The following is a 57671-nucleotide window of genomic DNA, read 5'->3' as shown; positions in this document are numbered from 1 at the left end:
TTTTTATATTGATCCAAAAGATGTAAAAAGGAAAAGAGGCTCGGTCGGAAAACCGATGCTCTATAATAAAGTGAAGATTGTGGATGAAGAAGGACTAGAAGTTAATAATGGGGAAGTTGGAGAAATTATTATTCAAGGATCACACGTCTTTCATTATTATTGGAATCGTCCTGACGCGACTCGAGAAGCAATAAAAAAAGGATGGCTACATACAGGGGACTTGGGTAAAAAAGATGAAGATGGTTTCTTTTATATTGTCGGTCGTAAAAAAGATATGATTATTACAGGTGGAGAAAATGTATATCCTATAGAAGTGGAACATGTAATCGCAGAACATAAGTATGTAAAAGAAGTAGCAGTAGTCGGTTTGAAAGATGAGCAGTGGGGAGAGGTGGTTGCTGCTTTTATAGTAAAAGAAGATTCAGCTCCTTTATTAACTAAGGAGATAGAAATGTATTGTCGTTCTGCTTTGGCAGGTTATAAGATTCCGAGATTAATTATATTTCTGACCGAATTACCGAAAACAGCAGTAGGGAAAATTGATAAGAAGCAGTTAGAAATATTAGGTGAGATGGAAAAAGCATAAGGATAAAAGGAAAAAGGTTGACCTAAGTTAAATGGGTCAACCTTTGTTTTTTTACTATAATTTTATCAATTGAGTCCGTTTCATGGTGTATGACTACTATACGAAAAACGAATGATAGGTACTTTATCTTTATTACTATACCTTAATTAACGAACTTATTATTGTACATTAAACGATAATATTTGTTTTTCAATAAACGAACCGTAATTATGAACGGGAGTCAATTACTAAAGGGATCATCATTAATAGATTTCCAGTAATAAGCATCGTATAAAAGACTGATATAGAATCAATAAACCCTAAAGGGTGTATACATGACATCAAAATAGTTATAAACCCAAGTGGTTTAAAAAATTTTACTTTTTCGTTCAAAAATTATCCCTCCATTGATATTAAGTCGTTGAATGCAATAATTAGTTGAATAACGTTTCCTTCTTTTAATTGATAAATTTCACTTGATCCATGTTGACGAATGTAACCAGTCCCATCTGGATAAAGCCAAAGTTTAAGTTGTAATGGTCGTTTTCCTTCTAACTGAATTAAGAAGTCTATATGTGGATTGTCATTTATAGTTACGCTTGTTGCTTCGGCGTTTGAAAAAGCTTCTACTAATAGAATATGCCACTGGCTTGATGGCTCATATCTTCGTACACCTGTAAGAGGCATGCCTTCTTGCTGTCTCGCTTTAAAAGAGTTTATGTTTTCAGAAGGTGCTGCGAACGTATTCATAATTTGTGAAGAAGAGATTCCGTGCATAAAATGGTCTTCTGAGAGTTGAGCCGACTTTTGGAGGAGGTTCGTACCTGCAAAAATGGTTATAATCAAAATAGCTAGTAAAGAAGTTAAAGGTAGTAAAAGGTTTCGATTCCAGGACGATTTCGATTTTTCTTCTATGCGTTTCTTTTTATTAATTTCATAGAATGAATAAATTTTCTTTTCTTCAGACCTAGAGATGGACTGTAAGGCTTTAAACTCTTTATCAAAAAATTGACTCATAACCGTTCCTCCTCCTTCTTCATCACTTTTCGTAACGCTGCAAGAGCCCTTGTGGTAGTGGATTTTACTTTACTAATAGACCATCCTGTTATTTGAGAAGCTTCTTCCATAGATAGTTCTTTTATTTTTCTCAAGATTAATATTTCTTGATATTCCCACTTTAATTGTTTGATGCCTTCAAATAGAGCAACAACGGCTTCCCCTTTCTCTATTATTTCTGCTGGAGTAGGATTATTGTCTTTGATTACACTTTTTTCTATAGAAAAAAATATGAATTTCTTTTGCTTTCTTATGTAATCAATCGTTCTATTACGAGCAATAGATATAATCCAAGTTGAGATGGAAGCTCTTTGTTGAAAAGTATCAAGTTTCCGATAAACTTGCACAAAAGTATCTTGCGTAATATCCTCAGAAACTGCTGCATTTCGAACCATTAAAAATACATAACTATACACTTGGTCACTATATTCTAAATATAACTGTTCAAAGAAATTCTCTTTGCTATTCAATGGCTCTCCCCCTTTTTAATAGGTTAGACGAACGACTATATAATTGGGAACAGTAAAATACAAAAATTCATCCTCAAACCATGTAACATTTCCACCCACCCCTCGTCTAATCCTACAGAACCATATATTACAAACATGTTAAAAGTGCCTGGCACCTGTAACGTATTTGTAATATTGAAGGAGGATATGGACGGGATGAAGAGGTCAGGGTTTGTATTTTTGTTTGTAATCGTAGCTTTGTGCGTAAGTATAGGTGCTTGGTATTTTAATGCAAAGCCTTATATGATAAACGGTATTGGCAACAGTGAAGAAGCGATCGATGTGTTACCGAATAAGAAGTGGGTTTTTGCTTTTTCCGAGAGCTTAAAAGAATCTACCGTTAATTCATCTACTGTTTTTATACAAAACCGCAAAGGAAAGAATATCGATGTTCATATAGAACTCCTAGATAATCGCATCATTACAGTACATCCACCTAAAGACGGCTATGAACTAAAGAACGGACCATACAGTATCGTTGTTTCCAAAGGTGTTAAAGCAAAAAACGGTCAACCGATTAAGGAAGAAATGAAAGTAGAATTTAATATACATGAAACATTGCAATCGGTTAAAAACAAAAAACAACTAAACTCACTTTTCCAAAACCATTTAGCAAGTATGGAAAAAACAGTGGAAAAGGGGCTTTTTAGTGGTTTCTCTATGGGAAGAGCAGGAAGCGACATGTCAAGTGAGGCTATGGATGATTCTGACGGAGAAGTTGCTACTCCACAAAGTAGTGAATTTTCCGAAACGAATGTTCAAGTAGCGGGAGTAGATGAAGGGGATATCGTAAAAACAGATGGAACGTTTATTTATCAAATTATGGATAATAAATTAACCATTTTTAAAGTGAACGCTCCTGAAAAAATTGAACATACAACAGAAGTACGTTATAACAATTTCACTCCTAGTCAACTTTATGTAGACAAAGAACATGTAGTAGTTATCGGATACGAGTATGGTGGGGCATCCCATTACCCAACAAGAGGTGATGTTGGCATTATGCCGATAATGCCAATGTACAGTGCTGCCAAAGCAATTGTTTATGATTTTTCCAATAAAAAAGAACTTAAAGAAATACAAAGTACTACAATAGAAGGTAATTTACTATCTACGAGAAAGGTAGACGATTATGTTTATCTAATAACGAATCATTACCCGAACGTATGGACATTAAAAGAGGATATAGAAGTAGACTTAAGACCTCATATTTCTACATCACTCAATGGTGAAGACAAGAAAGAAGAATTGGAATACGTGGACTACGAGAAAATATACCATATTCCTGGCTCAACCGAACCGAATTTTATGAACATAGTAGCAATCAACATAAAAAAGCAAAACGAAAAAGTTAATACGGTAACGTACGTTGGAAGCGGAAATGAAATATTTATGTCTCGTTCAACCTTATATATTACGGTTCCTACTTATCCAGAATTTGATGGAATTGGCCATTGGTTTGACCATACGGAAACAGAAATTTATAAATTCAACGTAGATAAATCGAATATAGAATACAAGGCTACAGGTACGGTGCCTGGTAGATTATTAAATCAATTTTCCATGGATGAATTTGAAGGACATTTCCGAGTTGCAACGACAACGGGGAATGCGTGGGATGAAACCGCTCCATCAGGCAATCATTTGTTTGTAATGGACCAAACTCTTGAGGTAATTGGAAGTGTAGAAGATTTAGCGCGTGGTGAACGAATTTATTCGGTAAGGTTCATGGGCGAAAAAGCTTATGTTGTTACATTCAAAGAAGTAGATCCGTTATTCGTATTTGATTTGAGCAATCCAACAGACCCGAAAGTTCTAGGGGAATTAAAGATACCTGGTTTCAGTAATTATTTACACCCATATGATGAAAATCATTTAATTGGCTTTGGGTACAATACTACACTTGAAAAAGGACACGACAATAGACCATTTGTTGTTCAAGATGGAGTAAAACTATCACTATTTGACGTTTCTGACCCTACAGACCCAAAGGAAAAGTTCACCGAAATTATAGGTGGAAGAGCAACTTATTCACAACTGAACTATGATCATAAAGCATTACTATTTCATAAAGAAAAAGACATTTTTGCATTCCCAATCGTAATCTATGAACAAGGTAGTAAATACGATTATCGATTAGATTTCCAAGGTGCTTTTGTATATGGTATAGATTTAGAAAAAGGATTTACCCGCCACTTAGAAATTTCACATTCAAAGAGTGAAAGAAGTTATTATGAATCATGGGAAGAAGACATTCATCGAGTCTTATACATCGGTGACCACCTATATGCTGTCTCACCAAAAAACATTTCGGCTCATAAAATCACATGGTAATCACCATAACGGCGCTCGTTCCTCAATAGTGGAGAACGAGTGTTTTTATTATAAGGCTATGTTAAAAATAAATTTGTTGATTAGATTCCATAACCAGCGGTTGATTTTCGCGCATACCGTAGACTCCTGCGGGAAAAGCGGGGAGCGGGAGACCCCACAGGCGCTAGCACCGAGGAGGCTCCCGGCCCGCCCGCGGAAAGCGCAGGTATGCGCGGTAATCAACAGCGGTGTTCTAACACAGCCTTTAATAAAGGAAATACCAAATTATTTCCCAGGGAAAGATTTTGTCGGAATATGTGGAATACGAAAAAATCCCCATATTATCCTAACAAGCTATATATTCATATAGTAAATAAATAGTGATTGATGTTTTAAAATCGCAACGTACGGAAATATAAGTAGAAGTTTCGAAATTGTATAGGAAAGTGCTATAATAAATCGAAAAAACATAATGAAAAAATCGCTTTTAAAATAGAGGAATCGAGGGGACCGGCATGAAAACAAAACTACATCTATTATATGGTGGAAAATCAGCCGAACATAAAGTATCACTACAAACAGCATTAGCTGTAACGAAAGCATTAGACATGGATAAATTTGAAGTACATCCAATATATATTAAGGACACCGGTGAATGGGTTAGAGGAAACCAAATCAATGCTCCAGTAGAAAATGTAAAAGAATTACAGTTGCTAGAAGAAGGAACTTCAAGTGCTCCAATGGTGTTGCAAGATACAAAAAGTGAAAACCAATGTACTGTTATTTTCCCACTACTTCACGGTCCAAACGGAGAAGACGGAACAGTACAAGGATTATTAGAAGTATTGAATTTACCTTACGTTGGGAACGGAGTTTTAGCTTCATCGGCAGGTATGGATAAAGTCATTATGAAAAACCTTTATGCACAAGCTGGACTTCCACAAGTCAATTATGTTCATTATCTTCGTATAGAGTGGGAAAAAGAAGCTGACAAGGTTTACAGTGAAGTGGAAGAACAACTTGGCTATCCGTGTTTCGTAAAACCTGCAAACTTAGGTTCAAGTGTTGGTATCAGTAAAGCAAATAACCGTGAGGAATTAGCGGAAGCGATTAAAGAGGCATTCGATTTTGACCGTAAAATTATTATTGAAGAAGGACTTGTTGGAGCACGTGAAATCGAAATCGGTGTTCTTGGCAATGATGAGCCAGAATGCTCTGTTGTAGGAGAAATTGTAGCGAAAAAAGACTTTTACGATTACAAAGCAAAATATGAAGATGGGGATACAGCTATGATTATCCCAGCTGAAATCGATGAATCTATTGATAAACAAGTTCGTGAAATGGCTGTAACAGCTTTTAAAGCAATTGATGGAGCAGGTCTTGTACGAGCGGACTTTTTCTTAACGAAAGAAGGAAAATTGTATATAAATGAAGTAAATACAATGCCTGGTTTTACACCATTTAGTATGTTCCCGCTTTTATGGCAAAATACAGGAGTAGATTATCCTTCATTAATTGAAAAATTAGTAAACCTTGCACTAGAGCGCCATGCAGAAAAGCAAAAAATCAAACATACATTTTAATAATTGCAAGGGGATGCTTCGTATATAAGCATCCCTTTCTAGTAATAAGGAGACCGAAAAAATGATAAATAGAACATTAAAGCAAGTGGAGCAAATGTCAAAAGGTGAAGGACTTGCTTCGAAATTTGAACAGTTGAACATAAAAGGTGTTGCAAATGATACAAGAAAAGAATTAACTGGATGTTTATATGTTCCAATTGTCGGGGAAAATTTTAATGGGCATGTTTTTACAGAGAAAGCCGTAAAAGAAAGAGGAGCAGTTGCGTCGTTTTGGCAAAAAGACCAATCATCTCCGCCTAAAGATGTGCCTCTCATTTTGGTAGACGACACGATTGAAGCTCTGCAAAATTTATCGAGTAGTTACCGCGATCAACTAAACGTTAAAGTTGTTGGGGTAACAGGTAGTAATGGAAAGACGACGACTAAAGATATTGTAACGACCATTCTTCAAACGAAGTACACAGTCCATAAAACAGCAGGAAACTACAACAATCATATCGGGCTACCTTTAACCATTTTATCTATGAGTGAAGATGTAGAAGTAGCAGTGTTAGAAATGGGAATGAGCGGTAGAGGAGAAATAGAATTACTATCTAACATATCAAAACCAGACGCTGCAATCATTACGAACATTGGAGAGTCGCACTTACAGGATCTAGGAAGTAGAGAAGGTATTGCAGAAGCCAAACTAGAAATTGCAAGTGGACTTAAAGAAGACGGAGTCCTAATTATCAATGGCGATGAACCACTTCTTACGAATAATAAAGTCTGTCAAAGTGAAAATGTTATTCGTTTTGGAATCAGTGTAGATAATGACCTTGTAGCTGAAGCGATTAATATGAAACCTGATGGCACTAAATTTAGTGTAGGTGGAAAAGAGTTCTTTATTCCTATATTAGGAAAACATAATGTTACGAACGCATTAGCAGCGATGGCTGTAGCGGAACATTTAGGTTTAACTGATGAGCATGTAAGAAAAGGATTAAAAGAAGTTTCCATTACTGGAATGCGCAATGAAGTAATTCATACGAATAGTGGTTGGACGATTATTAACGATGCATATAACGCTAGTCCAACATCTATGAAAGCAGCAATCGACTTACTAACGGAATTAACCGGATATAATCAAAAGATAGTCGTATTAGGTGATATGTTGGAGCTTGGTGATTTAGAAAAACAATTCCATCGAGAAACAGGTAGTCATATTAATGAAAAGGAAATTGACTTTGTTTTTACTTATGGATTATTGGGAGAAGAAATTGCAAAAGGTGCTCGCAAAAAAATGAGTGAAGATCGTGTGCGTTCCTTCCGAGATAAGGATGCTCTAATCACGGCACTATTAGAAAAATTGACCAACAATGACATAGTTTTAGTTAAAGCTTCTCGTGGTATGAAATTAGAAGAGGTAGTAATCGGTATTAATGGTTAGAAGAAGTCATGTCAATTAGGAAGTGAGGTGGAATTGCTGGCTCTATTGGAGAAAACTTCAAATTTCAATTATGCAAAATTCTTTTGTTTAGGTGAATACTAACATTAAGCTCTTCCGCTATCTATTGTTTATCTTTGTTGCTTTTGTTTTAAATATGTGTTATTATAACAGGTAATGTGTTTTAAAACCGTGTGCTTATTACACAAAAAACGTCTACTTATTACACAATTGGGTGAGTGTAAAACTTATCTGATTATTTAATATGTATAGATAAGGAGTAGGAAAAAATTTGGTATTATTTAAAGAACTAGGTTTATCAGAAAATTTAATGAAGTCAGTAGAAAAAATGGGGTTTGAAGAGGCAACACCAATTCAAGCAGAGACCATTCCAGTTGCATTACAAGGTAATGATGTTATTGGTCAAGCGCAAACAGGAACAGGAAAAACAATTGCGTTTGGTTTACCATTAATCGAGAAAATCGATCCAAACAACGACAACATCCAAGGTCTTGTTATTGCACCAACTCGAGAGTTAGCAATTCAAGTAGCGGAGGAATTATATAAAGCAAGTTATCATAAAAGAGTTAGAGTTCTTTCTGTTTTTGGTGGGCAAGACATTCAACGTCAAATGCGCTCATTAAAGAAATATCCACACATTGTAGTTGGTACGCCAGGTCGACTATTAGACCACATCAACAGAAAAACAATGAAGTTAAATAACGTTAAAGTTGCTGTTCTTGATGAAGCAGATGAAATGTTAAACATGGGATTCATTGAAGACATTGAAAAAATCTTAAGTGAAGTGCCAGAAGAACACCAAACATTACTTTTCTCTGCTACAATGCCAGGACCAATTCGTGCGATTGCGGAACGTTTCATGACGAATCCAATCAATGTGAAGGTTAAATCGAAAGAAGTAACGGTTCCTAACATTCAACAATATTATGTAGAGACACAAGAAAAGAAAAAATTTGATGTGTTAACACGCCTTTTAGATATTCAATCTCCAGAGCTAGCTATCGTATTCGGTCGCACAAAGCGTCGTGTTGATGAATTATCTGAAGCATTAACCGTTCGTGGTTATGCTGCGGAAGGTATTCATGGTGACCTTTCTCAAGCAAAACGTATGAGTGTATTACGTAAATTTAAAGAAGGTCACATTGATGTATTAGTTGCAACAGACGTTGCTGCTCGTGGATTAGACATTTCTGGTGTAACTCACGTTTACAACTTTGACATTCCACAAGATCCGGAAAGTTATGTTCACCGTGTTGGACGTACTGGTCGTGCAGGGAAAAGTGGTCAAGCGATTACTTTTGTAAACCCTCGTGAAATCAGTTACTTGCACCATGTTGAAAAAGTAACGAAACGTAAAATGGAAAAAATGAAGTCACCAACACTTGACGAAGCATTAGAAGGTAAACAAAAACTTTCAATGGAAAAATTAACGCAAGCGTTAGGGTCAGAAAACTTAAACTACTATCGTACTGCAGCAGAGCAGTTATTAGAAGAGCATGATTCTATGACGCTTATCTGTGCAGCATTAAAATTGTTAACAAATGAGCCAGACATGACACCAATTAACTTAACGGAAGAATCTCCGTTACGTGGTGGTGGTCGTGGTGGAGACCGTGGAGGTCGCGGTGGAGACCGTTCTCGCGGTGGCAAGGGTGGCCAAGGCGGCGGTAAAGGCGGTCAATGGAATAAGCGCTCAAACTCTGGTGACAGAGACAGAAAAAGTTCTGACCGTGGTGGCGCATCTAACAGCAAACGCCAAGGATTCAAACGTTCTTCTCGTAAAGAGAAAGTATAATTTTATACAAAAAGGTCAAGCTGATGTAGCAATTGCTATCTCGCTTGGCCTTTTTTATATTTCACTAATTCTCCAGCCGATATCACCAAAATCCTAACCCATTTTTCTATCTTTAATAGGGAAGACTAATAAAAACCACAACAAAATTAGGAGGAACTGAAATTGACAGTAGTTAGATTAGGTTACGTTGCAATGAGTGTGCACTTAAAAAATGCATCTCCATCACAAACAATGACATATGCACAATTTCAAAAATTAAAAGACAGAGAAGCGGCAATTCATAAACTAGAAAGAATCGCTGTGAATAACTTAGAAAATTGTTTGCGTCTTTTAAAACATAATGTTGGTCATGATATTAAGTTCTTTCGCTATAGCTCAAAATTAATACCACTTGCGAATCATGAAGAAGTTAAAGATTGGAAATATATGAGATCTTTAAAAGGTGTACTAACCGAAATAGCTAACTTCCTAGAGCATAACCCAATGAGGGTTGACTTTCATCCAGATCATTTTGCTATATTAAACTCATCTAAAAAAGAAATCATAAGCCAGACGATAAAGACGCTTTCTATGCATGAGGCACTTTTAAAGGGAATGAAGGTAAATCGGCGACATAGATGTGTTCTTCATGTTGGGGGAGCTTATAAAGATAAAGAAAAAGCGCTAGAGCAGTTTATCCAAAATTGGGGAATAGTTCCTCATTCTCTTCAAGAGATGATTATTTTAGAAAATGATGATACAACGTTCCATCTACATGACACATTATACTTATGTGAAAAGTTAAATATCCCTCTCGTATTTGACTATCATCACCATTTAGCTAATCATGAATATGAAAATTGGGAGGAAGATTGGGAAAGGGTAGTTCGTACGTGGGGTGATTCAGCCTTGCCTGTTAAAATGCATATCTCTAGTCCTCGTGATACAGCTAATTTCAGAGCGCATGCAGATTACATTGACGTAAAAATGTTTAAAGAGTTTCTGGACAAAACAAAGGGAAGTGTTTCTCAAATAGATTGTATGATAGAAGCGAAAAAGAAAGATCACGCCCTTTTTCGCTTGATGGATGAAATTACTCAATATGATAATATAGAAAGGATAGATGGTGCTTCATTTAAGGTTTTGTAAAATTCTACCGAAAATTATATTTTATTGTATAATGAGAAAAGACTTGTCTGGAGAGGAGATTTATAAATGAGACCAGAGCCAACGCGAAAAATACATAGAAAAGCGTTAACAGTGTGGAGAATAGCGAGTGGTATTAATGCGTTAATTTTTCTAGCACTAATAGTAGGGCTTTATTTTGTCATCATTAGAAATGATTGGCCTTTATGGCCAGCATACATAGGGACGACACTTCTTGTAGTATATGCATCACTAAATATATGGCTATTGCCAGCAATGAGATGGAAAAGATGGCGCTATGATGTTCACGAACACGAAATTGACTTGCAAAGAGGCATACTTGTAAAACAACGCACACTTGTCCCGATGGTTAGAGTGCAACATGTAGACACGAGACAAGGACCAATCTTAAAGAGGTATAAGCTATCTACTGTTATCATTTCTACTGCGGCAACCACACATGAGATACCTGCATTAGGAGAGGAAGAAGCTGACCAAGTGAGGGATTATATTTCAAAGCTTGCAAGGGTGACAGACGATGATGACATTTGAAAAACGAAGAATGCATCCTGCAGCAGCGATCGTATCTTTTGTTCGGCAACTGCGTGAACTACTCATTCCGTTTTTATTCTTTTTTATTTTCGGAACAAGGGGCGATTCGATTAATATTTATTATATGATTGCAATCGGAGTAGGTCTGCTATTTGCCCTAGCTATAGGGGTCTTTACGTGGTTACGCTTTTATTATTGGGTTGAAGATGGTGAATTAAGAATAGAACATGGAGTGTTTGTTAAGAAAAAAAGATTTATACCATTAGAGCGAATTCAAACGATTGATACATCTGCTGGTATTATACAGCGTATGTTTGGGATTGTGAAACTTCAGGTAGAAACAGCAGGAAGTGGAAATGAAGCAGAGGCTGTTATGACTGCTGTGACGAAGGAAGATGCAGCGCATTTAAAAGAACTTTTACTTATGAAAAATAAGGCGCGTGAGACAGACGAAGAACAAGAAGTGGTCCATTTGGATGAACATGGAGAAGTTGTGTTGCAACCTGAAAAAGTAATCGAAGAAGAGCAGTCGACCTACCGAGTAACATGGAAGGATCTATTAATCGTTGGTTCTACTTCCGGTGGAGTTGGGGTTGTTTTATCTGGGGTAATAGCATTTACAACCCAAATAGAACAGTTACTGCCGATGGAAAGAGTATTTAACCAATTTGGAGAGTTACTACAAACGAGTATTATTTTTATTTCTACCATCATATTTTTTGTGTTGCTTGTATCGTGGATTATATCGATTGGGTTGACGATGCTAAGATATGGTAACTTTCATGTAGTAAAAAAAGAAGATAAGTTAATTGTTTCTCGCGGAATTATTGAGAAGAAGCAAATGACCATTCCTTTGGGGAGAATTCAAGCAGTAAGAATTTCACAAAACATTATAAGGCAGCCTTTTGGGTTAGCGACAGTATATGTAGAAAGTGCGGGAGGTTCAAGTGGAGAAGGGGATACTTCCACTATTCTGTTTCCGCTAGTGAAATTAAGAGATGTTGCTGGATTACTTTCGCAATTTACGCCTGACTATAATTTAAGAAGTAATGTCAATGGTGTCCCGAAGCGTTCGTTTTTACGATATAACATTAAGTTAGTAGTGCCAGCTGTTTTAATTAGTGGAGTAGTTTCTTATTTTTTTGCTCCATATGGGTTTATATCCTTTATCTTAATTCCACTTGCATTATTGCTAGCTTTTTTCCGTTATAAAGACGCGGGTTGGTATTCTTCAGAAGTAGATTTGCAGTTGTCTTATCGTGTACTAAGCAAAAATATTGTTCTAGTGAAAAAGCGCAGAATGCAATGTTTTGACTTAGTCGAATCCTTTTTCCAAAGAAGAAGGAAAGTTGTTACGATCGCAACTGCGGTAAAATCTAGTTGGGGATCGAAATACTTTAAGGTTGTCGATGTAGATAAAAAACACGGAGAACAACTATATCAGTGGTACTCTTATAAACCAAAGTCTTAAACGATGAAGTTCATTTTGGTAAGAAAAATGGGAGAAAGTGAGCTATAAGGTCGATGAAGTTCATTTTGCCAAAGAAAAAAGAAGAAAGTGAACTTGATAAGATAAGACTTATGAAGTTCATGATGCATCAGAAAAAAGGAAAAATGAACATGATCAAAACAATAAAGCAAAAAGAGGACTCTTAAGAGTCCTCTTTTTCATAATCGAGACATTAATCCAAAAGCAATCAGCAGAATTAGAAGGATCCAGACGAAATTAAGTCCTCCACTCCGTCTACCATGGCCAAATGTCCCCCGTGGGAAAATATGTCGTAACGATCTTGTCCCTTGGAAAGATCCTTTTCCAATAAAAATAGGAGCAAGTGCTAACCCGCCTAAAAACCCAAAAATATGAGCGGTGTAGTTAATATTAGAATTAACAAAAGTCATCACAAGCCCTATCACTAAAATAATAACAATAATTTGTGCATTGGAAGAACTTAATAAGTCAGGTCGGAAGAAAACCATATATAAATATAAGCCGAACAAACCAAAAATTGCTCCAGATGCCCCGAGGTGTACATAAGTAGGTGGCTCAAGAAAAAGTGTGGCCACATTGGCGATAATTCCAGCACATAAATAAACAGCAACAAACTTCACTTTCCCTAACATTCTCTCTAACTCAGGACCAAACAAAACAAGTGAGAAAGAATTAAACAATAAGTGCATAAGGCTAACATGTAAAAAAATTGGTGTAAGTAGACGCCAATACTCCCCTCCAGATATATAGCCATTTATTCCTAATGTGTAATAATAAAAAGGATTGGAAACGGTTGCTAAAACCCAGAACACTAGGTGAATGACAATAATACCTGTTACAATAGGATATAGTCGTGTGAACGTATTAAAATTTTCGGTGCGGACAAACATAATTTCACTCCTTTAAAATAAATACTGACCAGATACATAACCCCAAAAAACTATATACTTCTATTATACTATGAGAAAGCTAGGTGTTTGTATGATTATTGGGATAGGAATAGATATTATAGAACTATCAAGAATAGAAAAACTGATGATTAGACAACCATCATTTATTACGAGAGTCTTAACTCCTTTTGAACAAGAAAAGTTTCATTCACTAAATCAAAAAAGAAAAATAGAATTTCTAGCTGGCCGATTCGCTGCAAAAGAAGCCTTTTCAAAAGCGAAAGGAACAGGTATTGGAAGAGATTTGAGTTTTCAAGACATACAAATTAATAATGAAGAAAGTGGTAAGCCATATATTGAAAAGCCAACCGACTTAACAGTTCACTTGTCCATATCACATAGTGAACATTATGCAATTGCGCAAGTAATTATTGAAAGCTTGTCAAGCTAGTCTGCATATTCGTATTCTTTGCCTCATATACATAATTCAGAGAGGAGACAAGGTGTATAAACAATACAGAAAAAATATCTACCTACTAGAGATTTACGACAAAAAAACGAACTATTAGATATTCTCTCTGTATTCACGCTTTTTCTCTAATGTAAACATGCATAAAGGCAAAGGGGATGAAAATGTTGAGAAAAGCATGGCTTTTATTAGTAGTTGGGTTAGTATCTGTGCTTCTGTTAGCTGGCTGTGGAGCAAAGTCAAAAGAAGATGTAACGGCAGGATTAGGCAAAAAAGTAGAAGAGATGACTGGGTATAAAGCAAATGCAAAAATGACATTACAAACTGGTGCAGAGCCACAAGTATACGAAGTAGAAATTTCTCATAAGAAGCCAAATTACTACAAAGTAAACTTGAAAAACGCTCAAAAAGACCAACATCAAATGATTATTCGTAATGATGAAGGAGTTTTCGTCTTAACGCCAGCTTTAAACAAAAGCTTCCGTTTCCAAAGTGAATGGCCGCAAAACAGCAGCCAAGCATATTTGTTTGAGTCATTAGTTGGGGATGTAGTCGCAGACCCTGAAGCTGTGTTCACAGCTACGGAAGAAGGATACGTATTTGAAACAAAAACAAACTATCAAAACAACAAGCTTTTACCAATTCAAGAAATTACATTTGCAAAAGACTTTTCTCCAGTTTCGGTGAAAGTGATGGATACAGATCGAAACACGTTAGTATTAGTTGAATTTTCAAACGTTGAATTTAACCCAAGCTTCGATGCGGATGCTTTTAATGTAGACAAAAACATGACAGGTATGCAAATTGAATTAGGTGTAGAATTACCGACTATGGGATCAGTTAGTGAGGAAGATGTTGCATTTACTGTGTTAATTCCTGGTGATACTCCGGCCGGTTCATCTTTAAGTGAACAAACAGAAGTAGCAACAGAAAACGGTAAGCGCGTTATCATGACGTATACTGGTGACAAAACATTTACGCTAATTCAAGAAAAAGCGACTGTAGCACCAGCTAGTACAGTATTGACTGTAAATGGTAAACCAGTCGATTTAGATTTTGCAATCGGTGCATTAACTTCTACATCCATAAAATGGACATACCAAGGTGTTGACTATATGTTAGCTTCTAACGATCTTTCTGAAGAAGAAATGATCATGGTTGCTAAATCTGTTCAAGTTTACGATGTAAAATAAGTTGTATAACAGGCCCTGAGATGGGCCTGTTATTTACCTTTTTATAAGTAACTCCTCCTGAAACTTCTTTCAATAAAAATCCACATTCTAAATATACTTCCAATAGCATAGAATGAAAAGGTAGTGAAAAAAATGAGTTATATAATATCATGACTTTTCATCCTTTTTCCGTTATGATGTATTAATAAAAAAAGAAAAAGAAAAAGTGGCTAGATAAAAGGATGTGCGTCATAATGTCAAGTTTTCACCGTGATTCATGGGTAGAAGTGAATCTTGATTGCATTAAAGAAAATGTAACAAACATAAAAAAACATCTCCCTTCATCTGTTAATGTAATAGCAGTTGTAAAAGCAAATGCTTATGGGCATGGTGATGCACAAGTTGCAGAAGCTGCACTTGAGGCTGGTGCTTCGTATTTAGCTGTTTCCTTCTTAGATGAAGCTATTTCGTTGCGCGCTCAAGGGATTACTGCGCCAATTTTAGTGCTTGGAGCATCAAGGGTTTCGGATATTTCCCTAGCTGCAGAGAAAAACATTACCCTTACTGTTTTTCAAGAAAGTTGGATAAAAGAAGCGATTAACTTTTATAAAGGTCAATCTATTGTGAAGTTGCACATGAAATTAGATACTGGTATGGGAAGAATAGGAGCTAGAACGATAGATGAGGTTGACGGTATATTAACTCTAGCTAACCCTTCTGTAAAATTTTCAATCGAAGGCGTTTATACTCACTTTGCTACTGCAGATGAATTAAACAATAATTACTTAAATATTCAATACGATCGCTTTGATAAGATGTTGAATTATATTGAAACAGAATGGAATCTTTCTATTCCCATTAAACATTGCGGAAACAGTGCAACAGCATTGAGATTTCCGAACAAAGTTTTTAATGCGGTAAGGGTAGGAATTTCGATGTACGGTATGACCCCATCATTAGAAATGAGCCCTGTATTACCATTTAACTTAAGAGAAGCTTTTTCTCTTCATACTAAGTTAGTGCATGTGAAAAGATTAGAACCAGGTGAGTTTGTTAGTTATGGAGCAACTTACACAACCGAAAAAGATGAGTGGATAGGAACGGTTCCGCTAGGGTATGCAGATGGATTACTACGCAAATTACAAGGAATAGATGTGTTAGTAGATGGGAAAAAAGCACCTATTGTAGGTCGTATTTGCATGGATCAATTTATGATTCGCCTCCCTTACGAGCTTCCAGTAGGAACGAAAGTAACTATAATCGGAAGTCAAGAAAACGAAGTCATTAGTTGTAACGATCTCGCAGAAAAACTAGAAACGATAAACTATGAAATTCCATGTATGATTAGTTACCGGGTTCCGAGAATGTTTAAGAAAAATAATCAAATAGTAGAAGTGATAAATTATTTACAAGGAAACTAAATATTACCCAATCCGATAATTTCTGCATAAAAAATCAAGGAAATAGCCGATAATAGAGAAGGAATCTGTTAATTTGACTTTTAATTCGGCTTTTTTAATGTTATGATGGTAGATGGAAAAGTATTATATAAAAAGTGTCTGTAGTTTCTTGGAGGTGTATGCTGTGTCAGAATCCAGCGCAACAACTGAAATCTTAGTTCGATTACCTCACAACTTAGTAATGGAGTTAGACGGCTTAGTAAAGCAAGAAAACGGCAATCGAAATGAACTAATTTATCAAGCGACTAAAATGTATCTTCGTGAGCGCAAAAAAAGACAAATTCGTGAATCTATGAGACGTGGTTATATGGAAATGGCTAAAATTAACCTAAACATAGCTTCAGAAGCTTTTCTTGCAGAATATGAGGCAGAGCACACGGTAGAACGCTTAGTAAGCGGGGGTTAATCCATTGATTGTCAAACGCGGTGACGTTTATTTTGCTGATCTATCCCCTGTTGTTGGATCTGAGCAAGGAGGCGTTCGACCAGTACTTGTAATTCAAAACGATATAGGGAACCGGTTTAGTCCTACTATTATTGTTGCAGCAATTACAGCTCAAATTCAAAAAGCAAAACTTCCTACTCATGTAGAAATTGATGCGAAGCGTTATGGTTTTGAAAGAGACTCAGTTATATTACTGGAGCAAATTAGAACAATAGATAAACAAAGACTAACGGATAAAATTACACACCTAGATGAAGAGATGATGGACAAAGTCGATGAAGCTCTTCAAATTAGTTTAGGTCTCATTGATTTTTAATCCATTTACCAAAAAAGCTATTCACAGGTTGAGTAGCTTTTTTATTTTATTAAAAAATGTTTTAACTTTTTTCTTATAGGGTATATGTAATATGTTTTATATATTTATTTTAATTTTTGCTTTTACAGGGCAATTCTTTCTACATATCTACCCTCGATTACCCCATATTAACCATAATATAACAAAACTTTCAGCTTATTTTGTTTGACATAGAAATTACTCTAAACTTATAGTTAAAAGAGAGAGTTTCGTTTTTGCTGCACAAGCAGAAAGGAAAAATGATAAAGGAGATAAAAGATGAATCCGACAATTTTAACTTACATTAAAGAAAATCGTGAAACGATATACAAGCTATGGATAGAAAGCATGGATGAATTAGGTGAGGAAAAAAGAGAACTAAAACCTATTTCGGACAAAATGTACTTAAGCACTAGTAGAGAGTATATTAACTTATTACTTGATAATATCAGCAGGGACACGAATGAACTTTCTATTAAACTTAATGATTTTGCTGAGCGTATTGTACGATTTGGATGGCCGTTAGTTTATGTAACAGAAGGTTTATCTTTATTTGGAAAAATCATATTCGAAGGAATGACGGAAAACAGCGATGATAACGCTAAAGTATCATTAATGTACGAATTTGATAAATGGTTAAGACCTGTTTATAACGAGATCGTAAAAACGTATACAGGTACATGGGAGCACACTGTATCCATGCAGAAAATTGCTTTGCAAGAGTTGGCTGCCCCGTTAATCCCTGTTTTTGATAAAATTTCCGTCATGCCTCTAGTTGGTACAATTGATACAGAAAGAGCTAAACAAATTATGGAGAATTTACTTCAAGGTGTAGTAAAACACCGTGCGGAAGTAGTTTTAATTGATATTACTGGTGTACCGGTAGTAGACACGATGGTTGCACATCATATCATTCAAGCGGCTGAAGCTGTTCGTTTAGTAGGAGCTACGTGTTTACTTGTGGGAATACGTCCTGAAATAGCGCAGACCATCGTAAACTTAGGTATTAATCTCGATCAAATCATAACGAAAAACTCGCTGAAAAAAGGAATTGAAACGGCGCTTGAAATTACGAATAGAAAAATAGTGACTGTGGGGGATCAAGGTTGAAAATACCAATATTAAAACTAGGTAATTGCTTGTTGATTTCTATTCAATGGGAATTAGATGATCAAACGGCATTACAATTCCAAGAAGATTTGCTGAATAGAATCCATGAAACTGGAGCGAGTGGTGTTGTCATCGATTTAACTTCAGTTGATATGATAGATTCTTTTATTGCTAAAGTTTTGGGAGACGTTATTAGTATGTCGAAGTTGATGGGTGCAAAAGTTGTTTTAACTGGGATACAACCAGCAGTTGCTATTACATTAGTCGAACTAGGTATTCAATTAGATGACGTATTAACGGCGTTGGATCTAGAAAAAGGCCTTGAGAAACTAAAACAGGAATTGGGGGAGTAAAAGTATGACTGTCCAATCCTGTGTGACGATAAGAAATGAGTGGGATATCGTTGCTGCTCGCCAAATGGGGAGGAACGTTGCAAAAGACCTCGGCTTTGGAACGGTAGACCAAGCGAGAATAACAACGGCAATCTCTGAATTAGCTAGAAATATTTATTTATATGCAGGAGCTGGCTCTATCTGTATAGAGGAAATTAATGAATACGGAAAGACAGGAGTACGTGTTATCGCTTCCGATGAAGGGCCAGGTATTGCTGATATTAGATTAGTAATGGAAGATGGTTATTCTACTTCTGGTGGACTTGGTGCAGGGTTGCCTGGTGTGAAAAGATTAATGGACACGTTCCAGATTGACTCTACAGTAGGAACTGGTACTAGGATTGATGCGATGAAGTGGGTGCGTTAAAGGAGGTAAATGCCTATGCAGTACGAGAAATTACAAGATGTTTATAAGCAAATACTTTCTTCATACATAGAAAGCCAAACAGAAGAAGTGCTGTACCAGGGGCAAGAACTCAGTAAAAAAATGCTAACGGATAAAATTTCACCTGAAGAACTAATTTCTGTTCATAAAAAAATAATCGAAGAAGTTTGTCCTCATGTTTCAGAAGATATATTACATTCATTAGACTTTTTGTTGGAAGTAATGATTGGTTATGGGATAGCCTATCGTGAACATCAAAATTTAAGGCATCGCCAACGAGAAATGGAGTCGGAAATCGAAATAGCCGCTAATGTACAACAAACGCTTTTAGAAACAAAAATCCCGAATATTCCATCTGTAGAAATTGGAGCAATTAATGTCCCAGCAAAACATATGAGTGGGGATTATTATCACTTTGTGCAAGATGACTTTGATTCTTTTAGTGTCGCGGTAGCAGATGTTATCGGAAAAGGGATACCTGCAGCCATGTGTATGTCTATGATTAAGTACGCAATGGATAGCTTGCCTGATGTGAGGAAAGATCCAAGCTATATTCTTAGTAACATAAATAGAGTGGTTGAACAAAATGTGGATGCTGGAATGTTTATTACGATGTTATATGGAACATACGATTGGAAGAGGCACATCTTCACTTATGCATCAGCAGGGCATGAACCACCTTTGTTATATAAAGCAAAGGATGGCACATTCACAGAACTTCAAGCTAAAGGTCTAGTGCTTGGAATAGATATAAACGCTAAATATACTCAATATGAACAAAAGGTTGAGATAGATGATATGATCGTTCTTTTTACAGATGGAGTTACGGAGTGTAGAACAGAACAAGATTTTATTAGTATGGATACTATAAATAACCTCATAAGGAAGTATATTGCGTTACCACCCCAAGCGTTGGTTGAACTCGTCTATAGAGATTTGGAAAAACTCCAAGACTTTCAATTGCGTGATGACTTTACTTTAATTATTTTAAAAAGAAATGTTTAAGATAAATAAAAGTGGGTATTTAAATAGTGGGCTAATGCTTACGGATGATTATTTATAGAGAAAATAGTTGTTATCATTATTCATAGACATAAAAAACATGGGGTGAACTGTATGAGTATGGATATAAAGATTAATGAAAGTAATAAGAGTATTTTTGTTGAAGTATCAGGAGAAATTGATGCTTACACAACTCCACAGGTGAAAGAAAAAGTTTCGCCATTATTAGAGGATTTTGGTGGAGAAATAACATTTGATTTAACGAACGTTATCTATATGGATAGCACAGGACTTGGAATGTTCGTTGGATTCTTTAAAAAAGTTAAAAGTAACAATGGAACTTTCAGGTTAGAAGGGTTATCTGATAGGTTGAAGCGTTTATTTGATATAACAGGACTCGCAAGTATTATGGAGATAAAATAAGGTCGTCAAAGGTGGGGGAACAATGAACCGAGCATATGACTATATAGAAATGCTTTTTCCAGCAAGAGCAGAATATGTTGGAGTTATTAGATTATCTTTATCAGGAATTGCCAACCGAATGGGCTTTTCTTATGATGAGATTGAAGACATGAAAATTGCATTAAGTGAAGCGTGTACGAATGCGGTTGAACACGCTTATAAAGGAAAAGAGAATGGCAGTATTAGAATAGGCTTTGGTATCTACTCAAATCGTTTAGAATTAATCGTAGCTGATAATGGAGATAGCTTTAATTTTGAAGCGGTAAAAGAAGAGTTAGGTCCATATTCGAAATCCCAACCGGTAGAAACTTTGCCAGAAGGAGGTTTAGGGTTATTCCTAATCCAGACATTGATGGATGATGTGAAAGTTCACAACCATCAAGGTGTAACAGTCTTCATGACAAAGTACCGACAAGGAGAGCAGGTGGAAAGGGATGCAGAAGCGATCTCAGCCCAATAAAATAGATGTCAACGAACTGTTAGAACGCTATCAACAAAGTGCTTGCGAAGAGTCTCAATTAATTTTGGTAGAAAATTACAAGCAATTAGTAGAAGCGTTAGCTCGTAAATATTCTAGAGGGAAATCGTTCCAAGAAGACCTCTCACAAGTAGGGATGATTGGTCTTTTAGGGGCAATGAAACGTTATGATGCTTCATTCGGTAGAAGTTTTGAAGCTTTTGCTGTACCAACGATAATTGGAGAAATCAAAAGGTTTTTGCGAGATAAAACGTGGAGCGTACATGTTCCAAGAAGAATTAAAGAGATTGGTCCTAAAATAAAATCAGCTGTAGAAACGTTAACGAACGAACTTCAACGTTCGCCAAAAGTAGTCGAAATAGCTGATTATTTAGAAGTGACAGAAGAAGAAGTACTAGAAGCGATGGAGATGAGTCAAAATTATCAAGCACTTTCTGTTGATAATGCAATTGAGGCGGATTCAGATGGAAGTACAGTAACTATTCTAGATATTGTAGGAAGTCAAGAATCCGGTTATGAAAAAATAGATCAAAAATTGTTGCTTCAGAAAGTATTTCATGTACTAAGTGAACGAGAAAAGCAAATTATTGAATGTACATTCTTCTTAAATATGAGTCAGAAGGAAACAGGTGACAAGCTAGAGATATCTCAAATGCATGTTTCGAGATTACAAAGAAAAGCGTTAACGAAATTGAAAGATGCTATATCAAAAGAAAACCTTAACTCGGAGATTCTTACATGATCGAACAGTATAAAGGGAACAGGTATACAGTTAATGCTTATCAAATAGCTAAAAAAGGTATGTATTTTTGTGGAGATAGTTACTACATAACTGCAGCGGATGATTATTTCTTATGTGTTTTAGCGGATGGGCTAGGAAGTGGAGAACATGCACATGAAGCTTCACAAGCAGTAATCACCGCTGTGCAGAATGTAGTGAATGAGGATGTTTCTGCGTTAATCAGTAAATGTAATGAAGCGTTGAAAAATAAACGAGGCGCTGCTGTCTCTATTTTAAAAGTGAATTATAGGAAAGAGGAAGTAGAGTACTGTAGTGTAGGAAACATACGCTTTTTTCTTTATCCTCCCTCAGAAAAATTAATCTATCCTCTACCTGTAAAAGGTTACTTATCAGGTAAGCCTCAATCATTTAAAATCCATAGATTTCCTTTTGAAAAAAATATGAAGTTTTTCCTATTTTCAGATGGGATAAATATACCTTCTGTTAAATCGTACATTAAATCTGTACCATCTGCTGATTCTTTATCTGAGATAGTGAATAAATTTTCTAGCACAGGAATGGACGATGTTACGTTAATCGCTGGAGAAATGATATAATGAAACAAGACTAACGCTTAGGTGTTAGTCTTGTTTTTAGTTTTTGGTTTTGTTTATGGTTAGTATTGATTTTTATACATAATAAGCGGAGTCTTGCGCGGAAATCAACTGCGGCGTTTAACAGAGCCTAGTTTTATGCGATATAGGATAATATAATTGAATAAATGATTGGAGGAGTTATGATTGGACTGGAATGAACGTAATGAAACTTTATTAGTAAAAGTATCAGCACAAGTAAATATACCAAAAAACAAAGTAAAAACTGTCATTGATTTAATGGATGATGGGAATACAGTACCGTTTATTGCTCGCTATCGTAAAGAACAAACAGGTGCGCTAGATGAAGTTCAGATAAAAGAGATTGCAGAAAAATGGCAATACGTTCTAAATTTAGAAACGCGGAAAGAAGAAGTTGTCCGCTTAATTGAAGAACAAGGCAAATTAACAGAAGAACTAAAAAAAGATATTCTGAGAGCTGAAAAGCTCCAACAAGTGGAAGATTTATATCGTCCATATAAACAAAAACGTAGAACAAAAGCTACTGTTGCGAAAGAAAAAGGTTTAGAGCCACTAGCAGAATGGTTGTTAACTTTCCCTTTGCAAGTAGATGTACTTCAAAACGCAGAGAAATTCATTAATGAAGACAAAGAAGTAATGTCTCCAGAGGAAGCGATACAAGGGGCAAAAGATATAATAGCGGAGATAATATCAGACGAAGCTGCCTTTAGGCAATGGATTCGTGATATAACCTTCAAACAAGGTTCCATCATATCAACTGTAAAGAACGAAGAGAAAGACGAGAAAAAAGTATTCTCTATGTACTATGAATATGAAGAACCAGTAATAAAGATTTTGCCACACCGAGTTCTAGCGTTAAATAGAGGCGAAAAAGAAGAGATACTTCGTATAGGTCTTCAAGTGCCATCTGACAAAATCATTACGTACATAAAAAAACGTGTCATAAAAAAAGACCATTCCCCAGTAGTATCTTACGTAGCAGAAGCGATAGAAGATGCATTTAAACGATTAATAGAACCTTCTATAGAGCGAGAAATTAGAAAAGAATTAACGGAAAAAGCGGAAGGACAAGCAATTCATATTTTTGCAGAGAATTTACGAAAACTACTATTACAACCACCGTTAAAAGGTAAAGTCGTACTAGGAGTAGATCCGGCGTTTCGTACTGGTTGTAAGATGGCGGTGGTAGACGAAACAGGAAAAGTATTAGAGATAAGTGTCATCTATCCACACGCACCTCAAAATAAAAGAGCAGAAGCTAAAGAGAAAATTGTAAAAACTATTCATAAACATAAAGCAGAAGTAGTTGCTGTTGGTAATGGAACGGCATCTCGTGAAACGGAGCAATTAATTGCTGAAGTATTAAAAGAAAATGAATTGTCTACTTCATATCTTATTGTTAATGAAGCAGGAGCAAGTGTATATTCTGCCTCTGATTTGGCAAGAGAAGAATTCCCGAACTTGCAAGTAGAAGAAAGAAGTGCGATTTCCATTGCAAGAAGATTACAAGATCCTCTTGCAGAACTAGTGAAAATTGACCCGAAATCTGTTGGAGTAGGGCAATATCAGCATGATGTTACACAAAAAAGACTAGCAGGATCGTTAAACTTCGTAGTGGAGACAGTTGTTAACCGAGTAGGAGTAAATGTAAACACAGCATCTTCTTCTTTACTACAATATGTAGCGGGCTTATCCAAAACTGTTGCAAATAATATGGTTAAACAAAGAGAAGAAAACGGTAAATTTACAAGTAGGGCACAATTAAAGAAAATACCTAGACTAGGTGCAAAAACATACGAACAATGTATCGGATTTTTAAGGATTGTGGATGGAAAGAATCCGTTAGACCGTACGGCAATACACCCTGAAAGTTATCCAATCGTAGAAAAACTGTTAGAAAAATTGGAGATGAAAAATTCTGATATCGGATCTGCTCCGTTACAACAAGCATTAAGTGAACTTGATGTCACGGAAACTGCAATACAGTTTGAAATTGGAGAAGTAACGTTAACTGATATAATGGAATCTCTAGTGCGTCCAGAACGTGACCCGCGTGATAATATGCCAAAACCTCTTCTAAAACAAGATGTTTTACAATTAGAAGATTTGCAAAAAGGATTAGAACTAGAAGGTACTGTTCGAAACGTAGTGGATTTCGGTGCATTTATTGATATTGGTGTAAAACAGGATGGCCTCGTGCACATTTCGAAACTAAGCAACCAATTTGTTAAGCATCCATTAGATATCGTTTCTGTAGGGGATATTGTTACAGTATGGGTAGAAGATGTTGATAAAACAAAAGGTAGAGTTGCCTTAACAATGTTACAACCAGAAAAACAAGAAGTATAACTACAGAAAACGTGAGAATACCATTCGCACGTTCCCCTTTCAGAAATGATTACTTTTTCTTTTTGTAATAAAAGAACCAACATTGATTTAACATCTTTATTTGGTACCTATCTTTTTCTAAATAAGCTCTCTGTATTTGATTTTTAAACCATGTAGGCATTAGATGATACCTCCCTTTTCATAGCTTCGGTTGAGAGTAGTATCATCTTATGCTGGAATTAATTTTTTGTTAAACTTGGGGGAACACATGAAAAACAGTGAACTACAAAAACTAGTGGAAGACATTTCGCTTAAAGATTTTCAGATGCCTTTTAGACATAGAGCCTACTTTAATCCACGATTAAAAACAACCGGTGGAAGGTATTTAACAGTAAGTCACAATATTGATATAAATAAAAAGTATTATGAAGCATTTGGCATGGAAGAGTTAGTTGGGATAATAAAACATGAACTATGCCATTACCATCTTCATATCCAAGGGAAGGGTTATAAACACCGTGATGCGGATTTTCGGAATTTATTAAAACAAGTTGGTGCTCCGAGATTTTGCTCTTCTATACCTATTGAAAAAGGGAATAGAGAAGTGAAGTTTACATTTTATCAATGTATCGATTGCTCCACTCTTTATAAGAGGAAAAGAAGAATCAATACAGAAAAATATGTGTGTGGAAAATGTAGAGGGAAACTTCAAGAGAGTCAATAAGTGTTGTTGACACATTTCCTATTCTATGATAATTTATTTAAGTCGCTAAGATGCATTTGATATGATGAGCGACGTTAAAAAATATGCTCTATGAAATAATAATCTGCTTGACTTTTTTTGTTAGTCTAATTAAAATGAAAGAAGTCGCATAAAAGATATTTCGATTCAATAAATGTGACCGTATCAATTTTATTAATCCACCATAGCTCAGCGGTAGAGCATTCGGCTGTTAACCGAAGGGTCGTAGGTTCGAATCCTACTGGTGGAGCCATATATGGGGAAGTACTCAAGTGGCTGAAGAGGCGCCCCTGCTAAGGGTGTAGGTCGTGTAAGCGGCGCGAGGGTTCAAATCCCTCCTTCTCCGCCATATAAAATGGCCCGTTGGTCAAGCGGTTAAGACACCGCCCTTTCACGGCGGTAACACGGGTTCGAATCCCGTACGGGTCATCACAAATAATGGGAAGCAAACATTAATGTTTGCCTCCCATTTCTATCCTAGGAGGATTAGCTCAGCTGGGAGAGCACCTGCCTTACAAGCAGGGGGTCGGCGGTTCGAGCCCGTCATCCTCCACCAAGATTTTTTCACGCTAGTGAAAATAATCTTCCTTCACTCACGCTAGTGAAAATAATCTTCCTTCACTCACGCTAGTGAAATAACTTTTCTTATTATAAACCTGGTCCCGTGGTGTAGCGGTTAACATGCCTGCCTGTCACGCAGGAGATCGCCGGTTCGATCCCGGTCGGGACCGCCATTTATATCTCGAATATTACCATAACAATAATGGGCTATAGCCAAGCGGTAAGGCATCGCACTTTGACTGCGACATGCGTTGGTTCGAATCCAGCTAGCCCAGCCAATTTTTAAACTAGTTATTAATTTAATAGCGGGTGTGGCGGAATTGGCAGACGCGCTAGACTTAGGATCTAGTGTCATTGACGTGGGGGTTCGAGTCCCTTCACCCGCACCAATTTATGCGGTCGTGGCGGAATGGCAGACGCGCTAGGTTGAGGGCCTAGTGGGAGGTAATCCCGTGGAGGTTCAAATCCTCTCGGCCGCACTTTAAATAAAAAGTTTTTAAAAAGAGTTGACATTCTGATTTGGATTTGATACTATAGAAAAGTCGCCACTGTGGCGGTTGGTCATTTAAATAAAGCGCCCGTAGCTCAATTGGATAGAGCGTTTGACTACGGATCAAAAGGTTAGGGGTTCGAGTCCTCTCGGGCGCGCCACTTTGATTTTATGAATGCGATCCATCATTAAAGAGTTGACGGGGAGTAGCTCAGCTTGGTAGAGCACTTGGTTTGGGACCAAGGGGTCGCAGGTTCAAATCCTGTCTTCCCGATTTTAAAATTTCATGCGGGTGTAGTTTAATGGTAAAACCTCAGCCTTCCAAGCTGATGTCGTGGGTTCGATTCCCATCACCCGCTCCAATTATTATAAATGTTCTTTGAAAACTAAACAAAACAACAGCGTGTAAGTTAATCTTTAAGATTAACAACAAACGATTAATTGACATTAGTCAGCAAACATTATGAGCATAAGCTCAAACACTCTTCGGAGAGTTTGATCCTGGCTCAGGACGAACGCTGGCGGCGTGCCTAATACATGCAAGTCGAGCGAATCTGATAAAAGCTTGCTTTTGTCAGATTAGCGGCGGACGGGTGAGTAACACGTGGGCAACCTGCCTGTAAGACTGGGATAACTTCGGGAAACCGGAGCTAATACCGGATAATATAAAGAACCTCCTGGTTCTTTATTGAAAGATGGTTTCGGCTATCACTTACAGATGGGCCCGCGGCGCATTAGCTAGTTGGTGAGGTAACGGCTCACCAAGGCAACGATGCGTAGCCGACCTGAGAGGGTGATCGGCCACACTGGGACTGAGACACGGCCCAGACTCCTACGGGAGGCAGCAGTAGGGAATCTTCCACAATGGACGAAAGTCTGATGGAGCAACGCCGCGTGAGCGATGAAGGCCTTCGGGTCGTAGAGCTCTGTTGTTAGGGAAGAACAAGTACCGGAGTAACTGCCGGTACCTCGACGGTACCTAACCAGAAAGCCACGGCTAACTACGTGCCAGCAGCCGCGGTAATACGTAGGTGGCAAGCGTTGTCCGGAATTATTGCGCGTAAAGCGCGCGCAGGCGGTTTCTTAAGTCTGATGTGAAAGCCCACGGCGCAACCGTGGAGGGTCATTGGAAACTGGGAAACTTGAGTGCAGAAGAGGAAAGTGGAATTCCACGTGTAGCGGTGAAATGCGTAGAGATGTGGAGGAACACCAGTGGCGAAGGCGACTTTCTGGTCTGTAACTGAGGCTGAGGCGCGAAAGCGTGGGGAGTAAACAGGATTAGATACCCTGGTAGTCCACGCCGTAAACGATGAGTGCTAAGTGTTAGGGGGTTTCCGCCCCTTAGTGCTGCAGCTAACGCATTAAGCACTCCGCCTGGGGAGTACGGTCGCAAGACTGAAACTCAAAGGAATTGACGGGGGCCCGCACAAGCGGTGGAGCATGTGGTTTAATTCGAAGCAACGCGAAGAACCTTACCAGGTCTTGACATCCTTTTGCCTTCCCTAGAGATAGGGCGTTCCCCTTCGGGGGACAAAAGTGACAGGTGGTGCATGGTTGTCGTCAGCTCGTGTCGTGAGATGTTGGGTTAAGTCCCGCAACGAGCGCAACCCTTGATCTTAGTTGCCAGCATTAAGTTGGGCACTCTAAGATGACTGCCGGTGACAAACCGGAGGAAGGTGGGGATGACGTCAAATCATCATGCCCCTTATGACCTGGGCTACACACGTGCTACAATGGACGGTACAAAGGGCAGCAAAACCGCGAGGTCGAGCCAATCCCATAAAACCGTTCTCAGCTCGGATTGTAGGCCGCAACTCGCCTACATGAAGCTGGAATCGCTAGTAATCGCGGATCAGCATGCCGCGGTGAATACGTTCCCGGGCCTTGTACACACCGCCCGTCACACCACGAGAGTTTGTAACACCCGAAGTCGGTGGGGTAACCTTTTGGAGCCAGCCGCCTAAGGTGGGACAGATGATTGGGGTGAAGTCGTAACAAGGTAGCCGTATCGGAAGGTGCGGCTGGATCACCTCCTTTCTAAGGAATAATACGCTTGTTGTTTTGTTTAGTTTTGAGAGAGCATTCCTCTTTCAAACTTTAGATAGTATAATAGCTATCGAAACATGTTCTTTGAAAACTAGATAACATAAGTAATGTCAAGATACATCAAAAGTATCGTTCATCTTAGTAAATTTTCTTTATTAGATATCTATTCGCGATATCGAGGTTAAGTTATTAAGGGCGCACGGTGGATGCCTTGGCACTAGGAGCCGATGAAGGACGGGACTAACACCGATATGCTTTGGGGAGCTGTAAGTGAGCTTTGATCCAGAGATTTCCGAATGGGGAAACCCACTACTCGTAATGGAGTAGTATCTTTACCTGAATACATAGGGTAATGAAGGCAGACCCGGGGAACTGAAACATCTAAGTACCCGGAGGAAGAGAAAGCAAACGCGATTTCCTGAGTAGCGGCGAGCGAAACGGAATTAGCCCAAACCAAGAGGCTTGCCTCTTGGGGTTGTAGGACACTCAACATGGAGTTACAAAGGAACGGGGTAAATGAAGCGACCTGGAAAGGTCAGCCGTAGAAGGTAAAAGCCCTGTAGTTGAAACTTCGTTCCCTCCTGAGTGGATCCTGAGTACGGCGGGACACGAGAAATCCCGTCGGAAGCAGGGAGGACCATCTCCCAAGGCTAAATACTCCCTAGTGACCGATAGTGAACCAGTACCGTGAGGGAAAGGTGAAAAGCACCCCGGAAGGGGAGTGAAAAGATCCTGAAACCGTGTGCCTACAAGTAGTTAGAGCCCTATGTTTTTTCTTCGGAAAAAACCCGGGTGATAGCGTGCCTTTTGTAGAATGAACCGGCGAGTTACGATCCCGTGCAAGGTTAAGTCGATGAGACGGAGCCGTAGCGAAAGCGAGTCTGAATAGGGCGAATGAGTACGTGGTCGTAGACCCGAAACCAGGTGATCTACCCATGTCCAGGGTGAAGTTCAGGTAACACTGAATGGAGGCCCGAACCCACGCACGTTGAAAAGTGCGGGGATGAGGTGTGGGTAGGGGTGAAATGCCAATCGAACCTGGAGATAGCTGGTTCTCTCCGAAATAGCTTTAGGGCTAGCCTCATGTGTTAGAGTCTTGGAGGTAGAGCACTGATTGGACTAGGGGCCCTCATCGGGTTACCGAATTCAGTCAAACTCCGAATGCCAAAGACTTATCCATGGGAGTCAGACTGCGAGTGATAAGATCCGTAGTCAAGAGGGAAACAGCCCAGACCGCCAGCTAAGGTCCCAAAGTATACGTTAAGTGGAAAAGGATGTGGAGTTGCTTAGACAACCAGGATGTTGGCTTAGAAGCAGCCACCATTTAAAGAGTGCGTAATAGCTCACTGGTCGAGTGACTCTGCGCCGAAAATGTACCGGGGCTAAACGTATCACCGAAGCTGCGGACTGTTCTTACGAACAGTGGTAGGAGAGCGTTCTAAGGGCGTTGAAGCTAGACCGTAAGGACTGGTGGAGCGCTTAGAAGTGAGAATGCCGGTATGAGTAGCGAAAGATGGGTGAGAATCCCATCCACCGAATGCCTAAGGTTTCCTGAGGAAGGCTCGTCCGCTCAGGGTTAGTCAGGACCTAAGCCGAGGCCGAAAGGCGTAGGCGATGGATAACAGGTTGATATTCCTGTACCACCTTCACTCCGTTTGAGCAATGGGGGGACGCAGGAGGATAGGGTAAGCGCGCTGTTGGATATGCGCGTCCAAGCAGTAAGGCTGAGAAGTAGGCAAATCCGCTTCTCATAAAGGCTGAGCTGTGATGGCGAGGGAAATTTAGTACCGAAGTTCCTGATTTCACACTGCCAAGAAAAGCCTCTAGCGAGGAGAATGGTGCCTGTACCGCAAACCGACACAGGTAGGCGAGGAGAGAATCCTAAGGTGAGCGAGAGAACTCTGGTTAAGGAACTCGGCAAAATGACCCCGTAACTTCGGGAGAAGGGGTGCTCTGTTAGGGTGTTAAAGCCCGAGAGAGCCGCAGTGAATAGGCCCAGGCGACTGTTTAGCAAAAACACAGGTCTCTGCGAAGCCGCAAGGCGAAGTATAGGGGCTGACGCCTGCCCGGTGCTGGAAGGTTAAGGGGAGAGGTTAGCGCAAGCGAAGCTTTGAACCGAAGCCCCAGTAAACGGCGGCCGTAACTATAACGGTCCTAAGGTAGCGAAATTCCTTGTCGGGTAAGTTCCGACCCGCACGAAAGGCGTAACGATCTGGGCACTGTCTCAACCAGAGACTCGGTGAAATTATAGTACCTGTGAAGATGCAGGTTACCCGCGACAGGACGGAAAGACCCCGTGGAGCTTTACTGTAGCCTGATATTGAATTTTGGTACAGCTTGTACAGGATAGGTAGGAGCCTGAGAAGCCGGAGCGCTAGCTTCGGTGGAGGCGTCGGTGGGATACTACCCTGGCTGTATTGAAATTCTAACCCGCACCCCTAATCGGGGTGGGAGACAGTGTCAGGTGGGCAGTTTGACTGGGGCGGTCGCCTCCTAAAGAGTAACGGAGGCGCCCAAAGGTTCCCTCAGAATGGTTGGAAATCATTCGTAGAGTGTAAAGGCACAAGGGAGCTTGACTGCGAGACCTACAAGTCGAGCAGGGACGAAAGTCGGGCTTAGTGATCCGGTGGTTCCGCATGGAAGGGCCATCGCTCAACGGATAAAAGCTACCCCGGGGATAACAGGCTTATCTCCCCCAAGAGTCCACATCGACGGGGAGGTTTGGCACCTCGATGTCGGCTCATCGCATCCTGGGGCTGTAGTCGGTCCCAAGGGTTGGGCTGTTCGCCCATTAAAGCGGTACGCGAGCTGGGTTCAGAACGTCGTGAGACAGTTCGGTCCCTATCCGTCGTGGGCGCAGGAAATTTGAGAGGAGCTGTCCTTAGTACGAGAGGACCGGGATGGACGCACCGCTGGTGTACCAGTTGTCTTGCCAAAGGCATAGCTGGGTAGCTACGTGCGGACGGGATAAGTGCTGAAAGCATCTAAGCATGAAGCCCCCCTCAAGATGAGATTTCCTTTAGCGCAAGCTAGTAAGATCCCTGAAAGATGATCAGGTAGATAGGTTCGAGGTGGAAGCGTGGCGACACGTGTAGCTGACGAATACTAATAGATCGAGGACTTAACCAAATTAGAACGATACAATCACTTTCTTGACAGGAGAACATGTTATCTAGTTTTGAAGGAACATCCTTCAAAATTTCATATGTCTGGTAATGATGGCGAAGAGGCCACACCCGTTCCCATACCGAACACGGAAGTTAAGCTCTTCAGCGCCGATGGTAGTTGGGGGCTGTCCCCCTGTGAGAGTAGGACGTTGCCAGGCTTATGTAATTAATATTATTATTATCGCGGGGTGGAGCAACGAGCGTTACTCCTTGAATAATCTGCGAGTTGTCCCGACGCATTCACTTCTATGAATTTGCTAGAAGAGGAAGGGACAGTCAGTATTAACTGAGTTTAAATGCGTAAAGGAATAAAAATATTAATACTTTTTATTATCGCGGGGTGGAGCAGTCTGGTAGCTCGTCGGGCTCATAACCCGAAGGTCGTAGGTTCAAATCCTGCCCCCGCAACCAAAAGGTCCCGTGGTGTAGCGGTTAACATGCCTGCCTGTCACGCAGGAGATCGCCGGTTCGATCCCGGTCGGGACCGCCATATTTTTACTTGTACGAAACTACGTTTCGTTTTTTTTATGTCTTTTTCCCCTTATTTTAATACAATGCGCGGTTAACTACATTTAGTTAATCCTTTTTTATCCTTAGGTAAAGTCCTAAGGATTTTTTTTACTTAAAAAAATATAACTTTGTGGATGAAAAGTTATGCAGTGCTTTTCTAGTTCAGATTAATAACTTAATGTGTAAACAAATAAAGTGCGTCGTTTATGGACGCACTCCATTTTCTTTTAATCCTTTATAAGAGTGATATAAACCTTCTACTGTTGCTTAGGGTATGTAATTTTTAGAAAATCGATCGATTGGTTAATTAGTTCACGTAACACATCAACATTAATATCAGCCACCTTGTTTATATACACACAAGCTTTTCCAGTTGTATGTTTTCCTAAGCGGCTTAATAGTTCTTCTCTTCTTGTATCACCTGTTGCAAAATACAAGCTTATTTTTGCTTTTCTAGGGGAAAAGCCAACAAGAGGTGCGTCTCCTTCATGACCAGAATCATATTTATAATGATAAGAACCGAATCCGATAATACTAGGGCCCCACATTTTTGCATGACAACCAGATGTCTCAGTAAAGATATCTAATAATTTATAAGCATCCTCACGTTTCTTTGGACTATCCACATTTTCTATAAACTGTATAACACTACGATCGTTTTCTTTCGTTTTTAACTCGTACATAGCACTCTCCCTTTTATGCTTTCATTCATTTTTTCTTATAGTATACGAGAGTAGTTAATTCATTGATTTCCTTATACTCTCCAGTTTTCATATAACCCATCTTCTCATAAAGATAGCAATTTCGCTCTTCCTGTAATATAGTTGCTAAGTTCCATGTTTTTGCCTCAGGAGTTTTTTCTTCTATTATTTTAAGTACTTTTTGAGCGATGCCTTTTCCTTGATAACATGGCAAAATAAACATGGGACTAATCCACCAATTAGACGGAATCTCTGGATAAACACGAATTGCACCGATAATAGCATCTTTCCCATAAATTTTGTAAAAACTACCTGAAGGATCATTTATACGAGTAAGTACTTTATCAATCGTTTCATTTGCTGGATTAGTATGATAATCTTTATACTTTTCTAATAGGGGTAGAAAAGCCTTTATTTGTATATCATGTATTATTTCTGCATCTGAACAATTGGCTTTTTCTAATGTTATTTGCATTTGTTTTCTCCTATGAAAAAATAACATCTACTGAAATTTATCAGTAGATGTCCAAAAATAGCTTATTAGTAATTGTCTGCATAGTTTCCTTGCTCGAAGATTTCCTCAGCTGAAAGCATTACCCATTCTTCCTCAGAAACGCTGCTGTTAGCTTCTAAGAAAGCCTCTACCATTTTATACCCTTCGCTATAGCCGTAGTTCGCTGGAAGCTCTCCACCGCCTCTTAAGATTTGAAGGGCTCTTTCTTCGTCAGCTTTTGTTAAGTCGCCTTCGATTTTAGACCAGTTTTCTTCTTTAAATTCAGGGTTAACTTTTACAAAAGTTACGTCAGGAAATAATGTTTTACCGAACATCGTTCCTTTTCCGTGAAGTACTAAATAATCAAGTACAGTAGATGGAGCACCATTTTTTTCTGTCCAAACGCTCTTAGGGTATTCTTTAGCAACTCCCGCCTTTACGATATCGTTGTTAAAGTTACGGTTGAATAGAACCGTAATTTTACCAGCACCAGCAGTTAAAACTACATTTTGTAATGTTTCTGTTGTAGGGAAAATACATACCGTAGTTGTACCTTCTGTTGGTAGTTTTTCAGAAGCTGCCATAAGTGCTTCTTTAATAGAGTTATTTAAATCATCGTAGTTTAAACGTTTGATAACGTCTTGTGTTGCAATACGATTTTTCGGTGCCTCTTCTGTGATGGATTTTGCTAGACTTGCATATTCTCCATCTTTGAAACACGCTTCGTTAATAGGTTCGATAACAGATGATACGTACACTTCTGTTTGCTCACTTGCCGGTACATTTCGCACTTCTTCAAAAAAAGGATTTAACAATTTATATGCATGGACAATTTGAAAACTTTGACCAGCTTCGTTTTCAAATGAAATTGCTAAGTCAGGTAAATCTCCGTTTCCTCCATTGTTTCCGTTACTTTCTGACTTACCACATGCTGATAAAAATAAAATAAGTGCAAGGATGAAAAAACTTTTTAAACGCATTACCATTCCTCCTAAATAATATTCTGTTTTAACCATTAATGATTAATATTTATTGGCTAGAATAATTATTCTACTAAAAGTTGAAAATCCCTTCTTTTTCAAAATTTTTTGACAAATTTTTTTAAGTCTATGTAACTACGTAAATTCGTATTGGTTAATGTACTAAATTAAAATGTATGTTAATACATAGGAAACAGAATGAACTGTATATTTTCTTTGTTTCCAATGTTTCGTTATAATAAGGGATAGTGGTTAAAATTTGAGGGGTGTAAACATGTCTATCTCAGATGAATTTCAATTTATAAAAAAAATACAACCAAACAATCTTTTTCATAAAGAACAAATAGTAGGAATTGGTGATGATGCAGCCATTCTTACAGTGGAAAATAGCTATGACCAAGTTATATGCGTGGACACGATGGTGGAAGATGTACATTTTGCCCATAGTACGATGGACTCCTATTCTATAGGCTATAAGGCACTAGCTTCTAATATAAGTGATATTGCAGCAATGGGTGGAATTCCTTTATATTATTTAGTTTCGATTACGATACCACCACACTGGGATGAGAATTCATTAATAGAAATCTATAAAGGTATGGAAAAGTTAGCAGTAGACTTTCAGATGGACTTAATAGGCGGTGACACCACATCTTCCTCTTCAAAGCTTGTGTTAAGTGTAACAGTAATCGGGAAAGTAGAGAAAGGAAAGAGGTTATTACGGTCTAATGCAAAACAAGGGGATGTCGTGTTTGTTTCAGGTACACTTGGAGATTCAGCTGCTGGTCTAGATTTACTATTGAAAAGTGTAAAGGATCAAGAGCCATATACTCATCTAATACGTGCTCATCAACAACCTTCCCCTAGAGTGGAATTAGGAAGGATCCTAAGCTCCTACGAACGAGTGTCCTTAAACGATATAAGTGATGGACTTGCAAGTGAATTGCTAGAAATTACCGAGGCAAGTCATGTGAATATTTATATAGAAGAAAAAAGTTTGCCTATAAGTCAACATGTCTTAGACTATAATAAATCTAATGCTTTGAAATGGGCACTGACTGGTGGAGAAGATTTCGAACTAGTTGGAACGATTTCATCTGAAGATTGGGTTAAACTACTACACATTTGTAAAGAAAAGAATATAGATATATGTAAAATTGGACAAGTAGTAGATGGTACAGGAAAAGTATTTTTGAAGAGAGATGGTAAGGTAGAAGAGCTGGAAAAATCAGGTTTTAACCATTTCCAGAATCGTTAGGAGTTGAACAAAATGAGCAAGTACGAAATACATACAACATCATCGGATGAAACGATGAAACAAGCGGAAGAGATGGCGAGATTGTTTATGGGTGGAGAGGTACTTCTGTTAGAAGGAGATTTAGGTGCTGGAAAAACTACCTTTACAAAAGGTTTAGCTAAAGGGCTAGATATTAAACGTAATGTAAATAGTCCAACCTTTACGATCATAAAAGAATATCAAGGGAGATTACCACTTTTTCATATGGATGTTTATCGATTAGAAGACAGTGATGAAGATTTAGGTTTTGATGACTATTTTTCAGGCGATGGCGTTTGTGTTGTGGAATGGGCCCAGTTTATTGAAGAATTTTTACCAAAAGAGAGATTGGAAGTCTCGATATTCCATCAAGGGGATAGTGAAAGAATGATTATTTTAGAACCTATTGGAACACGTTATGAACAATTGTGTAAGGAGTTAACAAGACAATGAAAGTATTAGCGATAGACACTTCTACTTATGTGCTTGGAATTGCAATAGTAGATAATGAAAAGGTAGTAGGTGAACTTATTACAAACTTGAAGAAGAATCATTCTTTGAGAGCAATGCCTGCAGTAGAACAGCTTATGAAAGAGTGCGGTATTACACCAAAAGATTTAGATAGAATAGTGGTGGCTAATGGCCCAGGATCCTATACTGGTGTAAGATTAGGTGTCACAATCGCAAAAACGTTAGCGTGGAGTTTAAACATTCCATTAGTTGGTGTTTCCAGTTTACAATTGTTAGCTGCAAATGGACGTTATTTTCCTGGAGTAATTTGTCCTATTATGGATGCTAGAAGAGGTCAAGTTTTTACAGGATTGTACGAATGGGAAAATGATCGGTTAGTAACAAAACGAGAAGATATCAACATTTTATTAACAGATTGGTTAGAAGAAATAAAAATGTTAAATAAAAAAGTGTTATTTGTTGGTGAAGATGTGGATAAGTTTAAAGAAGTAATTCGAGGACAACTTGGTGAGATGGCACATCTGGCTTCTTTTGTTCAACATAATGGTAGGCCAAGTGAATTGTGTAAAATAGGAATGGAAATGGAGCCAACTAATGTACACCATTTTGTCCCGAATTATACTCGTTTGGCTGAAGCAGAAGCAAAATGGTTAGAAGAAAATAAAGGGTAGGTAATAATAGATGCAAACAATTGTAATAGAAAAAATGTCAGTAGAAGACATTGAAGCTGTTTATGAAGTGGAAGTGGCATCCTTTCCTACTCCTTGGACAAAAGAGGCCTTTTATTATGAAGTAACAAATAACCCGTATGCTCATTATATTGTTTTAAAAGATGGGGAGAAAGTTATTGGCTATTGTGGTATTTGGAATGTAATGGGCGATGCTCAAATAACAAATATCGCAGTACTCCCTTCTTACCGGGGTAAGAAGCTTGGGGATTTACTATTAAAAAAGGCAAAAGATATCGCAAAAGATAAAGGTGCCGATGTTTTATCATTGGAAGTAAGAGTATCGAATCATGTAGCACAAGGTTTGTATAGAAAGCACGGCTTTCAAAATGGTGGAATACGCAAACAATATTATGTAGATAACAAAGAAGATGCATTAGTGATGTGGGTGAACTTATGAATATACAAAAAGAAGAATACATTTTAGGAATTGAAACGAGTTGCGATGAAACGGCCGCGGCCATTATTAAAAATGGAAAAGAAATTGTGGCAAACGTAGTTTCATCACAAATTGAAAGTCATAAACGATTTGGTGGAGTAGTACCTGAAATTGCATCCAGACACCATGTCGAACAAGTGACTATTGTATTGGAAGAGGTAATGGAACAATCAGGTCTTACAATGGATGATATTGATGCTATTGCGGTAACAGAAGGTCCAGGACTAGTTGGGGCACTATTAGTTGGGGTTAACGCTGCTAAAGCATTAGCGTTTGCTCAAAGTAAACCGTTAGTTGGGGTGCATCATATTGCTGGTCACATTTATGCGAATCAGTTAATAACAGAATTAAAATTTCCGTTGCTAGCGTTAGTCGTTTCGGGTGGGCACACGGAGTTAGTTCATATGAAAGAGCATGGTTCTTTTGAAGTAATCGGAGAAACACGAGATGATGCAGTGGGAGAAGCATATGATAAAGTCGCGCGTACATTAGGTTTGCCATATCCAGGTGGCCCTCATGTTGATAGATTAGCTCATGAGGGAGAAGCAACGATCAACTTACCGAGAGCGTGGCTAGAAGAAGGTAGTTATGATTTTAGCTTTTCTGGATTAAAGTCAGCGGTTATAAATACGCTACATAATGCTACCCAAAAAGGAATCATGATTGAGCCGGCAAACTTAGCAGCAAGTTTTCAACAGAGCGTCATAGATGTGTTACTAACGAAAACATTAGCTGCTACAAAAGAGTATGGAGTAAATCAAGTATTGTTAGCAGGTGGAGTAGCAGCAAATAAAGGACTCCGTGCAGCATTAGAAGCAAAATTTAGTGAATTAGATGGTGTGGAGTTAGTTATTCCACCTTTATCGTTATGTACAGACAATGCAGCGATGATTGCCACGGTAGGTAGTGTCATGTATCGACTTGGAAAAAGGTCCTCCTATGATATGAATGCCAATCCAGGATTGGACTTAGAAAAAAATTAATACCTACTACACTAACAAAGAACCGGATGAATCCGGTTCTATTTAATTTCGACAAAATTCGAGTGGTGCCTGGCACTTGTAAGGTTTTGTATGTGGATAACTCTATTGTATTTATGGATAACTATTAAAACTTTGTGTATAAAACTTGTGGATAAAATAATAATTTATTGTGGATAGTGTGTATAAACCTATGGATAACTAGTAAAACCGCACTAAAATTGGTAACTTGCTTGTGGATATGTTAGTTAATATGTGAATTAACAAAAAACTACTCAAACTTATACACAAAAAAGAGCATGGCTTTTGAAATTTTCATCGCCATGCTTTTTTCGACATTTATAGTTGGTTTTCTCCAAATAGTTGCACAAGTAGATTACCGGATTACTTAGTCTTGTAACTCTTCCCATTCTTCCATTAACAGTAGAAGCTTTTCTTGAACTTCTTCATTTTCCATGTTCAGTTCTTGCACTTTCAAATGGTTTTGGTATACGTCTGGGTCACAAAGTAGTGTTTCGTTTTCTTCTACCTTTTCCTCTAAGCGTTCTATCTCTGTTTCTATCTCTTCAATTCTTCGCTTTCGTTGACGTTCTATTTTCTTTTGCTCTTTTTCTTGTGCATAACTTTTCGGCTCAGTACTATCAGACTTCAATTGCTTCTGTTTCGACTGGATCGTACTATCCATCTGACTTTCTATCGCCTCTAATTCAAGCTGTTCTTCTTTTTTCTCCACATAATAATCGTAATCACCTAAGAACTCTATTGCACCTGTAGACGAAAGTTCAATAACTTTCGTAGCGATTCGATTAATAAAGTAGCGGTCATGTGACACAAACAAAATAGTACCTGGATAATCAATTAAAGCATTTTCTAAAATTTCCTTACTATCTAAATCTAAATGATTTGTCGGCTCGTCCAATATTAAAACATTGCAACGCTGTAACATCAACTTAGCTAATGCAAGCCTAGCTTTTTCTCCTCCACTCAAGCTTAAGACAGGTTTTAGCACATCTTCTCCAGAGAAAAGAAAATTACCGAGAACGGTACGGACATCTTTTTCTGCCATGTGTGGGTAGTCATCCCACAACTCATCTAACACACGTTTATTAGACTTCAAGTCTGCCTGTTGTTGGTCATAATAACCTACAGTCACATTGGCACCAAATTGTATTTTTCCAATTTGCTTATTCAATTTCTCCACTAATATCTTCAATAGTGTAGACTTACCAACACCATTTGGTCCAACAAGTGCGACACTATCGCCACGAGTTAGAGATATATCTACATTTTCAAAAACAGGCTGGCTTTCATAGGAAAAGGATAAAGAATTCGCCTTCAATACATCGTTCCCACTTTGTCTTTCTATCTCAAAAGCGAAAGACGCAGACTTTTCATCCCCATTTGGTCTATCTAACACTTGCATTTTATCTAGCTGTTTTCTTCTACTTTGCGCTCTTTTTGTCGTTGAAGCGCGTGCAAGGTTTCGCTGTACAAAATCGCGCAATTTCTCTATTTGGTCTTGCTGTTTCTCGTACATCTTCAAATCACGCTCATATTGATCAGCTTTCGCTTGCAAATAACTACTATAGTTACCTAAAAACTTCGTAGACTGGTTGCGGGCAATTTCATATACAACCGACACTACTTTGTCTAAAAAATAGCGATCATGAGACACAATTAAAAGTGCCCCAGGATAACTTTGTAAGTACGACTCTAACCATGACAACGTTTCAATATCTAAATGGTTTGTCGGTTCATCAAGTATTAATAAATCAGGCCTAGTTAATAGTAATTTACCAAGAGCTAATCGAGTTCGTTGTCCACCGCTCAAAGTTGAGATGGGTGTGTTATAATCAAAGGTAGCAAAGTTTAATCCATGAAGGACAGAACGAATATCTGCCTCATATTGAAAACCACCTTGTTGTTTATAGGTTTCTTGCAGCAGATCGTATTCTTTTAAAATACGTTCATAAACTTCTGTCTGATTAATAAAGACAGGGTCAGCCATTTTTGCTTCCAGTTCTCTCATGGTTATTTCATATTGTTTAAAATGAGAAAAAACGGACAGCATTTCGTCCCAAATGGAACGTTCTGATTGTAATCCGGTGTCTTGAGCTAAATAGCCAATCGAAACATCTTTCGGCTTAATAATTTCACCACTATCATATGATAGTTGATTTGAAATGATCTTCAATAATGTGGATTTACCAGCACCATTTCGTCCAACTAGGGCAATTCGGTCTCTCGATTGTACTTCTAATTTAATATTAGATAAAATAAGTTCAGCACCAAAATATTTATTTAACTGATTAACTTGTAAAATAATCATAAGTTTCACCTCAATATGTCTAGATTAAGTTTATCTTTCTTTCCCATCTCTTTCAACAATGGAGATAGGAAGAATTAATTAAATGTTTAAAACAAAAAGAAATCGTTTACTTATTATGTGATGCAAACAGAATAAAGAGCAGAATAATAGATATGATATAGATAGAGTAAATGGGGGAATAAGATGAATAACGAACAAATAAAAATACCACAAGCAACAGCAAAGCGCTTGCCACTATATTATCGATTCATTCAAAACTTAAGCTCCTCGGGCAAACAACGAGTATCATCTACAGAGTTAAGTGAAGCGGTAAAAGTAGACCCAGCGACAATACGCAGAGATTTTAGCTACTTTGGTGCATTAGGGAAAAAGGGATATGGGTATAATGTTCAATATTTGTTAACTTTTTTCCGTAAAACGCTAGACCAAGATGAAGTGACGTATGTTACATTAATAGGTGTTGGTAATTTAGGAACTGCTTTCCTACATTACAACTTCACGAAAAATAACAACACGAAGATTAAATTGGCCTTCGATGTCGATAAATCAAAGATAGGTACAGACATAGGTGGCGTTCCTGTTTATGATTTAGATAAACTAGAAGAAGAGTTAGATGATGATATAACTGTTGCCATTCTAACAGTACCAGCACATGTTGCACAGCCAATAGCGGATAGACTAGTATCAAAAGGTATTAAGGGTATATTAAACTTTACTCCAGCTAGAATTAGTGTGCCTGATCATGTTAGAATTCATCATATTGATTTAGCAGTTGAATTACAATCTTTGGTATATTTCTTGAAACACTATCCATCAGAATAAAAAAGTAGTAGAATAAGTATATTTCGAGGAGGTGACTATTTATGCCATTAGGTATGGGAAGTATCGTAGTTATAGGCCTTGTCGCTCTTTTAATTTTCGGTCCGAAAAAGTTACCTGAACTTGGAAAAGCTGCAGGAAACACGTTGCGTGAATTTAAAAATGCAACAAAAGGTTTAGCAGATGACGATGAAAAAAAAGAAGATCAGAAGAAGTAATGAAGGATGAACGTTTATGATAGATAGAGAAATGACGGTATATGACCATATAGGGGAATTGCGTAAAAGGTTATTCATCATTGCAAGCTTCTTTGTTGTATCAACAATTGGCGGCTTCTTCTTAGCGGAACCTATCATTGTGTATTTACAACAGTCTGATGAAGCGCAATTGTTTGCGTTGCATGCGTTTCGTCCAACAGATGCGATAAAGATCTTCATGCAATTTGCCTTTTTAATCGCGTTTATTATCACTTTCCCTGTAACGCTATATCAGCTGTGGGCTTTCATTAGTCCTGGCTTATATGAAAAAGAAAGAAGAGTTACGCTTAGCTATATACCTATTTCTTTACTTTTATTTTTAAGTGGACTAGCATTTTCGTATTATATTTTATTTCCGTTTGTTCTTAACTTTATGAACAAATTAGCGGAACGTTTAGATATTAACCAAGTGATAGGGGTTAATGAGTATTTTCAGTTTTTGTTTCAACTAACGATTCCATTCGGTATTTTGTTTCAAATGCCCGTAGTAGTTATGTTCTTAACAAGACTAGGAATTGTCACACCACAATTTTTAGTAAAAGCTAGAAAGTATTCGTACTTTATCCTATTAGTGATCGCGGCGTTTATCACGCCACCAGAATTATTATCGCACTTAATGGTAACGGTACCGTTATTTATCTTATATGAAATCAGTCTTGTTATTTCCCGTTTCGCTTATCGAAAAGCAAAAATAGCAGAAACGAAGATGGAATTAGAAAAAATGAATAATGAACAATAAAAAGACGCTGGGAGAAAACTAGCGCCCAAAAAAGAAAGAGGCCCCAAAGAACAAAAAATGTTCTTGGGGCCTCTTCCTATAAATTCACCGGGTTTTGTCCTGACCTATTTTTAGTCAAGATGAACCTCATCAACCTTATGAAGTTCAAAGTCGATAAAAATTTGAGTGAAAATGAACTTCAGCGGCGTTAAGAAGTTCAAAGTCGATAGAAATTTGAGTGAAGATGTACTTCATCGGTTAAGAAGTTCAAAGCCGATAAAAATTTGAGTGAAGATGAACTTCATCGATCTTTTGTCCCAACCCATTTATTTCTCCTTCATCTTTTTAACCTTGTCGTGCAAAATAAACGCTCGAATGGTAACGCCAAAATTGAATGTAGCGAAAAGCATTAATAAGATAGTTTGAAATTGCCAAATAGTATCTCCTACTGACATAATCGCAATGTAGAGAAATAGAAAACCCATAACCAAATATAAATAAGCTATTTTAATAGGGGTAATGCGCATACAATCGTTCCTCCAATATTACTGTTACATGAGTTAGTTTCATCTTTATGGATGACTAAGAAACAGACTCACATAAAAAACTTAATAAACCCTTGCATCTGTTCCAATTGCTCGATATATTCTTCGATTCGGTCTCTAAAAACGTATTGAACGAGTACAACAAACGAATTCATCGCAACGTGGGCTATAATCGGCACAAGAATACGATTTGTTTTTACATATAGAAATGCAAAGATAGAACCCATTACAAAGTAAATTAATAAATGTTTATAATCTTGGTGCACCAGTGCAAATAATAAAGAACTTACAATCAACCCTACAGCAAAGTTATATTTCTTATATAAAGTTCCAAAAATAATTTTCCGGAAAATGATTTCTTCTAATATAGGTCCCGCAACTGTAACAGCAACAATGATAGCAGCTGAAGACATGATTAAATTCATAATCTGTTGAGTATTTTCCGAACCTGGTTCAATCCCGAAAACTAGTTGTTGGATGGATGCCGCAATTCCTTGTCCAAATAAAGCCATAAAGAAACCTAATACGGACCAAAGAATGGTACTTGACAAGCTGGCTTGTGCACTTCTAAAGTCTTTCTCTCTAAAGTCTGTACGAAGTATCCATAAAATAACGAGAAGTCCTACAATGAAACTAATAGTTATCCAATAGCTAAATAATAAAGACTCCCTCGCAGCCTGTTCTAATCCTTCTCCGACTCCAAGCTTTAACATAATAGGAACTCCAATTATTCCAGAAAACTGCATAACAACATATGCGATAATTACTTTCCAATAAGTCTTAGTCATAGTTTACTCCTTATGTGATGATTCCATCGTATTGTACCATATAAATACATTTGACCTGTACTAGGAAGGTCTGTAAGTACATATAGTAGTCTTTGTAATGTAAAAAACAATAGATGTTTATAGTGTACGCTCTATTAGGAAATTAATGTTTAGATTATTTTCTAATGTGACATAATGGAAAGGGCTGTAAAGAGAAAAAAATTATGCAAGATACTTGCAAAATTGGTTTTGATTATTTAATATAATAATTGTGTTAGCACTCAAGTGTTACGAGTGCTAATAAAGACATAATTATTAAAAACTATACTTAACGTACATTTGAGGAGGTTGTTTCACATGTTAAAGCCAATAGGTGATCGCATTGTAATTGAACTTGTCCAGTCAGAAGAAAAAACTGCAAGTGGTATCGTATTACCTGACACTGCTAAGGAAAAGCCTCAAGAAGGAAAAGTAGTAGCTGTAGGTACAGGTCGCGTACTAGATAGCGGTGAGCGCGTTGCTTTAGAAGTGGCAGAAGGCGACAGCATTATTTTCTCTAAATATGCTGGTACTGAAATAAAATACGATGGCAGAGAATTTTTAATCTTAAAAGAAGCTGACGTATTAGCTGTAATCAACAAATAATATTAAATTACTAAAAAGATATATGAACATATTCTGAGGAGGTCTTGATCATGGCAAAAGATATTAAGTTCAGTGAAGAAGCTCGTCGTTCTATGCTTCGTGGTGTAGATAAATTAGCAGACGCTGTAAAAGTAACATTAGGACCAAAAGGACGTAACGTAGTATTAGAGAAGAAGTTCGGTTCTCCTTTAATCACGAACGATGGTGTTACAATCGCAAAAGAAATCGAATTAGAAGATGCATTCGAAAACATGGGTGCTAAATTAGTAGCTGAAGTTGCTAGTAAAACAAACGAAATCGCTGGTGACGGTACAACTACTGCAACAGTATTAGCGCAAGCTATGATTCGTGAAGGCTTAAAGAACGTTACTGCTGGAGCTAACCCAATGGGAATTCGAAAAGGTATCGAAAAAGCAGTTGCTGTAGCTCTCAATGAGCTAAAAGCGATCTCTAAACCTATCGAAGGTAAAGCTTCAATCGCACAAGTTGCTGCTATCTCTGCTGCTGACGAAGAAGTAGGTCAATTAATCGCAGAAGCAATGGAGCGCGTAGGTAACGACGGCGTTATCACATTAGAAGAGTCTAGAGGTTTCACTACAGAGTTAGAAGTAGTAGAAGGTATGCAATTTGACCGTGGATACGCTTCTCCTTACATGGTAACGGACTCTGATAAAATGGAAGCTGTTTTAGACAATCCATATATCTTAATTACAGATAAAAAGATTACAAACATTCAAGAAATCCTTCCAGTTCTTGAGCAAGTAGTACAACAAGGGAAACCTTTATTACTGATTTCGGAAGACGTTGAAGGTGAAGCATTAGCTACATTAGTAGTGAACAAATTACGTGGCACATTCAATGCAGTTGCTGTTAAAGCTCCAGGATTCGGTGATCGTCGTAAAGCTATGTTACAAGACATCGCTGTACTAACTGGTGGAGAAGTGATTACAGAAGAATTAGGCTTAGACCTTAAATCTGCAAACATCGGCCAATTAGGACGCGCGGACAAAATCGTTGTAACAAAAGAAAACACTACTGTTGTTAACGGACATGGAAACAGCGACGAAATCAAAGCTCGTATTGGCCAAATCCGTGCACAATTAGAAGAAACTACTTCTGAGTTCGACCGTGAAAAATTACAAGAGCGCTTAGCTAAATTAGCTGGTGGTGTTGCTGTAATTAAAGTTGGAGCGGCTACTGAAACAGAATTAAAAGAGCGTAAACTACGCATTGAAGATGCACTAAACTCTACTCGCGCTGCAGTAGAAGAAGGTATCGTAGCTGGTGGTGGTACGGCTCTAGTAAACATCTACAACAAAGTTGCTGAAATTCAAGCAGAAGGCGACGAAGCTACTGGTGTAAACATCGTATTACGTGCGATCGAAGAGCCAGTTCGTCAAATCGCATTCAACGCTGGTTTAGAAGGATCTGTAATCGTAGATCGTCTAAAACGCGAAGAAGTTGGAATTGGTTTCAACGCAGCAACTGGCGAGTGGGTAAACATGCTTGAAGCTGGTATCGTAGACCCAACGAAAGTTACTCGTTCAGCACTTCAAAACGCAGCAAGCGTATCTGCAATGTTCTTAACTACTGAGGCTGTAGTTGCAGATCTTCCAGAAGAAAAAGGTGCTGGCGGCATGCCTGATATGGGCGGCATGGGTGGAATGGGCGGCATGATGTAATCTGCCCCTGAAACCCTTGGTATGACTGGGTTTGTTGGTAAGGTGAGAGTGAAATGCTAACATTTTGCTAACATTGAGGATATTAACGGAGGCTTCTCATGAGTTCACTGAACTTTTGAGAGGCTTCTTTTTTCATTTCTTGGGTTACGTGGAGGTACACATTTTTCGTAACTTGATCGTCGGTATGACCGAGACGATCCATGATTTGTTCGAGTGAGACACGGGCCTCTGCTAAGAGAGATGTATGCGTATGTCTCAAAGAGTGTGGTGTTAAGTCTGTATTTAGTTCGGCGATAGTAAGAAGTCTCTTCATTCGATTTTGGACTGTTTTAATTACAATAGGATAACAAAATTGTCTTTCCATCTTTGCAAAGATAAAATCTTTATTGTAGTAATCTTTACCTAATCGCTTAATTACTTGGTTCTGGATTTCTTTGTGCTTCTTTAAAGCTTGAATTACTTCTTCATCTACAACAATTTTCCGCTTGGATTTTCGGGTTTCCGGAGGTACTAATAAGTACTCCAAAGTATTATTATTGGGATTGTAATAAGTCTTGGTAATACTTATAGTGTGGTTAATAAAGTCTATATCCTTCCAATTAAGAGCAACTAACTCCCCAACCCTCAAAAGGGCTTTATCAAAACCAACGAAATGAAGTAACTATGAATGACTTGATTATTAAAGGGAATTTAATCCAAAATAAGGAATCTTATGATACACTTTGGTTATCTAGTTTCGAAATATAAAATTTATTATCTCTTAGTCAACTAATTAGGAGGTTTTTTGCTTAGGGGGATTATATGTATAATCTGCTGGTTTTCTTAGCGATAGCTTTTATTGGAATAATACTTTTTTTAATGTTTACAAAAATGAAGCCGTGGAAATCCATTGTAGTAACCATATTAATAATAATAGGTACTTTATTCCTAGTAGGCTTTCGCTTTACTGCATCAAGTGCTTTACCTAATGGCACTAAACCAATAGAAAGTAAAGAAACAACTTACGGGAAAGCAATATTATATGAAAATGTAAATAACGATACATTTGGCTTGGCGAAAATGCATCGAAGTATTGGGTTTTTGTATCATTACTCAGGTGGCAATTCTGGCTACACACTTGAAGGAGATGAACCATTCCAGGCTGCTGGTTTTGGAAGTGATGAAAAAGATGGTTTTATGATTGGAGTTAGAACTGGTAATCCAGATATAAAATATATTGTGGTTGGTAACCACCTGGAAGGCTTAACGCCATCAGAGCCTTACAACTTCAATATGGAAACGGTTGAGAAATATCCCGATAGCTACCATGTCAAAGAGCTAGTTGATAATCATGCCTTCTTTGTACTAGATGAGTATTCTGAGGCAACATGGACAATAAGAGCACTTGATAAAGATGGTAATCTAATTGCAGATAAATTATTCGGAACTGGTGAAGCAAGATATATTGACTGGTAAACTCTAAAAGTTGTTTTGATAGTTAAAAGCGACAATAATTCAAACTAGAACTCCCAATTATATGGAAGTTCTAGTTTTTCTGCTGATATCAACATTAAACTTTAACAGAGCCAAAATAAAAGAGGTAAACTGCATTATCTAAATGTTATGTCAAAAAAATAGTTTATGCTAACATTTGCTAACGCAATTAATAATAAATAGGCTTCTCGTGAGTTGTTAAAACTTGTGAGAAGCCTTTTCTTTTTTTTGTGGAGTTGAAAAAAATATCGATTTTTTTAATATTGACACTATTTATGTTTAGAAATTAATATATAGTCAAGCAAATAATTCTACAGTACTCTACTTCGAAAATAAATCTAAAAGCATAATTAAAACCTCAAACTTTTATTGATAGAAAAAATTTCTCCCTTATGGTGCCATACCTCCACTAGATTAAACCTTTAACGCAGACATCATTTCTAAAAAACTAAGAGTTGATAGAATTTTGCAATTCATTGTGGTTGTTATTTACCAAAACCTTTGAAGTTAAAGCTTGATTCAAAAGAGGAGGTGGCTGAAATTAATAGCCAAACATTCAACAGTTACACAAAAGAGGATTTTTTGAGTGAAGTTTTTATAGATGAAAACCAATATGATACGATCAGGGATCTTTTACAATATAAAAAGAACATAATTTTTCAAGGACCGCCGGGTGTTGGGAAAACCTTTTTATCAAAGCGACTTGCTTACTCTTTAATGGGGGAAATAGATTCAGAACGTGTGGAATTGCTGCAATTTCACCAAAATTATGCTTATGAAGATTTCATTATGGGATATAGACCAGATGAAAACGGGTTTTCGCTACAATATGGAATCTTCTATAAGTTTTGTGAGCGTGCCCTAAAAAATCCAGAACGGGATTATTATTTTATTATTGATGAAATTAATAGAGGTAACCTGTCTAAGGTTTTTGGTGAATTGATTATGCTAATTGAAAGTGATAGGCGTGGCGAATATGTCACAATGGGGTACTCTAATAAGAAATTCACCGTACCAAATAACGTATACCTGATAGGAACAATAAATACAGCATCGCGTGCTTCAGCCCAATTAGAAGTAGCAATTCGCCGTAGATTTGCGTTCGTGACACTTAAACCAGCATTTAATGAGGGGTGGAGAAGAGCCATTCAAGAATCTGGTGTATCTACTGTTATGGTAAACAGAATCCTGCTTGCCGTCGAGAAAATGAATAAAGAAATAATCGGTGATATCCAGTTAGGACCTGGTTATGCAATTGGTCATAGTTTCTTCACATCGAAACCTGAATATATGGATGAACAGGAATGGTATGATGGAATTCTGACCTTTGAGATCATTCCTTTATTGGAGGAATATTTCTTTGACCGCCCAGAAATAGTTAAAGATCTTATTGAGGGGATCTAAAAATGGAGAGGTAATTTAATCATTTAAGTCAGGTAATGAAAAGAGGCTTCTCACGAGTTGTATAAACTTGTCAGAAGCCTCTTCTATTATATATGTGTATCCCATTAATACAGGCACCATTTTTGGGTTATTATGGAGTATTATTCAGAGAATATAAAAAAACAGGCCTTGATAAAGGGCCTGTTTGGATAAATGATATAAGATTAAGCAGCTTTTTGAACGTTAGAAGCTTGAGCTCCACGAGCACCTTGCTCAACGTCAAACGTTACTTTTTGACCTTCGTCTAAAGATCTGAAGCCGTCAGTTTGAATTGCTGAGAAGTGTACGAATACATCGTCTCCATTTTCTCGTTCGATAAAGCCAAAACCTTTTTCTGCATTAAACCATTTTACTGTACCTTGTTCCATTTTTGTTGCCTCCTAGTGCGTTACCACACATTATATTACTATCCTTGGACAAAGTATCATCAAGATGAAAAGTTAATATTCATACTATCCCTTACACCGAACAAAAATAATTCTTCTTTATCATATCATGAAACGTAAGAAAATACAAATTTTTGTCATTTGAGTGAGTTTCATCATGTACAAGTACTAAACGAAAAACGAATATTATACCTATTCTTTCATATAATTTGCGCTTTATATCGAACGTTATTTAATTATTATAAAGTTAACATTCGTTCTTCACTAAACGAACAGTAATTATGAAATTGATTCATTTAGCAAAAATAGTAAAAATCCACAAAGAAAAAGAAGAGCATTATGCAATACAAACAAAGAGCTCATAATGATTAAGTTATCGATCTACGTTAATAGGTAGAGATACAGAATATATACGGGAAAATTAATTTCTCTTTTTTGGAAATTCGATACACTTTCTATTATATTTACCTTTCCTAACTTTTAAAGAAAAAGTAGTTGACTCGTAAAGTAATTTTATGATATTATTAAAAATTTGATAAAAAATAATATATGTGTTATACTTAAGAAGGTTACCATATATGGAGGTGGATTATTTGTTCCAAATTGGCGATAACATTGTATATCCAATGCACGGAGTAGGTATAATTAATTCCCTGGAAGAAAAGGAAATATCAGGGGAAAAACAACAGTATTATGTCATACGAATGTTAATCAGCAATATGCAAGTCATGATTCCTAAGGGTAAAATATTGAGTTCAAGTATACGTCCAGTTACTGACATAATTGCATTAAAACACATTATGCACATTTTTCAGCATGGAGAATCAGATAGATTACTGCCGTGGAAACAAAGGTTTAAAGTGAACACGGACAAAGTTAAAACGGGTAAAATACAAGAAGGTGCTGAAGTTGTACGTGATTTAATGCGTATGAAGAAAGAAAAAGCACTTAATACAAGCGAAAAAAAAATGCTAGAAAACGCAAATCAATATTTAATTAGTGAACTTAGACTAATTAAAGGAATCACTGAAAATCAAATAAAAAGTTTCTGCTAAGGTTAATTATTTATTAAGCATACATCTCCCAAAAATGTCCTGAATTTTTTGGGAAAATAATTACTATTAAATGTACAACATACACACTCAACTTCCTCCAAACATTTTTAGAGCACTAACTTCTTTTGTTATTTCTACAACTTAATCCATTTCAAATTTGGTGCAGACCCCCAATGCAGTAAATTTTTACTGTACGGGGGTCTTGCGCCTTCAATCCTCACCTACTCCTATACACCCCAGGTGAAACTCCGTATTTCTTTTTAAATACTCGATGAAAATAGGCGTACGAGCTAAAGCCGCAGTTTTCTGCGATGTTTTCGAGTGTCATTGTCGTGTACTTCATTTGATCAATTGCAGCAGATATTCGGATATCTTGCGCGTATTCAATGATTGTTTTTCCTGTTATATCTTTAAAAAGATGTACTGCTCGGGAGACACTTAGACCAGCATGTTTAGCTACATCCTCCACCATAAGGCCAATGGTGGCATGTTCCTCTATATAACGAAGCATCCTTGTTACAACATAGGGTCTAGTGATATCAGAAGTTGTCTCATTCACGGCTCGTTCTAAAGTTAAACAAAGTGCTTTCAATAAATGAGAGGGTAGTTCATTACCTTTTTCCGATAGGGGTCTACGCTTTTCTAAAGTAAGATGTCTCCATAATGATAATATTCTATCTTCTAAGTCGATTTTTGATAGGCGTGGTTTTTCTGAACGGTTCCACCATTCCTCTATCCATGATCCGGATATAGATAAATGATAATCCGCACTAACTTCCTCTTCCTCAATTTTCAGTTCATAAAAATCGCCAGGTATAGCGAATAATAAATCTCCTTTTTTCATACTGTGCTTTTCGTTATTTAGCGTTATTTCACTAGTTCCTTCTGTTTGTAACCGAATCAAATAGCCTGTTAAAGCGTCCGTATCTTGAGAATAATAACCTTTTGTATGATAGGAATACCCACAAAAACGAATATATGTGTCCAAAGATTTTTCTCCAATCTATAAATAAATAGCAAAATAGTTCATGTTTCCATTATATTATCTATTTTGTATAATTTCTATCTATTTTATGATGTTTACATATATGAAAGCGTTTTTATCTATAAGATGAAAAGAGGAGGCATACGATGAGAATTCCAATTGCAGTACAATTGTATACGTTGCGAGAAGAAATAGAGAACGATTTTGCTGGAACGTTAAAAAAAGTGGCTGAGCTAGGATATGACGGTGTGGAACTAGCGGGTTATGCTGGCTTACATGTAACAGAAGTGAAAAGTCTGCTTGATCAATTTGGACTTCAAGCACCTTCTAGTCATGTCCCATTAGAGCAATTAGAGGAAAACTTGGACAAAGTAATAGAGGAACAAAGAATTTTAGGAACTCAGTATATTGTTGTCCCTTATATTAAGCCAGAAGAGCAAAATGAGGAGCGTTACCTATCGCTTATTTCTTTTTTAAAAGAGGCGGAAGTTGCGTGTAAAGAGCAAGGATTCACTCTTTGCTACCATAACCATGATTTTGAACTAGAAAAGCTGAGCGATGGTAGAAAAATATTGGAAGCAATACTGGAAGACACATCTATTAATGCGGAGTTTGATGTGTATTGGCTAACAAAGGCAGGAGAAAATCCGGCAGAATGGCTAAATCGCTATAGTGGAAGAACGCCGCTTGTCCATTTAAAAGATATGACGCTAGATGGCGAAAAGTTTTTTGCTGAACTTGGTACTGGTGGCGTAGATATGGAATCGATTCTACAAATCGGAGAAAAGCAACAAGTAAAGTGGTGGATTGTCGAGCAAGATGTGAGCCGACGCACGCCATTAGAAAGTATTGAAATTAGTATAAACTACTTAAAACAAAAATTTGGAGTGAAATAATATGTTGAATGTAACAGTTTGGAATGAATTTCGTCATGAACAAAAAAATCCGGTAGTTAGAGACATTTACCCGGAAGGTATTCACGGTGCAATCGCTAACTTTTTAAAAGAAGAGCATAACGTAAAAACGGCAACTTTAGATGAAGCAGATCATGGTTTAACAGATGAAGTGCTTAAGGAAACAGATGTTTTAATTTGGTGGGGCCATATTGCTCACGATGAAGTAAGCGATGAAGTAGTAGAAAAAGTGAAGAAACGCGTATTAGAAGGAATGGGACTGATTGTCCTTCACTCCGGTCACTTTTCAAAAATTTTCAAAACGTTGATGGGAACGTCATGTGACTTAAAGTGGCGAGAAGCAGATGAAAAAGAAAGGCTATGGGTGGTAGACCCAAGTCATCCTATCGTAGAAGGAATTGGAGAAAAAATCGAGCTAGAAAGAGAAGAAATGTACGGAGAACATTTTGACATTCCAGCACCAGAACAACTAGTGTTCTTAAGCTGGTTTGAAGGTGGAGAAGTATTCAGAAGCGGATGTACTTATAGTAGAGGAAATGGGAAGATTTTTTACTTCCGTCCTGGACATGAAACATATCCAACTTATCATAATGAAGAAATCCAAAAGGTTATTAAAAACAGTGTAAGATGGGCGGCGCCAACAAAACGTTCTTACCCTGTTTACGGAAACGCACAGCCACTTGAAGAAATTAAACCGAAAAACTAGTAATGCAATGAAGTTACAAATTCACTAGAAACAAAAATAGAGATGCAATTCATAATCGAAATAAATAGGAGGAATTTTTATGAGTAAATTAAAAATTGGAGTTATTGGTTGCGGAAGTATCGCTAAACATCGCCATTTACCAGAGTATGCGAACAATAAGCAAGTTGAAATTGTAGCTGTATGTGACATCGTGGAAGCGCGTGTAAACGAATTTGCAGAACAGTACAGCGCGAAAGCTTATACGAACTATGAAGAACTTTTAGCAAATCCTAAAATAGATGCAGTAAGTGTTTGTACACCAAACTATCTACACGCTCCTGTTTCGATTGCAGCACTTAAGGCTGGAAAACACGTTTTATGTGAAAAACCTATGGCAACATCTAAAGAAGAAGCAGAAGAAATGATCCTAGTTGCAAAGCAAACGAATAAAAAGCTAATGATCGCCCATAACCAACGCTTTGTACCTTCCCATCAAAAAGCGAGACAATTAGTGGCAAGTGGCGAGCTTGGGAAAATTTATAGCTTCCGTACAGCATTTGGTCATGGCGGTCCAGAAGGATGGAGTGCAGACGGAAAAGAAAGCTGGTTCTTTAATAAAGAAGAAGCATTCATCGGAGCAATGGGAGACCTTGGTGTTCACAAAACAGACCTTCTTCGCTATATCCTTGGAGAAGAATTTGCAGAAGTAGGCGCATTTATCGAGACTAGTGCAAAACAAAATACAGATGTAGATGACACAGCTGTATGTGTATTAAGAACAGAAAGTGGCATTATCGGTACGTTAGCAGCTAGTTGGTCTTACGTTTCAAAAGAAGATAACGCTACAGTTATTTATGCAGAAAACGCCATTGTACGTTTGGAAGATGACCCTGTTAACTCTGTTATCGTTCAATACAAAACGGGTGAAGTAGTGAAATATGAGTTAGGTGGCATTCAAACGAACGATTCTGGAGGACAAACAAGCTCTCAAATTATCGATCAATTTATTAATAGCATCATCAATGATGTAGAACCACCAGTTTCGGGTGAAGAAGGAATGAAATCTCTTCAAGTCGTTTTAGCTGCGCTAGCATCTAATGAAACAAAACAAATTACAAAAATATAAGTGGTGAAGAAATAATGACGAAGTTAAGAATGGGAATTATCGGCACGGGCGGGATTGCTCGTGACCGTCACATCCCGGCGTACCAACAAATAGAAGATATGGTGATGTTAGAAGCGGTTTGTGATGTTAACCTAGATGCTGCGAACGCCGTTGCTGAAAAATTCGGGATAAAGAAAGTGTTCACAGACTATAAAGAATTACTAAGAGAAGTAGATGCCGTAACGATTTGTACCCCAAATAAATTCCATGCCGAAATAACGATTGCAGCATTAGAAGCGGGTGTTCATGTTTTATGTGAAAAGCCAATGGCGATGAAAGCTGAGGAATCGGCATCTATGATTGAAGCTGCTAACTCTTCAGGAAAAGTATTATCGATAGGTTTCCATTATCGCTTTACAAAAGAAGCCCAAGCAGCGAAGAAACTAATTTTGGCAGATGAAATTGGTAAACCAATGGTGGCTAGAGTTCATGCGATGAGAAGAAGAAAGGTTCCTGGATGGGGAGTTTTTACGAATAAAGAACTTCAAGGTGGCGGAAGCCTTATTGATTGGGGATGTCACTTCTTAGATCTATCCCTTTGGTTACTAGGAAATCCGAAGCCAGTGGAAGTTGTCGGTCAATCGTATAACCGTTTAAGCAAAATGCCGAACCAAGTGAATGAGTGGGGAAGCTTTAACCATGATACATTTGATGTGGACGATCATGTTACAGCGTACATTCGATTTGATAATGGAACAACGATGCTATTTGAAACGTCTTGGGCGGCTAATGTAAAAGAGGATTCAGAAGGTGTTAGCATTTCAGGGGATAAGGGCGGAATCGATTTATTCCCATTAGAACTAAATCAAGCAAAACACGGAATGTTAACGAGTAGTAAAGTTGACTGGATTCCAGGTGAAATAAACCCAGGTCTTGCGCAAGTAACGAATTTCGTTGAAACGTGTTTAGGTAAAAGCGAATTAGTTGTAAAGCCAGAAGAAGCAATGCGCGTATCTCAAATTATCGATGCTATTTACTTAAGTAGTGAAACAGGTAAAAGCGTACAATTATAAAAGGAGGTAATATATATGAAATTAGGTGTCTTTACCGTATTATTTTCTCAAAAAAACTTAGATGAAATGCTTGATTATGTAAAACAAGCAGGCGTCAAAGCGGTTGAAATTGGAACAGGTGGCTATCCAGGAAATGCACACTGTGATATCGATGCGTTACTTGAAAGCGAAGAATTACGCAAAGAGTATTTAGAAAAAGTGACTTCTCGAGGAATAGAAATTAGTGCGTTTAGTTGTCATGGCAATCCTATTTCACCAGAAAAAGCTTTCGCTGAAGAGTCAAACGAAGCATTAAAGAAATCAATTAAACTAGCGAGCTTAATGGGAGTTCCCGTTGTAAACTGCTTCTCCGGTACTGCTGGTGACCACGAAGGAGCAAAATACCCGAACTGGCCAGTAACACCGTGGCCTACAGAATATGGCGCAATTTTAAAATGGCAATGGGAAGAAAAGTTGATCCCTTATTGGAAAGAGATGGGCCAATACGCAAAAAGTCATAACGTAAAAATTGGCTTAGAGCTTCACGGTGGATTTTTAGTTCATACACCATACACGTTACTGAAACTTCGTGAAGAAACGTGTGATGCAATCGGTGCTAATTTAGACCCTAGTCATTTATGGTGGCAAGGAATTGATCCAGTAGCGGCTATTAAAATTTTAGGAAAAGCTAATGCCATCCACCATTTCCATGCAAAAGATACATACATTGACCAAGAAAATGTCAATATGTATGGTCTAGTGGACATGCAGCCATACGGCGAAGTCCAAACGAGAGCATGGACATTCCGTTCCGTCGGTTGTGGCCACAGCATTCAAGAATGGTCCGACATGATCAGTGCATTACGCACATATGGGTATGACTACGTCGTTAGTATTGAACATGAAGATCCATTAATGTCTGTTGAGGAAGGCTTTGCAAGAGCAGTGAAGAACTTAAATTCGATTATTATAGAAGAGAAACCAACCGATATGTGGTGGGCGTAATTCCCTTCTCTCAGATGAAGTGATAGCATAAAAGTAAAAGACCATCCTGCCTATACGGTGACTGGATGGTCTTTTTATAATAGACTTCCCTGTCTAAACGTTGACTGGAAGTAGTTGGTAAGACGCCTACCTCATATTCACATTCGTATTATGCTTTGGCCAAAATGAACTTGAGAGAGCATATCAAGTTCATTATTGAATAATTCTTTGATCAAAATGAACTTGAGAGACCGTATCAAGTTCATTATGGGATAATTCCTCGATCGAAATGAACTTGAAAGCCCATATCAAGTTCATTATGGAATTAGCTTTTGGCCAAAATGAACTTGAGCAGGTTACCGAGTTCGATAGTTTCATCAACGCTACTTACTTTTCCTCACCAAAAGCCTCCGGAATCATTTTAAATCCTTCAATTACAGTATCTTCTTCTACTTCTATCATTAAATAACTTTTGCCACTAAACTGAATTTGTTTTACATACCTTAAGTCTTGTGGACTGATGGAGATATTAGCTATTTTTGTGTTGATCTTAATAGATTTAGAATTGTATTTTGGTAAAACACTACTTGCTTTAATTTCATACTTTTCGTCATCAATAACTCGTTGGAAAGCTAATTCCACTTTGTCCGTACTTGCTTCTTCTACACCACTCATTCTTAATACACGACCGACGTCTTCGTAGTCCAATTTCGGTTGTTCTTCTTCTTCATTCTCTTGGATCATACGGTGAATTTCATCATACACATTCGAGAGTGTAGAAGTACTTAATTGATCACCTGTCACGTTTTTAATAATTTCTTCAAAAACGATCTTATCATCTTTTGCTGTCATCGTCTCTTCGCCATTTAGGACGTCCTCTATGAACGTATGATCAGGTTCGTGCACCTTTCCTGCGGAGTAAAGAACGTGATTAACGTCTGCTGCGTTATCCGTAAAACTTGGGAAAAGAAATCCTGCAATTGGTGCATTAAGGTTAATAACGGGGTCTAAAACAAAATTGTATTTAAACTCTTTTCCTACATAATCAAAAAGCAGTTCTTTCTTCGGTTCTTGTGTGTTGTTAATACTACACAATATAAAAGGATGAGAATAAACGGTACCTCTATCATTTTCTTCTGTATCATCTCCTCCGCGCTTCATCTTCTTTCTGTATTCGCCACGTATAAATGTAACAACGATATCCATCTCATATTGGCGACTGGCAAGCATTTTACTTATTACTTGAAGCATCTGCTCTCTCCAACCGTCAACATCTGGGCTTAATAACCCTTGATGCAAAATAAGCTGGCTATTATTGTCCGCATCGCGACGAAACTTTAGTTCAAATAGTTTCTCGTCTAGTTGACCACCAAGCATTTTTTTAAAGTTATTTAAAAACAATTCTTGTTGGTCTTTATCTAGCATTTCGAAAGGTTGGCTTTGGTGGTGGTATATGTCATTTGATTCCTTCAGTATATACACATTAAAAATGTCGCTTATTTTTAAAGCTTCGTTTTCAGGTTTAA

Annotated in this window: 55 protein-coding genes, 13 tRNA genes and 3 rRNA genes (2 of these 71 only partly in view); 57 read left to right on the top strand and 14 right to left on the bottom strand. The window is 37.7% G+C overall.

The window, feature by feature from the left end; translation table 11 throughout:
- Positions 1-586, top strand: partial view of a class I adenylate-forming enzyme family protein gene (locus tag CDZ92_RS14530; protein WP_096155894.1) — the final stretch only. It extends 911 nt beyond the left edge of the window; only the last 586 of its 1497 coding nucleotides appear in the window; its start codon lies beyond the left edge, outside the window; the stop codon is at positions 584-586.
- A 375-nt stretch (positions 587-961) separates the two neighbouring features.
- Here CDZ92_RS14530 and CDZ92_RS14525 read toward each other — a convergent pair whose 3' ends face one another.
- A complete protein-coding gene (locus CDZ92_RS14525) occupies positions 962-1582 on the bottom strand; it encodes a hypothetical protein (protein ID WP_096155893.1) in 621 nt (206 codons plus the stop codon).
- Positions 1579-2091 carry an RNA polymerase sigma factor gene (locus tag CDZ92_RS14520; RefSeq protein WP_096155892.1) on the bottom strand — a complete coding sequence of 171 codons (513 nt, stop codon included), beginning with the start codon at positions 2089-2091 and terminating at the stop codon, positions 1579-1581. Before CDZ92_RS14520 ends, CDZ92_RS14525 begins: the two co-directional genes overlap by 4 nt.
- A 195-nt stretch (positions 2092-2286) precedes the next feature.
- Between CDZ92_RS14520 and CDZ92_RS14515 the strand changes: the two genes are divergently transcribed.
- The 7 genes from CDZ92_RS14515 (at position 2287) to CDZ92_RS14485 (ending at position 12416) form a co-directional block, all read left to right on the top strand.
- Complete coding sequence (locus CDZ92_RS14515; protein ID WP_176483786.1) at positions 2287-4464, top strand: beta-propeller domain-containing protein; 2178 nt, start codon at positions 2287-2289, stop codon at positions 4462-4464.
- A gap of 494 nt (positions 4465-4958) precedes the next feature.
- Complete coding sequence (locus CDZ92_RS14510; RefSeq protein ID WP_096155890.1) at positions 4959-6026, top strand: D-alanine--D-alanine ligase; 1068 nt, start codon at positions 4959-4961, stop codon at positions 6024-6026.
- 61 nt (positions 6027-6087) lie between these two features.
- On the top strand, positions 6088-7455 hold the full coding sequence (locus CDZ92_RS14505) for a UDP-N-acetylmuramoyl-tripeptide--D-alanyl-D-alanine ligase (protein ID WP_096155889.1): 1368 nt from the start codon (positions 6088-6090) through the stop codon (positions 7453-7455).
- Positions 7456-7744: 289 nt separating this feature from the next.
- On the top strand, positions 7745-9268 hold the full coding sequence (locus CDZ92_RS14500; RefSeq protein ID WP_096155888.1) for a DEAD/DEAH box helicase: 1524 nt from the start codon (positions 7745-7747) through the stop codon (positions 9266-9268).
- Between the two features lie 162 nt (positions 9269-9430).
- Complete coding sequence (gene uvsE / locus CDZ92_RS14495) at positions 9431-10396, top strand: UV DNA damage repair endonuclease UvsE (RefSeq protein ID WP_096155887.1); 966 nt, start codon at positions 9431-9433, stop codon at positions 10394-10396.
- A 66-nt stretch (positions 10397-10462) separates the two neighbouring features.
- Positions 10463-10945 (top strand): PH domain-containing protein, encoded by a 483-nt coding sequence (locus CDZ92_RS14490; RefSeq protein WP_096155886.1) that lies wholly within the window; start codon positions 10463-10465, stop codon positions 10943-10945.
- The gene (locus CDZ92_RS14485) at positions 10932-12416 is read left to right on the top strand and encodes a PH domain-containing protein (RefSeq protein ID WP_096155885.1); all 1485 of its coding nucleotides are present in this window, start codon (positions 10932-10934) and stop codon (positions 12414-12416) included. The genes CDZ92_RS14490 and CDZ92_RS14485 overlap by 14 nt, the downstream gene beginning before the upstream one ends.
- Positions 12417-12613: 197 nt before the next feature.
- Here CDZ92_RS14485 and CDZ92_RS14480 read toward each other — a convergent pair whose 3' ends face one another.
- Entirely contained in the window at positions 12614-13324 is a 711-nt protein-coding gene (locus tag CDZ92_RS14480) for a rhomboid family intramembrane serine protease (protein WP_096155884.1), read from the bottom strand.
- 91 nt (positions 13325-13415) lie between these two features.
- Between CDZ92_RS14480 and acpS the strand changes: the two genes are divergently transcribed.
- From acpS to CDZ92_RS14405, 14 genes are all read left to right on the top strand, one after another.
- Positions 13416-13775 (top strand): holo-ACP synthase, encoded by a 360-nt coding sequence (gene acpS, locus CDZ92_RS14475; RefSeq protein WP_096155883.1) that lies wholly within the window; start codon positions 13416-13418, stop codon positions 13773-13775.
- Between the two features lie 176 nt (positions 13776-13951).
- Entirely contained in the window at positions 13952-14986 is a 1035-nt protein-coding gene (locus CDZ92_RS14470; RefSeq protein WP_176483785.1) for a LolA family protein, read from the top strand.
- A 233-nt stretch (positions 14987-15219) separates the two neighbouring features.
- On the top strand, positions 15220-16386 hold the full coding sequence (gene alr, locus CDZ92_RS14460; protein WP_096155880.1) for an alanine racemase: 1167 nt from the start codon (positions 15220-15222) through the stop codon (positions 16384-16386).
- A gap of 163 nt (positions 16387-16549) precedes the next feature.
- On the top strand, positions 16550-16831 hold the full coding sequence (locus CDZ92_RS14455) for a CopG family ribbon-helix-helix protein (protein WP_096155879.1): 282 nt from the start codon (positions 16550-16552) through the stop codon (positions 16829-16831).
- A gap of 4 nt (positions 16832-16835) precedes the next feature.
- Positions 16836-17186 (top strand): type II toxin-antitoxin system endoribonuclease NdoA, encoded by a 351-nt coding sequence (gene ndoA, locus CDZ92_RS14450; RefSeq protein WP_096155878.1) that lies wholly within the window; start codon positions 16836-16838, stop codon positions 17184-17186.
- A gap of 297 nt (positions 17187-17483) precedes the next feature.
- Positions 17484-18314: an RsbT co-antagonist protein RsbRA gene (locus tag CDZ92_RS14445; RefSeq protein WP_096155877.1), complete on the top strand. Its 831-nt coding sequence runs from the start codon at positions 17484-17486 to the stop codon at positions 18312-18314.
- A complete protein-coding gene (locus CDZ92_RS14440) occupies positions 18311-18667 on the top strand; it encodes an STAS domain-containing protein (RefSeq protein WP_096155876.1) in 357 nt (118 codons plus the stop codon). Before CDZ92_RS14445 ends, CDZ92_RS14440 begins: the two co-directional genes overlap by 4 nt.
- 4 nt (positions 18668-18671) lie before the next feature.
- The gene (locus CDZ92_RS14435) at positions 18672-19073 is read left to right on the top strand and encodes an anti-sigma regulatory factor (RefSeq protein ID WP_096155875.1); all 402 of its coding nucleotides are present in this window, start codon (positions 18672-18674) and stop codon (positions 19071-19073) included.
- 15 nt (positions 19074-19088) lie between these two features.
- The gene (locus CDZ92_RS14430) at positions 19089-20096 is read left to right on the top strand and encodes a PP2C family protein-serine/threonine phosphatase (RefSeq protein ID WP_096155874.1); all 1008 of its coding nucleotides are present in this window, start codon (positions 19089-19091) and stop codon (positions 20094-20096) included.
- A gap of 111 nt (positions 20097-20207) precedes the next feature.
- Positions 20208-20516, top strand: coding sequence for an anti-sigma factor antagonist (locus CDZ92_RS14425; RefSeq protein WP_096155873.1), 309 nt, complete (start codon positions 20208-20210; stop codon positions 20514-20516).
- A 22-nt stretch (positions 20517-20538) separates the two neighbouring features.
- Positions 20539-21015 (top strand): anti-sigma B factor RsbW, encoded by a 477-nt coding sequence (rsbW, locus tag CDZ92_RS14420; protein WP_096155872.1) that lies wholly within the window; start codon positions 20539-20541, stop codon positions 21013-21015.
- Entirely contained in the window at positions 20990-21775 is a 786-nt protein-coding gene (gene sigB / locus CDZ92_RS14415) for an RNA polymerase sigma factor SigB (protein WP_096155871.1), read from the top strand. Before rsbW ends, sigB begins: the two co-directional genes overlap by 26 nt.
- Complete coding sequence (locus tag CDZ92_RS14410) at positions 21772-22371, top strand: PP2C family serine/threonine-protein phosphatase (protein ID WP_096155870.1); 600 nt, start codon at positions 21772-21774, stop codon at positions 22369-22371. Before sigB ends, CDZ92_RS14410 begins: the two co-directional genes overlap by 4 nt.
- Before the next feature lie 183 nt (positions 22372-22554).
- Positions 22555-24738 carry a Tex family protein gene (locus CDZ92_RS14405; RefSeq protein WP_096155869.1) on the top strand — a complete coding sequence of 728 codons (2184 nt, stop codon included), beginning with the start codon at positions 22555-22557 and terminating at the stop codon, positions 24736-24738.
- A 49-nt stretch (positions 24739-24787) separates the two neighbouring features.
- On the opposite strand, the gene cmpA is transcribed toward CDZ92_RS14405, so the two are convergent.
- Positions 24788-24898, bottom strand: coding sequence for a cortex morphogenetic protein CmpA (cmpA, locus tag CDZ92_RS14400; RefSeq protein WP_096155868.1), 111 nt, complete (start codon positions 24896-24898; stop codon positions 24788-24790).
- Between the two features lie 87 nt (positions 24899-24985).
- Here cmpA and CDZ92_RS14395 point away from each other — a divergent pair, with 87 nt between their 5' ends.
- From CDZ92_RS14395 to CDZ92_RS14315, 17 genes are all read left to right on the top strand, one after another.
- Positions 24986-25441 carry a SprT family protein gene (locus CDZ92_RS14395; RefSeq protein ID WP_096155867.1) on the top strand — a complete coding sequence of 152 codons (456 nt, stop codon included), beginning with the start codon at positions 24986-24988 and terminating at the stop codon, positions 25439-25441.
- A 196-nt stretch (positions 25442-25637) separates the two neighbouring features.
- Positions 25638-25712, top strand: a tRNA-Asn gene (locus tag CDZ92_RS14390).
- Between the two features lie 5 nt (positions 25713-25717).
- Positions 25718-25808 (top strand) — tRNA-Ser (locus CDZ92_RS14385).
- 8 nt (positions 25809-25816) lie between these two features.
- Positions 25817-25888, top strand: a tRNA-Glu gene (locus tag CDZ92_RS14380).
- Positions 25889-25939: 51 nt separating this feature from the next.
- Positions 25940-26015 (top strand) — tRNA-Val (locus CDZ92_RS14375).
- Between the two features lie 102 nt (positions 26016-26117).
- Positions 26118-26193: transfer RNA gene (locus tag CDZ92_RS14370), tRNA-Asp, on the top strand.
- A gap of 30 nt (positions 26194-26223) precedes the next feature.
- Positions 26224-26298: transfer RNA gene (locus CDZ92_RS14365), tRNA-Gln, on the top strand.
- A gap of 27 nt (positions 26299-26325) precedes the next feature.
- Positions 26326-26409 (top strand) — tRNA-Leu (locus CDZ92_RS14360).
- Positions 26410-26415: 6 nt separating this feature from the next.
- Positions 26416-26499: transfer RNA gene (locus CDZ92_RS14355), tRNA-Leu, on the top strand.
- A 95-nt stretch (positions 26500-26594) separates the two neighbouring features.
- Positions 26595-26671: transfer RNA gene (locus tag CDZ92_RS14350), tRNA-Arg, on the top strand.
- A 39-nt stretch (positions 26672-26710) separates the two neighbouring features.
- Positions 26711-26784 (top strand) — tRNA-Pro (locus CDZ92_RS14345).
- A gap of 14 nt (positions 26785-26798) precedes the next feature.
- A tRNA-Gly gene (locus tag CDZ92_RS14340) sits at positions 26799-26872 on the top strand.
- Between the two features lie 121 nt (positions 26873-26993).
- Positions 26994-28547 (top strand): 16S ribosomal RNA (locus tag CDZ92_RS14335).
- Between the two features lie 188 nt (positions 28548-28735).
- Positions 28736-31685: ribosomal RNA gene (locus tag CDZ92_RS14330) — 23S ribosomal RNA — on the top strand.
- Positions 31686-31764: 79 nt separating this feature from the next.
- Positions 31765-31881, top strand: a 5S ribosomal RNA gene (rrf, locus tag CDZ92_RS14325).
- The 16S, 23S and 5S rRNA genes sit together here with 13 tRNA genes alongside, the layout of an rRNA operon.
- 176 nt (positions 31882-32057) lie before the next feature.
- Positions 32058-32134: transfer RNA gene (locus tag CDZ92_RS14320), tRNA-Met, on the top strand.
- Between the two features lie 3 nt (positions 32135-32137).
- Positions 32138-32213: transfer RNA gene (locus tag CDZ92_RS14315), tRNA-Asp, on the top strand.
- Positions 32214-32490: 277 nt separating this feature from the next.
- Here the strand turns inward: CDZ92_RS14315 and CDZ92_RS14310 are convergent.
- From CDZ92_RS14310 to CDZ92_RS14300, 3 genes are all read right to left on the bottom strand, one after another.
- Positions 32491-32916: a DUF1801 domain-containing protein gene (locus tag CDZ92_RS14310; RefSeq protein ID WP_096155866.1), complete on the bottom strand. Its 426-nt coding sequence runs from the start codon at positions 32914-32916 to the stop codon at positions 32491-32493.
- 25 nt (positions 32917-32941) lie between these two features.
- Complete coding sequence (locus CDZ92_RS14305; RefSeq protein WP_096155865.1) at positions 32942-33409, bottom strand: GNAT family N-acetyltransferase; 468 nt, start codon at positions 33407-33409, stop codon at positions 32942-32944.
- Positions 33410-33474: 65 nt separating this feature from the next.
- On the bottom strand, positions 33475-34407 hold the full coding sequence (locus CDZ92_RS14300) for a DUF2268 domain-containing putative Zn-dependent protease (RefSeq protein ID WP_157842800.1): 933 nt from the start codon (positions 34405-34407) through the stop codon (positions 33475-33477).
- A 274-nt stretch (positions 34408-34681) separates the two neighbouring features.
- On the opposite strand from CDZ92_RS14300, the gene thiL reads away from it, so the two are divergent.
- Genes thiL through tsaD form a run of 5 tightly spaced genes read left to right on the top strand, consistent with a single transcriptional unit; the run spans position 34682 to position 38304 of the window.
- Positions 34682-35665, top strand: a complete 984-nt coding sequence (thiL, locus tag CDZ92_RS14295) for a thiamine-phosphate kinase (RefSeq protein ID WP_096155863.1) — start codon at positions 34682-34684, stop codon at positions 35663-35665.
- A gap of 12 nt (positions 35666-35677) precedes the next feature.
- Positions 35678-36136 (top strand): tRNA (adenosine(37)-N6)-threonylcarbamoyltransferase complex ATPase subunit type 1 TsaE, encoded by a 459-nt coding sequence (tsaE, locus tag CDZ92_RS14290; protein ID WP_096155862.1) that lies wholly within the window; start codon positions 35678-35680, stop codon positions 36134-36136.
- Positions 36133-36825, top strand: coding sequence for a tRNA (adenosine(37)-N6)-threonylcarbamoyltransferase complex dimerization subunit type 1 TsaB (tsaB, locus tag CDZ92_RS14285; protein ID WP_096155861.1), 693 nt, complete (start codon positions 36133-36135; stop codon positions 36823-36825). The genes tsaE and tsaB overlap by 4 nt, the downstream gene beginning before the upstream one ends.
- Before the next feature lie 10 nt (positions 36826-36835).
- Positions 36836-37282 carry a ribosomal protein S18-alanine N-acetyltransferase gene (gene rimI, locus CDZ92_RS14280; RefSeq protein WP_096155860.1) on the top strand — a complete coding sequence of 149 codons (447 nt, stop codon included), beginning with the start codon at positions 36836-36838 and terminating at the stop codon, positions 37280-37282.
- Entirely contained in the window at positions 37279-38304 is a 1026-nt protein-coding gene (gene tsaD / locus CDZ92_RS14275) for a tRNA (adenosine(37)-N6)-threonylcarbamoyltransferase complex transferase subunit TsaD (RefSeq protein WP_176483784.1), read from the top strand. Before rimI ends, tsaD begins: the two co-directional genes overlap by 4 nt.
- A 385-nt stretch (positions 38305-38689) precedes the next feature.
- On the opposite strand, the gene CDZ92_RS14270 is transcribed toward tsaD, so the two are convergent.
- Positions 38690-40630 carry an ABC-F family ATP-binding cassette domain-containing protein gene (locus tag CDZ92_RS14270; protein WP_096155859.1) on the bottom strand — a complete coding sequence of 647 codons (1941 nt, stop codon included), beginning with the start codon at positions 40628-40630 and terminating at the stop codon, positions 38690-38692.
- Positions 40631-40813: 183 nt separating this feature from the next.
- Here CDZ92_RS14270 and CDZ92_RS14265 point away from each other — a divergent pair, with 183 nt between their 5' ends.
- The 3 genes from CDZ92_RS14265 to tatC are packed head-to-tail and all read left to right on the top strand — an operon-like array spanning position 40814 to position 42445.
- Positions 40814-41452 (top strand): redox-sensing transcriptional repressor Rex, encoded by a 639-nt coding sequence (locus tag CDZ92_RS14265; RefSeq protein ID WP_096155858.1) that lies wholly within the window; start codon positions 40814-40816, stop codon positions 41450-41452.
- 41 nt (positions 41453-41493) lie between these two features.
- A complete protein-coding gene (locus CDZ92_RS14260; RefSeq protein WP_096155857.1) occupies positions 41494-41667 on the top strand; it encodes a twin-arginine translocase TatA/TatE family subunit in 174 nt (57 codons plus the stop codon).
- A 16-nt stretch (positions 41668-41683) separates the two neighbouring features.
- The gene (gene tatC / locus CDZ92_RS14255) at positions 41684-42445 is read left to right on the top strand and encodes a twin-arginine translocase subunit TatC (protein ID WP_096155856.1); all 762 of its coding nucleotides are present in this window, start codon (positions 41684-41686) and stop codon (positions 42443-42445) included.
- Positions 42446-42750: 305 nt separating this feature from the next.
- Here tatC and CDZ92_RS14250 read toward each other — a convergent pair whose 3' ends face one another.
- Both CDZ92_RS14250 and CDZ92_RS14245 read right to left on the bottom strand, forming a co-directional pair.
- On the bottom strand, positions 42751-42951 hold the full coding sequence (locus CDZ92_RS14250; RefSeq protein WP_096155855.1) for a YdiK family protein: 201 nt from the start codon (positions 42949-42951) through the stop codon (positions 42751-42753).
- 68 nt (positions 42952-43019) lie between these two features.
- Positions 43020-43757, bottom strand: coding sequence for a CPBP family intramembrane glutamic endopeptidase (locus CDZ92_RS14245; RefSeq protein WP_096155854.1), 738 nt, complete (start codon positions 43755-43757; stop codon positions 43020-43022).
- Positions 43758-44093: 336 nt separating this feature from the next.
- Between CDZ92_RS14245 and groES the strand changes: the two genes are divergently transcribed.
- The gene (gene groES / locus CDZ92_RS14240) at positions 44094-44381 is read left to right on the top strand and encodes a co-chaperone GroES (protein WP_096155853.1); all 288 of its coding nucleotides are present in this window, start codon (positions 44094-44096) and stop codon (positions 44379-44381) included.
- Between the two features lie 50 nt (positions 44382-44431).
- On the top strand, positions 44432-46063 hold the full coding sequence (gene groL, locus CDZ92_RS14235) for a chaperonin GroEL (RefSeq protein WP_096155852.1): 1632 nt from the start codon (positions 44432-44434) through the stop codon (positions 46061-46063).
- 82 nt (positions 46064-46145) lie between these two features.
- Here the strand turns inward: groL and CDZ92_RS14230 are convergent, their stop codons facing one another.
- On the bottom strand, positions 46146-46691 hold the full coding sequence (locus CDZ92_RS14230) for a site-specific integrase (protein WP_096155851.1): 546 nt from the start codon (positions 46689-46691) through the stop codon (positions 46146-46148).
- A 173-nt stretch (positions 46692-46864) separates the two neighbouring features.
- Here CDZ92_RS14230 and CDZ92_RS14225 point away from each other — a divergent pair, with 173 nt between their 5' ends.
- Positions 46865-47518 (top strand): hypothetical protein, encoded by a 654-nt coding sequence (locus tag CDZ92_RS14225; RefSeq protein WP_096155850.1) that lies wholly within the window; start codon positions 46865-46867, stop codon positions 47516-47518.
- A gap of 549 nt (positions 47519-48067) precedes the next feature.
- The gene (locus CDZ92_RS14220; RefSeq protein WP_176483783.1) at positions 48068-48940 is read left to right on the top strand and encodes an AAA family ATPase; all 873 of its coding nucleotides are present in this window, start codon (positions 48068-48070) and stop codon (positions 48938-48940) included.
- Positions 48941-49143: 203 nt separating this feature from the next.
- Here the strand turns inward: CDZ92_RS14220 and CDZ92_RS14215 are convergent, their stop codons facing one another.
- Positions 49144-49347 carry a cold-shock protein gene (locus tag CDZ92_RS14215; RefSeq protein WP_096155848.1) on the bottom strand — a complete coding sequence of 68 codons (204 nt, stop codon included), beginning with the start codon at positions 49345-49347 and terminating at the stop codon, positions 49144-49146.
- 611 nt (positions 49348-49958) lie between these two features.
- Between CDZ92_RS14215 and CDZ92_RS14210 the strand changes: the two genes are divergently transcribed.
- Positions 49959-50420 carry a CarD family transcriptional regulator gene (locus tag CDZ92_RS14210; protein ID WP_176483782.1) on the top strand — a complete coding sequence of 154 codons (462 nt, stop codon included), beginning with the start codon at positions 49959-49961 and terminating at the stop codon, positions 50418-50420.
- A 217-nt stretch (positions 50421-50637) separates the two neighbouring features.
- Here the strand turns inward: CDZ92_RS14210 and CDZ92_RS14205 are convergent, their stop codons facing one another.
- The gene (locus CDZ92_RS14205) at positions 50638-51408 is read right to left on the bottom strand and encodes an AraC family transcriptional regulator (protein ID WP_096155846.1); all 771 of its coding nucleotides are present in this window, start codon (positions 51406-51408) and stop codon (positions 50638-50640) included.
- A gap of 143 nt (positions 51409-51551) precedes the next feature.
- Here CDZ92_RS14205 and CDZ92_RS14200 point away from each other — a divergent pair, with 143 nt between their 5' ends.
- The 5 genes from CDZ92_RS14200 to CDZ92_RS14180 all read left to right on the top strand — a co-directional run bounded on the left by CDZ92_RS14200 (position 51552) and on the right by CDZ92_RS14180 (position 56166).
- The gene (locus CDZ92_RS14200; RefSeq protein ID WP_096155845.1) at positions 51552-52301 is read left to right on the top strand and encodes a sugar phosphate isomerase/epimerase family protein; all 750 of its coding nucleotides are present in this window, start codon (positions 51552-51554) and stop codon (positions 52299-52301) included.
- A 1-nt stretch (position 52302) separates the two neighbouring features.
- Positions 52303-53025 (top strand): ThuA domain-containing protein, encoded by a 723-nt coding sequence (locus CDZ92_RS14195; RefSeq protein WP_096155844.1) that lies wholly within the window; start codon positions 52303-52305, stop codon positions 53023-53025.
- A gap of 79 nt (positions 53026-53104) precedes the next feature.
- Positions 53105-54130: a Gfo/Idh/MocA family protein gene (locus tag CDZ92_RS14190; RefSeq protein WP_096155843.1), complete on the top strand. Its 1026-nt coding sequence runs from the start codon at positions 53105-53107 to the stop codon at positions 54128-54130.
- A 14-nt stretch (positions 54131-54144) separates the two neighbouring features.
- On the top strand, positions 54145-55182 hold the full coding sequence (locus CDZ92_RS14185; protein WP_096155842.1) for a Gfo/Idh/MocA family protein: 1038 nt from the start codon (positions 54145-54147) through the stop codon (positions 55180-55182).
- A gap of 15 nt (positions 55183-55197) precedes the next feature.
- Complete coding sequence (locus tag CDZ92_RS14180; protein ID WP_096155841.1) at positions 55198-56166, top strand: sugar phosphate isomerase/epimerase family protein; 969 nt, start codon at positions 55198-55200, stop codon at positions 56164-56166.
- A gap of 366 nt (positions 56167-56532) precedes the next feature.
- On the opposite strand, the gene CDZ92_RS14175 is transcribed toward CDZ92_RS14180, so the two are convergent.
- Positions 56533-57671: the 3' portion of a DUF4317 domain-containing protein gene (locus tag CDZ92_RS14175; RefSeq protein ID WP_096155840.1), read on the bottom strand. Its footprint extends 37 nt past the window's final position; 1139 of the gene's 1176 nt are visible here — the last part of the coding sequence; the start codon falls outside the window, past its right edge — the gene reads right to left on this strand; it ends in the stop codon at positions 56533-56535.

Origin of the sequence: Bacillus sp. FJAT-45066, from assembly GCF_002335755.1 — a bacterium.
Lineage (GTDB): Bacteria > Bacillota > Bacilli > Bacillales > Bacillaceae_I > Bacillus_CD > Bacillus_CD alkalisoli.
This window is presented reverse-complemented; position numbering and strand designations above follow the sequence as displayed.

Excerpts from the sequence above, each read along its gene's own strand:
- CDZ92_RS14525 (WP_096155893.1), bottom strand. The coding sequence starts at position 1,582 with ATGAGTCAATTTTTTGATAAAGAGTTTAAAGCCTTACAGTCCATCTCT.
- CDZ92_RS14310 (WP_096155866.1), bottom strand. The coding sequence starts at position 32,916 with ATGTACGAGTTAAAAACGAAAGAAAACGATCGTAGTGTTATACAGTTT.
- CDZ92_RS14245 (WP_096155854.1), bottom strand. The coding sequence starts at position 43,757 with ATGACTAAGACTTATTGGAAAGTAATTATCGCATATGTTGTTATGCAG.
- rimI (WP_096155860.1), top strand. The coding sequence starts at position 36,836 with ATGCAAACAATTGTAATAGAAAAAATGTCAGTAGAAGACATTGAAGCT.
- CDZ92_RS14395 (WP_096155867.1), top strand. The coding sequence starts at position 24,986 with ATGAAAAACAGTGAACTACAAAAACTAGTGGAAGACATTTCGCTTAAA.
- groES (WP_096155853.1), top strand. The coding sequence starts at position 44,094 with ATGTTAAAGCCAATAGGTGATCGCATTGTAATTGAACTTGTCCAGTCA.
- CDZ92_RS14195 (WP_096155844.1), top strand. The coding sequence starts at position 52,303 with ATGTTGAATGTAACAGTTTGGAATGAATTTCGTCATGAACAAAAAAAT.
- CDZ92_RS14485 (WP_096155885.1), top strand. The coding sequence starts at position 10,932 with ATGATGACATTTGAAAAACGAAGAATGCATCCTGCAGCAGCGATCGTA.
- CDZ92_RS14430 (WP_096155874.1), top strand. The coding sequence starts at position 19,089 with ATGCAGTACGAGAAATTACAAGATGTTTATAAGCAAATACTTTCTTCA.
- CDZ92_RS14505 (WP_096155889.1), top strand. The coding sequence starts at position 6,088 with ATGATAAATAGAACATTAAAGCAAGTGGAGCAAATGTCAAAAGGTGAA.
- CDZ92_RS14470 (WP_176483785.1), top strand. The coding sequence starts at position 13,952 with ATGAAAATGTTGAGAAAAGCATGGCTTTTATTAGTAGTTGGGTTAGTA.
- CDZ92_RS14185 (WP_096155842.1), top strand. The coding sequence starts at position 54,145 with ATGACGAAGTTAAGAATGGGAATTATCGGCACGGGCGGGATTGCTCGT.
- tatC (WP_096155856.1), top strand. The coding sequence starts at position 41,684 with ATGATAGATAGAGAAATGACGGTATATGACCATATAGGGGAATTGCGT.
- CDZ92_RS14270 (WP_096155859.1), bottom strand. The coding sequence starts at position 40,630 with ATGATTATTTTACAAGTTAATCAGTTAAATAAATATTTTGGTGCTGAA.
- thiL (WP_096155863.1), top strand. The coding sequence starts at position 34,682 with ATGTCTATCTCAGATGAATTTCAATTTATAAAAAAAATACAACCAAAC.
- tsaD (WP_176483784.1), top strand. The coding sequence starts at position 37,279 with ATGAATATACAAAAAGAAGAATACATTTTAGGAATTGAAACGAGTTGC.
- alr (WP_096155880.1), top strand. The coding sequence starts at position 15,220 with ATGTCAAGTTTTCACCGTGATTCATGGGTAGAAGTGAATCTTGATTGC.
- CDZ92_RS14425 (WP_096155873.1), top strand. The coding sequence starts at position 20,208 with ATGAGTATGGATATAAAGATTAATGAAAGTAATAAGAGTATTTTTGTT.
- tsaB (WP_096155861.1), top strand. The coding sequence starts at position 36,133 with ATGAAAGTATTAGCGATAGACACTTCTACTTATGTGCTTGGAATTGCA.
- cmpA (WP_096155868.1), bottom strand. The coding sequence starts at position 24,898 with ATGCCTACATGGTTTAAAAATCAAATACAGAGAGCTTATTTAGAAAAA.
- CDZ92_RS14260 (WP_096155857.1), top strand. The coding sequence starts at position 41,494 with ATGCCATTAGGTATGGGAAGTATCGTAGTTATAGGCCTTGTCGCTCTT.
- sigB (WP_096155871.1), top strand. The coding sequence starts at position 20,990 with ATGCAGAAGCGATCTCAGCCCAATAAAATAGATGTCAACGAACTGTTA.
- acpS (WP_096155883.1), top strand. The coding sequence starts at position 13,416 with ATGATTATTGGGATAGGAATAGATATTATAGAACTATCAAGAATAGAA.
- rsbW (WP_096155872.1), top strand. The coding sequence starts at position 20,539 with ATGAACCGAGCATATGACTATATAGAAATGCTTTTTCCAGCAAGAGCA.
- CDZ92_RS14445 (WP_096155877.1), top strand. The coding sequence starts at position 17,484 with ATGAATCCGACAATTTTAACTTACATTAAAGAAAATCGTGAAACGATA.
- groL (WP_096155852.1), top strand. The coding sequence starts at position 44,432 with ATGGCAAAAGATATTAAGTTCAGTGAAGAAGCTCGTCGTTCTATGCTT.
- CDZ92_RS14250 (WP_096155855.1), bottom strand. The coding sequence starts at position 42,951 with ATGCGCATTACCCCTATTAAAATAGCTTATTTATATTTGGTTATGGGT.
- CDZ92_RS14435 (WP_096155875.1), top strand. The coding sequence starts at position 18,672 with ATGACTGTCCAATCCTGTGTGACGATAAGAAATGAGTGGGATATCGTT.
- CDZ92_RS14225 (WP_096155850.1), top strand. The coding sequence starts at position 46,865 with ATGTATAATCTGCTGGTTTTCTTAGCGATAGCTTTTATTGGAATAATA.
- CDZ92_RS14410 (WP_096155870.1), top strand. The coding sequence starts at position 21,772 with ATGATCGAACAGTATAAAGGGAACAGGTATACAGTTAATGCTTATCAA.
- CDZ92_RS14510 (WP_096155890.1), top strand. The coding sequence starts at position 4,959 with ATGAAAACAAAACTACATCTATTATATGGTGGAAAATCAGCCGAACAT.
- CDZ92_RS14200 (WP_096155845.1), top strand. The coding sequence starts at position 51,552 with ATGAGAATTCCAATTGCAGTACAATTGTATACGTTGCGAGAAGAAATA.
- CDZ92_RS14305 (WP_096155865.1), bottom strand. The coding sequence starts at position 33,409 with ATGCAAATAACATTAGAAAAAGCCAATTGTTCAGATGCAGAAATAATA.
- CDZ92_RS14300 (WP_157842800.1), bottom strand. The coding sequence starts at position 34,407 with ATGCGTTTAAAAAGTTTTTTCATCCTTGCACTTATTTTATTTTTATCA.
- CDZ92_RS14190 (WP_096155843.1), top strand. The coding sequence starts at position 53,105 with ATGAGTAAATTAAAAATTGGAGTTATTGGTTGCGGAAGTATCGCTAAA.
- CDZ92_RS14515 (WP_176483786.1), top strand. The coding sequence starts at position 2,287 with ATGAAGAGGTCAGGGTTTGTATTTTTGTTTGTAATCGTAGCTTTGTGC.
- CDZ92_RS14480 (WP_096155884.1), bottom strand. The coding sequence starts at position 13,324 with ATGTTTGTCCGCACCGAAAATTTTAATACGTTCACACGACTATATCCT.
- tsaE (WP_096155862.1), top strand. The coding sequence starts at position 35,678 with ATGAGCAAGTACGAAATACATACAACATCATCGGATGAAACGATGAAA.
- CDZ92_RS14265 (WP_096155858.1), top strand. The coding sequence starts at position 40,814 with ATGAATAACGAACAAATAAAAATACCACAAGCAACAGCAAAGCGCTTG.
- CDZ92_RS14215 (WP_096155848.1), bottom strand. The coding sequence starts at position 49,347 with ATGGAACAAGGTACAGTAAAATGGTTTAATGCAGAAAAAGGTTTTGGC.
- CDZ92_RS14180 (WP_096155841.1), top strand. The coding sequence starts at position 55,198 with ATGAAATTAGGTGTCTTTACCGTATTATTTTCTCAAAAAAACTTAGAT.
- CDZ92_RS14490 (WP_096155886.1), top strand. The coding sequence starts at position 10,463 with ATGAGACCAGAGCCAACGCGAAAAATACATAGAAAAGCGTTAACAGTG.